Origin of the sequence: Ensifer sp. Root278 (assembly GCF_001429285.1) — a bacterium.
Lineage (GTDB): Bacteria > Pseudomonadota > Alphaproteobacteria > Rhizobiales > Rhizobiaceae > Ensifer.
This window is the reverse complement of the sequence record NZ_LMJJ01000044.1, coordinates 1-53,000: the sequence shown is the minus strand read 5'-3', so window position 1 is coordinate 53,000 and position 53,000 is coordinate 1. Positions and strand designations below refer to the sequence as shown.

At 60.7% G+C, this 53,000-nt stretch carries 69 protein-coding genes, 2 tRNA genes and 1 pseudogene; 27 read left to right on the top strand and 45 right to left on the bottom strand.

Annotated features, from left to right (window positions below; translation table 11 throughout):
- Positions 1–79: 79 nt before the first annotated feature.
- The 4 genes from ASE60_RS31940 to ASE60_RS31925 are packed head-to-tail and all read right to left on the bottom strand — an operon-like array spanning position 80 to position 1,878.
- Positions 80–619, bottom strand: coding sequence for a DUF1697 domain-containing protein (locus ASE60_RS31940; RefSeq protein WP_057255625.1), 540 nt, complete (start codon positions 617–619; stop codon positions 80–82).
- Between the two features lie 11 nt (positions 620–630).
- Positions 631–1,059 (bottom strand): DUF2267 domain-containing protein, encoded by a 429-nt coding sequence (locus ASE60_RS31935; RefSeq protein ID WP_057255624.1) that lies wholly within the window; start codon positions 1,057–1,059, stop codon positions 631–633.
- The gene (gene yidD / locus ASE60_RS31930; protein ID WP_057255623.1) at positions 1,056–1,430 is read right to left on the bottom strand and encodes a membrane protein insertion efficiency factor YidD; all 375 of its coding nucleotides are present in this window, start codon (positions 1,428–1,430) and stop codon (positions 1,056–1,058) included. Before yidD ends, ASE60_RS31935 begins: the two co-directional genes overlap by 4 nt.
- A gap of 1 nt (position 1,431) precedes the next feature.
- Complete coding sequence (locus ASE60_RS31925) at positions 1,432–1,878, bottom strand: iron-sulfur cluster assembly scaffold protein (RefSeq protein WP_057255622.1); 447 nt, start codon at positions 1,876–1,878, stop codon at positions 1,432–1,434.
- Between the two features lie 340 nt (positions 1,879–2,218).
- Between ASE60_RS31925 and folE the strand changes: the two genes are divergently transcribed.
- From folE to ASE60_RS31910, 3 genes are all read left to right on the top strand, one after another.
- Positions 2,219–2,836 carry a GTP cyclohydrolase I FolE gene (folE, locus tag ASE60_RS31920; RefSeq protein WP_057255621.1) on the top strand — a complete coding sequence of 206 codons (618 nt, stop codon included), beginning with the start codon at positions 2,219–2,221 and terminating at the stop codon, positions 2,834–2,836.
- Positions 2,837–2,860: 24 nt separating this feature from the next.
- Positions 2,861–3,313, top strand: a complete 453-nt coding sequence (gene hisI, locus ASE60_RS31915) for a phosphoribosyl-AMP cyclohydrolase (RefSeq protein ID WP_057255620.1) — start codon at positions 2,861–2,863, stop codon at positions 3,311–3,313.
- A gap of 398 nt (positions 3,314–3,711) precedes the next feature.
- Entirely contained in the window at positions 3,712–4,677 is a 966-nt protein-coding gene (locus tag ASE60_RS31910) for a patatin-like phospholipase family protein (RefSeq protein WP_057255619.1), read from the top strand.
- Between the two features lie 260 nt (positions 4,678–4,937).
- Here ASE60_RS31910 and ASE60_RS31905 read toward each other — a convergent pair whose 3' ends face one another.
- Complete coding sequence (locus tag ASE60_RS31905) at positions 4,938–5,366, bottom strand: CBS domain-containing protein (protein ID WP_057255618.1); 429 nt, start codon at positions 5,364–5,366, stop codon at positions 4,938–4,940.
- 263 nt (positions 5,367–5,629) lie between these two features.
- Positions 5,630–6,361, bottom strand: a complete 732-nt coding sequence (locus ASE60_RS31900) for a rhomboid family intramembrane serine protease (protein WP_057255617.1) — start codon at positions 6,359–6,361, stop codon at positions 5,630–5,632.
- Between the two features lie 361 nt (positions 6,362–6,722).
- Between ASE60_RS31900 and ASE60_RS31895 the strand changes: the two genes are divergently transcribed.
- From ASE60_RS31895 to ASE60_RS31870, 6 genes are all read left to right on the top strand, one after another.
- The gene (locus tag ASE60_RS31895; protein WP_063891421.1) at positions 6,723–7,349 is read left to right on the top strand and encodes a PAS domain-containing protein; all 627 of its coding nucleotides are present in this window, start codon (positions 6,723–6,725) and stop codon (positions 7,347–7,349) included.
- A 108-nt stretch (positions 7,350–7,457) separates the two neighbouring features.
- Positions 7,458–8,066 (top strand): PilZ domain-containing protein, encoded by a 609-nt coding sequence (locus ASE60_RS31890; RefSeq protein ID WP_057255615.1) that lies wholly within the window; start codon positions 7,458–7,460, stop codon positions 8,064–8,066.
- A 680-nt stretch (positions 8,067–8,746) separates the two neighbouring features.
- Entirely contained in the window at positions 8,747–9,355 is a 609-nt protein-coding gene (locus tag ASE60_RS31885) for a transglutaminase-like cysteine peptidase (RefSeq protein WP_057255614.1), read from the top strand.
- A gap of 380 nt (positions 9,356–9,735) precedes the next feature.
- Entirely contained in the window at positions 9,736–10,464 is a 729-nt protein-coding gene (locus ASE60_RS31880; RefSeq protein ID WP_057255613.1) for a hypothetical protein, read from the top strand.
- A gap of 182 nt (positions 10,465–10,646) precedes the next feature.
- Positions 10,647–12,194, top strand: a complete 1,548-nt coding sequence (locus ASE60_RS31875) for an SPOR domain-containing protein (protein WP_057255612.1) — start codon at positions 10,647–10,649, stop codon at positions 12,192–12,194.
- 78 nt (positions 12,195–12,272) lie between these two features.
- A complete protein-coding gene (locus ASE60_RS31870) occupies positions 12,273–12,542 on the top strand; it encodes a hypothetical protein (protein ID WP_057255611.1) in 270 nt (89 codons plus the stop codon).
- Positions 12,543–12,668: 126 nt separating this feature from the next.
- On the opposite strand, the gene ASE60_RS31865 is transcribed toward ASE60_RS31870, so the two are convergent.
- Both ASE60_RS31865 and ASE60_RS31860 read right to left on the bottom strand, forming a co-directional pair.
- A complete protein-coding gene (locus tag ASE60_RS31865) occupies positions 12,669–13,106 on the bottom strand; it encodes a DUF1489 family protein (RefSeq protein ID WP_057255610.1) in 438 nt (145 codons plus the stop codon).
- A gap of 74 nt (positions 13,107–13,180) precedes the next feature.
- Positions 13,181–14,581 carry an L-serine ammonia-lyase gene (locus tag ASE60_RS31860; protein ID WP_057255609.1) on the bottom strand — a complete coding sequence of 467 codons (1,401 nt, stop codon included), beginning with the start codon at positions 14,579–14,581 and terminating at the stop codon, positions 13,181–13,183.
- A 748-nt stretch (positions 14,582–15,329) separates the two neighbouring features.
- Between ASE60_RS31860 and ASE60_RS31855 the strand changes: the two genes are divergently transcribed.
- The 3 genes from ASE60_RS31855 to ASE60_RS31845 all read left to right on the top strand — a co-directional run bounded on the left by ASE60_RS31855 (position 15,330) and on the right by ASE60_RS31845 (position 17,640).
- Entirely contained in the window at positions 15,330–16,022 is a 693-nt protein-coding gene (locus ASE60_RS31855; protein ID WP_057255608.1) for a DUF599 domain-containing protein, read from the top strand.
- 130 nt (positions 16,023–16,152) lie between these two features.
- Positions 16,153–17,163: a DUF1624 domain-containing protein gene (locus tag ASE60_RS31850; RefSeq protein ID WP_057255607.1), complete on the top strand. Its 1,011-nt coding sequence runs from the start codon at positions 16,153–16,155 to the stop codon at positions 17,161–17,163.
- Positions 17,164–17,166: 3 nt separating this feature from the next.
- On the top strand, positions 17,167–17,640 hold the full coding sequence (locus tag ASE60_RS31845) for an isoprenylcysteine carboxylmethyltransferase family protein (protein WP_057255606.1): 474 nt from the start codon (positions 17,167–17,169) through the stop codon (positions 17,638–17,640).
- A gap of 86 nt (positions 17,641–17,726) precedes the next feature.
- On the opposite strand, the gene ASE60_RS31840 is transcribed toward ASE60_RS31845, so the two are convergent.
- Together ASE60_RS31840 and mgtE are read right to left on the bottom strand one after the other, a co-directional pair.
- The gene (locus ASE60_RS31840) at positions 17,727–18,113 is read right to left on the bottom strand and encodes a MerR family DNA-binding transcriptional regulator (protein WP_057255605.1); all 387 of its coding nucleotides are present in this window, start codon (positions 18,111–18,113) and stop codon (positions 17,727–17,729) included.
- 175 nt (positions 18,114–18,288) lie between these two features.
- Positions 18,289–19,710: a magnesium transporter gene (gene mgtE / locus ASE60_RS31835; RefSeq protein ID WP_057255604.1), complete on the bottom strand. Its 1,422-nt coding sequence runs from the start codon at positions 19,708–19,710 to the stop codon at positions 18,289–18,291.
- Between the two features lie 391 nt (positions 19,711–20,101).
- Between mgtE and ASE60_RS31830 the strand changes: the two genes are divergently transcribed.
- The gene (locus ASE60_RS31830; protein WP_057255603.1) at positions 20,102–20,611 is read left to right on the top strand and encodes a peptide deformylase; all 510 of its coding nucleotides are present in this window, start codon (positions 20,102–20,104) and stop codon (positions 20,609–20,611) included.
- Between the two features lie 51 nt (positions 20,612–20,662).
- On the top strand, positions 20,663–20,932 hold the full coding sequence (locus ASE60_RS31825; protein ID WP_057255602.1) for a hypothetical protein: 270 nt from the start codon (positions 20,663–20,665) through the stop codon (positions 20,930–20,932).
- A gap of 85 nt (positions 20,933–21,017) precedes the next feature.
- Here ASE60_RS31825 and ASE60_RS31820 read toward each other — a convergent pair whose 3' ends face one another.
- The 3 genes from ASE60_RS31820 to ASE60_RS31805 form a co-directional block, all read right to left on the bottom strand.
- Complete coding sequence (locus ASE60_RS31820; RefSeq protein ID WP_057255601.1) at positions 21,018–22,202, bottom strand: serine hydrolase domain-containing protein; 1,185 nt, start codon at positions 22,200–22,202, stop codon at positions 21,018–21,020.
- A gap of 324 nt (positions 22,203–22,526) precedes the next feature.
- Positions 22,527–22,611 (bottom strand) — tRNA-Leu (locus tag ASE60_RS31815).
- 387 nt (positions 22,612–22,998) lie between these two features.
- A tRNA-Leu gene (locus tag ASE60_RS31805) sits at positions 22,999–23,083 on the bottom strand.
- Positions 23,084–23,276: 193 nt separating this feature from the next.
- Between ASE60_RS31805 and lipB the strand changes: the two genes are divergently transcribed.
- A complete protein-coding gene (lipB, locus tag ASE60_RS31800) occupies positions 23,277–23,996 on the top strand; it encodes a lipoyl(octanoyl) transferase LipB (protein ID WP_057255599.1) in 720 nt (239 codons plus the stop codon).
- A gap of 15 nt (positions 23,997–24,011) precedes the next feature.
- On the opposite strand, the gene ASE60_RS31795 is transcribed toward lipB, so the two are convergent.
- Positions 24,012–24,926, bottom strand: coding sequence for a DMT family transporter (locus ASE60_RS31795; protein WP_244495750.1), 915 nt, complete (start codon positions 24,924–24,926; stop codon positions 24,012–24,014).
- 245 nt (positions 24,927–25,171) lie between these two features.
- Between ASE60_RS31795 and ASE60_RS31790 the strand changes: the two genes are divergently transcribed.
- From ASE60_RS31790 to ASE60_RS31745, 10 genes are all read left to right on the top strand, one after another.
- Positions 25,172–25,570 carry a helix-turn-helix domain-containing protein gene (locus tag ASE60_RS31790; RefSeq protein ID WP_057255598.1) on the top strand — a complete coding sequence of 133 codons (399 nt, stop codon included), beginning with the start codon at positions 25,172–25,174 and terminating at the stop codon, positions 25,568–25,570.
- 69 nt (positions 25,571–25,639) lie between these two features.
- Positions 25,640–25,942, top strand: coding sequence for an alcohol dehydrogenase catalytic domain-containing protein (locus tag ASE60_RS31785; RefSeq protein ID WP_057255597.1), 303 nt, complete (start codon positions 25,640–25,642; stop codon positions 25,940–25,942).
- Complete coding sequence (locus ASE60_RS31780; RefSeq protein ID WP_082616287.1) at positions 25,939–27,192, top strand: alcohol dehydrogenase catalytic domain-containing protein; 1,254 nt, start codon at positions 25,939–25,941, stop codon at positions 27,190–27,192. Before ASE60_RS31785 ends, ASE60_RS31780 begins: the two co-directional genes overlap by 4 nt.
- A 198-nt stretch (positions 27,193–27,390) precedes the next feature.
- A complete protein-coding gene (locus ASE60_RS31775; RefSeq protein ID WP_057255596.1) occupies positions 27,391–27,831 on the top strand; it encodes a YaiI/YqxD family protein in 441 nt (146 codons plus the stop codon).
- A 43-nt stretch (positions 27,832–27,874) separates the two neighbouring features.
- Entirely contained in the window at positions 27,875–28,525 is a 651-nt protein-coding gene (locus ASE60_RS31770; RefSeq protein ID WP_057255595.1) for a DUF1345 domain-containing protein, read from the top strand.
- 24 nt (positions 28,526–28,549) lie between these two features.
- Entirely contained in the window at positions 28,550–29,383 is an 834-nt protein-coding gene (gene fghA, locus ASE60_RS31765; protein WP_057255594.1) for an S-formylglutathione hydrolase, read from the top strand.
- Between the two features lie 24 nt (positions 29,384–29,407).
- Positions 29,408–29,785 carry a fluoride efflux transporter CrcB gene (gene crcB / locus ASE60_RS31760; protein ID WP_057255593.1) on the top strand — a complete coding sequence of 126 codons (378 nt, stop codon included), beginning with the start codon at positions 29,408–29,410 and terminating at the stop codon, positions 29,783–29,785.
- 212 nt (positions 29,786–29,997) lie between these two features.
- Entirely contained in the window at positions 29,998–30,990 is a 993-nt protein-coding gene (locus tag ASE60_RS31755) for an RluA family pseudouridine synthase (RefSeq protein ID WP_057255592.1), read from the top strand.
- A complete protein-coding gene (locus tag ASE60_RS31750; protein WP_057255591.1) occupies positions 30,990–31,655 on the top strand; it encodes an HAD-IA family hydrolase in 666 nt (221 codons plus the stop codon). Before ASE60_RS31755 ends, ASE60_RS31750 begins: the two co-directional genes overlap by 1 nt.
- On the top strand, positions 31,648–32,433 hold the full coding sequence (locus ASE60_RS31745) for an ATP12 family chaperone protein (protein WP_057255590.1): 786 nt from the start codon (positions 31,648–31,650) through the stop codon (positions 32,431–32,433). Before ASE60_RS31750 ends, ASE60_RS31745 begins: the two co-directional genes overlap by 8 nt.
- Positions 32,434–32,579: 146 nt before the next feature.
- Here ASE60_RS31745 and sugE read toward each other — a convergent pair whose 3' ends face one another.
- The 3 genes from sugE to ASE60_RS31730 all read right to left on the bottom strand — a co-directional run bounded on the left by sugE (position 32,580) and on the right by ASE60_RS31730 (position 35,853).
- Positions 32,580–32,894 carry a quaternary ammonium compound efflux SMR transporter SugE gene (gene sugE, locus ASE60_RS31740; protein WP_034795623.1) on the bottom strand — a complete coding sequence of 105 codons (315 nt, stop codon included), beginning with the start codon at positions 32,892–32,894 and terminating at the stop codon, positions 32,580–32,582.
- A gap of 251 nt (positions 32,895–33,145) precedes the next feature.
- Positions 33,146–34,459, bottom strand: a complete 1,314-nt coding sequence (locus tag ASE60_RS31735) for a replication-associated recombination protein A (protein ID WP_057255589.1) — start codon at positions 34,457–34,459, stop codon at positions 33,146–33,148.
- Positions 34,456–35,853: a DegQ family serine endoprotease gene (locus tag ASE60_RS31730; RefSeq protein WP_057255588.1), complete on the bottom strand. Its 1,398-nt coding sequence runs from the start codon at positions 35,851–35,853 to the stop codon at positions 34,456–34,458. The genes ASE60_RS31735 and ASE60_RS31730 overlap by 4 nt, the downstream gene beginning before the upstream one ends.
- Before the next feature lie 199 nt (positions 35,854–36,052).
- Between ASE60_RS31730 and msrP the strand changes: the two genes are divergently transcribed.
- Both msrP and msrQ read left to right on the top strand, forming a co-directional pair.
- Positions 36,053–36,994, top strand: coding sequence for a protein-methionine-sulfoxide reductase catalytic subunit MsrP (msrP, locus tag ASE60_RS31725; RefSeq protein WP_057255587.1), 942 nt, complete (start codon positions 36,053–36,055; stop codon positions 36,992–36,994).
- 2 nt (positions 36,995–36,996) lie between these two features.
- On the top strand, positions 36,997–37,650 hold the full coding sequence (msrQ, locus tag ASE60_RS31720; protein ID WP_057255586.1) for a protein-methionine-sulfoxide reductase heme-binding subunit MsrQ: 654 nt from the start codon (positions 36,997–36,999) through the stop codon (positions 37,648–37,650).
- A 141-nt stretch (positions 37,651–37,791) separates the two neighbouring features.
- On the opposite strand, the gene rplQ is transcribed toward msrQ, so the two are convergent.
- The 28 genes and pseudogenes from rplQ to ASE60_RS34285 all read right to left on the bottom strand — a co-directional run.
- Entirely contained in the window at positions 37,792–38,217 is a 426-nt protein-coding gene (rplQ, locus tag ASE60_RS31715; protein ID WP_057255585.1) for a 50S ribosomal protein L17, read from the bottom strand.
- 44 nt (positions 38,218–38,261) lie between these two features.
- Positions 38,262–39,272, bottom strand: coding sequence for a DNA-directed RNA polymerase subunit alpha (locus ASE60_RS31710; RefSeq protein WP_034795592.1), 1,011 nt, complete (start codon positions 39,270–39,272; stop codon positions 38,262–38,264).
- Positions 39,273–39,375: 103 nt separating this feature from the next.
- Positions 39,376–39,765 (bottom strand): 30S ribosomal protein S11, encoded by a 390-nt coding sequence (rpsK, locus tag ASE60_RS31705; protein ID WP_003536496.1) that lies wholly within the window; start codon positions 39,763–39,765, stop codon positions 39,376–39,378.
- Positions 39,766–39,991: 226 nt separating this feature from the next.
- Positions 39,992–40,360: a 30S ribosomal protein S13 gene (rpsM, locus tag ASE60_RS31700; RefSeq protein ID WP_034795586.1), complete on the bottom strand. Its 369-nt coding sequence runs from the start codon at positions 40,358–40,360 to the stop codon at positions 39,992–39,994.
- 232 nt (positions 40,361–40,592) lie between these two features.
- On the bottom strand, positions 40,593–41,171 hold the full coding sequence (locus tag ASE60_RS31695; protein ID WP_057255584.1) for an adenylate kinase: 579 nt from the start codon (positions 41,169–41,171) through the stop codon (positions 40,593–40,595).
- The gene (secY, locus tag ASE60_RS31690) at positions 41,168–42,508 is read right to left on the bottom strand and encodes a preprotein translocase subunit SecY (RefSeq protein ID WP_057255583.1); all 1,341 of its coding nucleotides are present in this window, start codon (positions 42,506–42,508) and stop codon (positions 41,168–41,170) included. Before secY ends, ASE60_RS31695 begins: the two co-directional genes overlap by 4 nt.
- A gap of 235 nt (positions 42,509–42,743) precedes the next feature.
- Positions 42,744–43,214, bottom strand: a complete 471-nt coding sequence (gene rplO / locus ASE60_RS31685; protein WP_057255582.1) for a 50S ribosomal protein L15 — start codon at positions 43,212–43,214, stop codon at positions 42,744–42,746.
- A gap of 12 nt (positions 43,215–43,226) precedes the next feature.
- Positions 43,227–43,430, bottom strand: a complete 204-nt coding sequence (rpmD, locus tag ASE60_RS31680; protein WP_057255581.1) for a 50S ribosomal protein L30 — start codon at positions 43,428–43,430, stop codon at positions 43,227–43,229.
- 12 nt (positions 43,431–43,442) lie between these two features.
- Complete coding sequence (gene rpsE, locus ASE60_RS31675) at positions 43,443–44,012, bottom strand: 30S ribosomal protein S5 (RefSeq protein ID WP_057255580.1); 570 nt, start codon at positions 44,010–44,012, stop codon at positions 43,443–43,445.
- A gap of 128 nt (positions 44,013–44,140) precedes the next feature.
- Positions 44,141–44,503: a 50S ribosomal protein L18 gene (gene rplR / locus ASE60_RS31670; protein ID WP_025426679.1), complete on the bottom strand. Its 363-nt coding sequence runs from the start codon at positions 44,501–44,503 to the stop codon at positions 44,141–44,143.
- A gap of 12 nt (positions 44,504–44,515) precedes the next feature.
- Positions 44,516–45,049 carry a 50S ribosomal protein L6 gene (rplF, locus tag ASE60_RS31665; RefSeq protein WP_057255579.1) on the bottom strand — a complete coding sequence of 178 codons (534 nt, stop codon included), beginning with the start codon at positions 45,047–45,049 and terminating at the stop codon, positions 44,516–44,518.
- Between the two features lie 40 nt (positions 45,050–45,089).
- Positions 45,090–45,488, bottom strand: coding sequence for a 30S ribosomal protein S8 (rpsH, locus tag ASE60_RS31660; RefSeq protein WP_025426677.1), 399 nt, complete (start codon positions 45,486–45,488; stop codon positions 45,090–45,092).
- A gap of 12 nt (positions 45,489–45,500) precedes the next feature.
- The gene (rpsN, locus tag ASE60_RS31655) at positions 45,501–45,806 is read right to left on the bottom strand and encodes a 30S ribosomal protein S14 (protein WP_057255578.1); all 306 of its coding nucleotides are present in this window, start codon (positions 45,804–45,806) and stop codon (positions 45,501–45,503) included.
- Between the two features lie 34 nt (positions 45,807–45,840).
- A complete protein-coding gene (rplE, locus tag ASE60_RS31650; protein ID WP_057255577.1) occupies positions 45,841–46,398 on the bottom strand; it encodes a 50S ribosomal protein L5 in 558 nt (185 codons plus the stop codon).
- Positions 46,391–46,702 (bottom strand): 50S ribosomal protein L24, encoded by a 312-nt coding sequence (gene rplX, locus ASE60_RS31645; protein WP_025426674.1) that lies wholly within the window; start codon positions 46,700–46,702, stop codon positions 46,391–46,393. The genes rplE and rplX overlap by 8 nt, the downstream gene beginning before the upstream one ends.
- Before the next feature lie 14 nt (positions 46,703–46,716).
- Positions 46,717–47,085, bottom strand: a complete 369-nt coding sequence (rplN, locus tag ASE60_RS31640) for a 50S ribosomal protein L14 (RefSeq protein ID WP_034795548.1) — start codon at positions 47,083–47,085, stop codon at positions 46,717–46,719.
- A 178-nt stretch (positions 47,086–47,263) separates the two neighbouring features.
- Complete coding sequence (gene rpsQ, locus ASE60_RS31635) at positions 47,264–47,500, bottom strand: 30S ribosomal protein S17 (RefSeq protein WP_057255576.1); 237 nt, start codon at positions 47,498–47,500, stop codon at positions 47,264–47,266.
- Positions 47,501–47,512: 12 nt separating this feature from the next.
- Complete coding sequence (rpmC, locus tag ASE60_RS31630) at positions 47,513–47,713, bottom strand: 50S ribosomal protein L29 (protein WP_057255575.1); 201 nt, start codon at positions 47,711–47,713, stop codon at positions 47,513–47,515.
- A gap of 11 nt (positions 47,714–47,724) precedes the next feature.
- Entirely contained in the window at positions 47,725–48,138 is a 414-nt protein-coding gene (gene rplP / locus ASE60_RS31625) for a 50S ribosomal protein L16 (protein ID WP_011975175.1), read from the bottom strand.
- Positions 48,139–48,176: 38 nt separating this feature from the next.
- Positions 48,177–48,911: a 30S ribosomal protein S3 gene (gene rpsC, locus ASE60_RS31620; RefSeq protein ID WP_057255574.1), complete on the bottom strand. Its 735-nt coding sequence runs from the start codon at positions 48,909–48,911 to the stop codon at positions 48,177–48,179.
- On the bottom strand, positions 48,911–49,300 hold the full coding sequence (gene rplV / locus ASE60_RS31615; RefSeq protein WP_057255573.1) for a 50S ribosomal protein L22: 390 nt from the start codon (positions 49,298–49,300) through the stop codon (positions 48,911–48,913). Before rplV ends, rpsC begins: the two co-directional genes overlap by 1 nt.
- 2 nt (positions 49,301–49,302) lie before the next feature.
- Entirely contained in the window at positions 49,303–49,581 is a 279-nt protein-coding gene (gene rpsS / locus ASE60_RS31610) for a 30S ribosomal protein S19 (protein ID WP_018239488.1), read from the bottom strand.
- 15 nt (positions 49,582–49,596) lie between these two features.
- On the bottom strand, positions 49,597–50,433 hold the full coding sequence (gene rplB / locus ASE60_RS31605; protein WP_057255572.1) for a 50S ribosomal protein L2: 837 nt from the start codon (positions 50,431–50,433) through the stop codon (positions 49,597–49,599).
- A 43-nt stretch (positions 50,434–50,476) separates the two neighbouring features.
- Positions 50,477–50,770, bottom strand: a complete 294-nt coding sequence (locus tag ASE60_RS31600; protein WP_057255571.1) for a 50S ribosomal protein L23 — start codon at positions 50,768–50,770, stop codon at positions 50,477–50,479.
- Positions 50,767–51,387: a 50S ribosomal protein L4 gene (rplD, locus tag ASE60_RS31595; RefSeq protein WP_057255570.1), complete on the bottom strand. Its 621-nt coding sequence runs from the start codon at positions 51,385–51,387 to the stop codon at positions 50,767–50,769. Before rplD ends, ASE60_RS31600 begins: the two co-directional genes overlap by 4 nt.
- A 12-nt stretch (positions 51,388–51,399) precedes the next feature.
- On the bottom strand, positions 51,400–52,086 hold the full coding sequence (gene rplC / locus ASE60_RS31590; protein WP_057255569.1) for a 50S ribosomal protein L3: 687 nt from the start codon (positions 52,084–52,086) through the stop codon (positions 51,400–51,402).
- Between the two features lie 138 nt (positions 52,087–52,224).
- The gene (gene rpsJ / locus ASE60_RS31585; protein WP_003507767.1) at positions 52,225–52,533 is read right to left on the bottom strand and encodes a 30S ribosomal protein S10; all 309 of its coding nucleotides are present in this window, start codon (positions 52,531–52,533) and stop codon (positions 52,225–52,227) included.
- Between the two features lie 320 nt (positions 52,534–52,853).
- Positions 52,854–53,000: pseudogene (locus ASE60_RS34285) on the bottom strand (hypothetical protein); the annotation flags it as partial.

Below are 53,000 nucleotides of genomic sequence, written 5' to 3'. Positions count from 1 at the left end.
CCGAGACGACCCAGGAAAACACGCCGTAGCCTGATAAAGGGTTTTCGAAAGTGAGTAAAGGCGAAGGCTGCGACAGAGCCTAGCCGCGCAGCATCTCGGCGAGCCCCTTGACGGTGTTCCAGTTGCGAAACGTCCCGATGCCCAAACGCTTGGTCGTCATTGCACCCAGCAGTTTCGATTTGCTGGCCTTGCCGGGAAAATGCACCCAGAGATCGCCGTCAACGATTGCCAGACGTTCCCCAGCGACGCAGTAACGCTGAAGTCCTTCGAGCGCGGGTTCGGTGAGCGGGTCGCGCATCACGCGGACATGCACGCGCGTGGCATCCTCTTCGCCTTCGTCGTGAAATGGATTGGATGCCGCGAGCTTCAGCCAACCGGCACCGGAACGAACAATGATGTCGACATGCCGACCGAATGTCTCGGAGAAGGCCTTCTCAAGCGGCGATTCTAAGTCGCCGATGGACGTTTGTCCGGTCTCGAACACGAGATTGCCTGTCGCAACCAGGGTTCGCGGCGAGCGATAGCCGAGGCCTTCGGCCATCTCTCTGAGATCGACCATCACGACACGTCGCCCGGCACCAAGAACAATGCTGTAAAGCAAGGCAACGTAGCTGTTCATCCACCCTCCCTTCAGGCTCGCCAGAAATCGGCAGCGCCTGCCGGAAGCCGGGCAAGAACCCGGTCGAGCTTCACCTCATCGAGGTTGCGACGCAAGGCGCCAGCCACGTCGGCAATGGCGCTGTCGGGGGAAATATTGTGATCCGGCCGCAGCGACTGCACCTCGCGGGTCATGGCGATGCGGCCCGAAAACGGGACCCTCGGTTCTTCGAGGTCCCATTCAGCCACGAAGATCGCGCGTAGCACCGGCGGCAAGACATCCGCGAACAGGATGGCATCCTCCAGCTCCAGCCGCCGGCGAAACGTCTGCAGCACGGCCTGCACCATCGTGTAGGCCTGGTTCGTCGTCTGCAGCCCGGCAAGGTCGCGCGCGTCGACGATGAAACGCTCGAAATCCGCGGAGGCCTGACGGTATTCCATCGGCATGGTCATGGGGGTCATCCAGCCTTCGGCCGCGGCCGCCAGTAGCGCCACGGCGCGTACCAGGTCAGGCGAGCTTCAAGCCGCTCCGGCACCGGATCGAAGCCGTGCGTCCCGCCCGGGCCGCAGCGCGCCACGCGAAACAGCGTCATCCACCCTCCGGCCCAGAAGCCATGGCGGGCGATTGCCTCATAGCCGTATTCCGAACAGGTCGGCAGGTGCCGGCACGAATTGCCGATGAAGCTCGAAAGCGTGAGCTGATAGACGCGGATCAGCGTCATCCCGATCAGCCGCCCTGGCGTCTTGCGAAACGGACCATCCCAGTTTCGGCCACGCACTGCAGGCTTCGCACCGTTGTCCGGCGTATGCCGACAATTCGGTTCGCCGCACATGTCAGACGGCCGCGAGCAGTCGCTTGGCCTCGATCTGCTCGATGGCATCGACGACGGCATCAAAGGTCAGCATCGTCGACGCGTGACGCGCCTTGTAATCCTTCACCGGACGCAGGAAGCGCATATCCTCGAAGCGCCCGGATGGGCCCTCGCCGTCCGCCTTCAACATGGCAAGCATGTCCGCGCGCGCCTGTCGGATTTCTTCCGCGCCGGCGCCGACGACATGGCGCGCCATGATCGAGGACGAGGCTTGGCCGAGCGCGCAGGCCTTCACGTCATGGGCAAAATCGGTGACCACGTCGCCGTCCATCTTCAGCCAGATATGCACTTTCGAACCACAGAGCTTCGAGTGCGCGGTCGCGTCCGCGTCGGCGTCGGCAATCGTTCCGATGCGCGGAATATTGCCGGCAAATTCGAGAATTCGGCTGTTGTAGATGTCATCCATCATTTGACGCGATCCGGCTGATTTTTCGCGGTTTTGAGTGATCGACGCATGATTTTCTCCGGTAGGCAGGAAAAAAGCACGACGCGACACGCTCCGCCTCTTTCATCTCTGTGGCACCATACTATATGCTATGTCGTGTTGGGGCGACAGTTCCGCAAGAGGAACAATGTCGCCTGTTGTTTGGGAAACCGTGCCGGAAGGTCCAGTGCACTGCTAAGCCAGGACCGGAAAGCCCCGGAGCCCGCCGACGGAACCCAAGCCTGCAGGGTTAGGCGAATGGCCAGTGGCGAGTTGTCCGAAAGATAAAACGTCAAGCAATCCCGTATTGCTAAAAGAGGCCATTATGGACGCCATAGTGAAGAATTTTCCCGTGCTCGACGATGCGAGCGGCCGCCCGACCCAGAAGGAGGCCGAGGAAGCCGTGCGCGTTCTCCTGCGCTGGGCCGGTGAAGACCCGGAACGCGAAGGGCTGCTGGACACGCCGGCGCGCGTCGCCAAGTCCTACCGCGAGCTTTTCAGCGGCTATGATCTCGCTGCCGAAGACGTACTCGGACGGACCTTCGAGGAAGTCGCCGGCTACGACGACATGGTACTCGTCAAGGACATCCCGTTCTATTCGCATTGCGAGCATCACATGGTGCCGATCATCGGCAAGGCGCATGTCGCCTATCTGCCGAATGGCCGCGTGCTCGGCCTTTCCAAGATCGCCCGGGTGGTCGATATCTATGGCCGCCGGCTGCAGACGCAGGAATCGATGACGGCGCAGATCGCCAAGGCGATCGACGAAACGCTTGCCCCGCGCGGCGTCGCGGTGATGATCGAAGCCGAACATATGTGCATGGCGATGCGTGGCGTGCAGAAGCAAGGCTCGACAACGCTAACCACCACATTTACGGGTACGTTCCAGACGGAACCGGCTGAACAGGCCCGGTTCATGACGATGCTCAGGGGCTTCAAGTAAGGCTCCGACAGACGGAGCCTTTCCATGACGCTCACCTTCGACGCTCCCTCCTCCAACAAGGCTGAACTGGAAACCGGTCCGGCCTTCACCCCGCGCTTCGATGAAAAGGGGCTGATCACGGCTGTCGTCACGGATGCGCGGGACGGTGAGCTTTTGATGGTCGCCCACATGAACGCCGAGGCCCTGGCTTTGACGATCGAGACGGGTGTCGCGCACTATTACAGCCGTTCGCGCAAGAGCCTCTGGAAGAAGGGCGAAAGCTCCGGCAACCTGCAGACGGTCAAGGAGATCCGCACCGATTGCGACCAGGATGCGATCTGGTTGAAAGTGTCCGTCGCCGGTCACGACGCCACCTGCCATACCGGCCGCCGGTCCTGCTTCTACCGCATGGTCGGCGCCGAAAACGGCAAGGCCATGGTCGAAATCACCGACGACCATAGGCACTTCGACCCCGCAGAAATCTATGATAAAAATTAAGCATCGCGCATCTTTTTGGTGCGGGCACATGCTATATTTATCTTTTGGAAACCAAGCGAGCGCCTAATCCTTTGGCAAGGATGCGGCGCTACGAGGGAACGGCAACGTTCCCGGCTGTATTGCAAACTGTATCCAATGTTTATCGATCCTGCCGCAATCGGCGACGGGATCGGTGATATACCTAAGAACGGTGCCAGTCTTTCAGCAATGGACAGGACGAGGCCGGCACCTGCGCCGGCTTGGCGGAGCCTCCCCAGGACGCGTGCAAGAAATTGCGTTCCTTCAGGATCGAATCCGATCCCTGAAAGTTAAGTCAGTCGTGAATTACCACAGCGACCTTCGCGCATCTTCATCGACGTGTCGCGCTGCGGAGTATTCGGCGGTGTTGGAGGTGCCGGATGTTGAATTGGACTTTTACGCGTAGCAACCAGATTGCAGATCTGTCCGGCCCGGACGGCACATCGATTTCAACAACACCACCAGAACCTGCGACACCTCCGCAGAGACCGAAGATCGCAATTGCCCTTGGGGGCGGCGCCGCGCGCGGCTGGGCCCATATCGGCGTGCTGCGAGCGCTCGACGAAGAAGGCATCGAAGTTGGCATGATTGCGGGCACCTCGATCGGCGCGCTCGTCGGCGGTTGCTATCTTGCCGGCAAGCTCGACGAACTCGAGACCTTCGCACGCTCCCTCACCGTCCGGCGGATTGCGGGACTGCTCGATTTCGCTATTGGCGGCGGCGGTCTCTTTGGCGGACTGAGGCTGACCAAGCGCATGCAGGAGCATCTGCAGGGACTTAGCATCGAAAGCCTCGACAGGCCATTCATTGCCGTTGCGACCGAAGTGCATAGTGGGCATGAGGTTTGGCTCGAAAAAGGATCGCTCATCACCGCGATCCGCGCTTCCTACGCCTTGCCCGGCATCTTCGAGCCGATCAAGGCGAACGGACGCACGCTCATCGACGGCGCGCTCGTCAACCCCGTCCCGGTCTCTGTCTGCCGCGCTCACGAGCAGCAGCTCGTCGTCGCCGTGAACCTCAACTACGAGCTCTATGGCCGCTCAGCCGTCGTCAAACACAGCGCCGGCATGGGGACGCCGGATGCCCCGGCGCAGGAAAAGGAAGCGACCCTTCACTCCCGCCTCGGCATGACCGGCGTGATGGTTCAGGCCTTCAACATCATCCAGGATCGTATTTCCCGTGCTCGTCTTGCCGGCGACCCTCCGGACCTGGCTTTGCACCCCAAGCTCAACGATATCGGCCTATCGGAGTTTCACCGTGCAGGTGAGGCGATCGACCGAGGCTACCACGAAGCGAAGGCCAAGCTCGTGGAGATCCGCCGGATGCAGGACGCCCTCGTGCGCTGACGAGCGATCTTCCGTCGATCTGTTGCGGGTTATCCGCGCAGCGATTGTGCGCGGGGTCGTTGTCCCATTACGGGGAATGCGTCGCGAACCGCGAGCAGGCCGCATCGCGCCATAAGACCTTGCCGCCCGATCGCTACAGCGCCGCGCGCCTTATCAGACACGCAAAGGTCGCTGCAGCACTTTGATTTTCTGCATGTCTTTGTCCTTAAATCGAGGTCGATTTAAGGAGACATGCAGTAGGCACGAACAGGGCAAAGCATTTAGCCGGCGATATAGGCCTTGATCTGCTCGGTCTCGTGCTCGATCGCACGGATGTGGTGTTTGATCACGTCGCCGATCGAAACAATGCCGGCGAGCTGGCCATTTTTTTCGACCGGCAGGTGGCGGGCCCTGAGCTTGCTCATCATTTCCATCAGGGCCTGAACGGACATTTCCTCGGTGCAGCAGTAGACATTTTGCCACATGACGGCCGCGACCGACCTTTCGAGACAGGTCGCTCCCTGCTTGGCGATCGCTGCGACGATGTCGCGCTCGGTGAGGATGCCTGCGATCTGATCATCCGCATCGACGATGATGACCGCACCGATATGATTGTCACGCAAGAGAATGGCAGCCTGTTGGACTGTCATCTGCGGGCCGACCGTTACGACGTTGCGACCCTTTTCATCGAGTATTGCTTTTACTGACATGCGCACATCTCCCGTTGCGACAACTCCGGGTCGGCAGGGCAAGGTCCAGCCGTCTCTCGTGCGGTACGGTCGGGCGATGGAACCTGTACCCTGGCCGCTTATGATCGCCTGCCCGCGTGCTCCTCAGACGCGGACGGGCTTTCTATACCCGGCCTTCACGGGCCGCCTAGCCTTTCGACAATCGGCGACCGTAACAAATGGTGCGCCAGCGCTCCGGGGAAATCAAGCGCTCACAAGCGCCGTCCGCCGATCTTTCGACGTCGTCAGTCGCGGGGGTCGAAAAGGCCGAAGAGAAGGAAGCCGAAGAGGAAGCCGCCGATATGCGCTTCCCAGGCGATGCTACCCGCCCCCCCAGGCGTGAACATGCCGAGCCCGATCAGAAAGTTGGTGAGGAACCAGATCCCGGCGAACATCACGACAGAGCGATTTGCCAGCGCCTCACTGACGGGCAGCCGCCGGTTGAGATGGGCAAATTGCCGGCTGATCCGCCCGCTTGGCGAAAAGACGAAGCGCGCCGCCGCGCCCATGAAACCGGAAACGACGCCCGAGGCACCGACGACCACGATCATCTCGCCCCAGTGAAATGCCGTGTGCAGCGCAACTGCGGCCGCAGCCGAAAGGCACCAGAATACCGCAAGCCGTCCCATGCCGATGCGGCGCACGACCGGCGCACCGAAAGCGACCATCCAGAAGATATTGAAGATCAGGTGCTCCCAGCTGCCATGCAGGAACGAATAGGTAATGGGGCTCCAGAGCCAGGCGAGCCCCTGCTCGGCCAGGGGATGATCGTAGCGCGCCGGCAGAAAGGCGAAGTTGAAGATGATCTCCTGATCGATCGCAGGCGCCAGAACATAGGTGCGCAAGGCATGAATGGCGATCAGAAACAGCAGAATGCCGGTAAGTCCGGCCGGCAGATTGAAGGCAGGCTCACGTGACGGACTGGCGGCGCTGTCCCGGTCCGTCTCCGGTGGCGTTGCCGTCTGATCTCGTTCCATGGTTGCTGCTTTCTCCATCGATTGGCCCGTTCGATCGCATTCGATCGAGGCGATGGCATGACATCGCGGGATTCGGACCGGACTGGGGCGACCAGCCATAAGCAAACAAAAAAAGACCGTCCAGTAAAAACTGAACGGTCGCCAAGCTCAGATCCGAGCTCCAGTTCAAGTGCCGAAGCCAACGCTTCGTGAAGTCATGTCTTTCAGTGCCAGTCGCAGTGCTCCAGCGCAATCGAAACCATTCGTTAACCTTAATTTCGAGCTGGCATGCTTTTCGCTCCATTGATCTCAAGACCGCAATGATCGGCCAAACATGTGCCAGACCGGCACAAGCGGGCCGCAGAAATGGAATGAACGCAAGATGCGCAGCAAGACGACCATGGAGCTTTTCCGATACTGGAACACCATTCGCGGCAAGCGCGACCTTCCCTGTCGGGACGAACTCGAGCCGGGGGACATCCGCGCACTGTTGCCCAACCTGTTCATTCTCGAGCGTGATCGCAACGGCATCTCGTTTCGTCTTGGGGGAACCCATGTCTGCGCACTCTTCGGCCTTGAACTGCGCGGGCGACAATTCGGCATGCTGTGGCTGAACTCGCAGGCTGCCAAGACGCAGCGCATCGCCGGCCAGGTGATGACGCACCGGGTGCCTGTGATGCTGTCCGCCAAAGGGCGCACAGCCGATGCACGCGAGGTCGAGGTCGAAATGCTGCTGTTGCCGCTCGCCTCAACCGAGGGTGCAAGCGACCGAATCCTTGGCGCGCTCTCGCCACTTTCCCGCCCGTACTGGTTGCATGCGACATCGGTGGAAGGCCTCGACGTCACCGGCATGAAAATCCTCGACCCCGACCGCACAGCCGTGTTTCGCGAAGAGCCGGCGGTGGAACACGTCTCCCCGCGTGCAGAATCCCGCGCTGGCGAAGGGTTTTTGGGAGAGTCCCGTCGCGTCGGACATCTTCGCATTCTGGAGGGCGGACGACGCGAATGATCGCTGCTGCTGTCCCGGGTTGGCCACGCGGACCAACCGCAGGACGAACATTCTATTAACCCGAACGTTCTAAACTCCGCCTGCCAAAATACGTCATGCAGAGTCATCATGTTCTCATTCCAGCACGCTCAGAATACCGCTCCGAAGCCGCATCACGAAGGTGCGTTCCAGCGCGTTTCCGTGAACCTTGCTGGACGGCTGATGCTGGCCAATCGCGACGAATATGATTGCACCGCCGTCGACATGTCGCCGGGTGACGTGCTGCTTTCCTCCCCGGCACGGCCGCGGGCGGGTGAGCGCATCATCGCCTATATCGACCATGTCGGCCGCCTTGAAGGCACCGTGTCGCGCATCGCCGACGATGCCTTCGTGATTCAGCTCAACGCCACCGAACGCAAGCGCGAGAAGTTGGCTGCGCAGCTCACCTGGATCGCCAACAAACACGAACTCGGTCTGCCCGAGGATCGGCGCCACGACCGCCTTGCGCCGCGCAAGACGTCAACCGAGCTGACGCTGGACACCGGCGAAAAATTCCCTTGCCGCATCATCGACCTCTCGCTCTCCGGCGCGGCCGTCGATATCGAGAACCGCCCGCCGATCGGCACCCCGGTCCTGCTCGGCAACATGAAGGGCAAGATCGTTCGCCATTTCCAGGAAGGCTGCGCCATCGAGTTCTCGGGCGTACAGTCGCGCGAAGCATTGACGGAATTCCTCTAAGGGCGTGTCCGCGCGACCCTCACTGGCCTACCCCGATCAAGATCGTTGCCTTGTCACCCCGATCGCGCACCAGCCCCCTGAGGCTCCGCGCCACTTCTTACGCGTGATTGCGGGCCGCCCCGATATGCGCAACGACAGACCAGCCAATCGCTGGCCCGATCCTGCGGCACGAAACCAACCTTGGCTTTCACAGTAGACCTGCCCCACGGGCCGCGACGACGCTGTCCGCGCGGACTGGGCGACCGGCATCGCCTCGCTGACGACGACTGCTTCATTTCGGTACATCTCGATCCGACCGCGACTTCTGACCGCAAATATTTTTTCGAACAAATTCAAGGCGCGACGCTTATTTGAAGTCGAAAAGCGACGACAAGATCGACGTCATCCGCCCCTGGCGCGACGCATCGCGACCGCGATTTTCCGGCAGCCACTGCTCCTGTCGCTCTGCGGATCGGCATAGGCCTATTGATTACAATCGCTTACATCGTCAAGGAAACATGAATGGAAGATCGCTCCGTCGAGAAATCGATAAAATTTGACTCAAATTCGATTTAAATAAAAATCAAATTCTATTCTTGTTTTATTCTTATACTGCTTTCATTTGTACTTGTTTTTAGTTCGCAAGTTCGCGAGCGATAAAAACGTCTGTGCCATTGTCGAACCACAACGGGGAGACAATCATGCTCAAGACAATCACCAAGATGATCGCGGTTGCGGTCCTTTTCACCGGCGGCCTGATCGAAACGGCGCTGGCGCTTCCGGCCAACATGGTCGTCACCGGTGCAACCAACCCGCCGATCGGTCACTACGAGTTCTGCAAGATCTATCCGTCGGAGTGCACCTCCAACGGTAAGGTCCGCGGCCCGATGATGCTGACGCGCGAAGGCTGGCAGAAGATTCTCGAGGTCAACTACGACGTCAATCAGGCGGTCACCCCGATGACCGACATGGAAATTCATGGCGTCGAGGAGAAGTGGTCCTATCCAGACACGGTTGGCGACTGTGAAGACTATGTCCTCTTGAAGCGTCGCAAACTGATCGAGAACGGTTTCTCTCCGTCGGACCTCCTGATCACCGTCGTTCTGCAACCGAACGGTGATGGCCATGCCGTTCTCACCGTGCGCACTGACCGTGGCGACTTCATTCTCGACAACATGCGCAACAAGGTGCTGCTGTGGTCGGACACCGAATACACCTACCTCAAGCGCCAATCGACCGAACACTCCGGTCGCTGGGTCAAGCTCCAGGACGGCCGCACCGTCGCCGTCGGCAGCGTACGGACGCAGTAAGCACAGAAGACATCGGAGGCGGCGCGCCTTTCGCAGCAGCCTCCACCATTCCAGGGCACCGGTCATAAACATCCCCGTCCAGACCGAGCCTCGGCCGGTTCCGCGTCCCTCGGAACCGGCCGTTTTTATGACCGGCATTCCCGGCGCTAAACCGTGTCGCGATCTTTCTTTAAGTTTTTGATGTTTCGCATGTCGTTTTCGCAAAACCGCTGCGCACTTTTGCGCGACATGCTTTCGCAGCTCGAAGGGGAATTCACAGAAAATTAACCATCCTCGACCAGCGTCGGGCAAGCGACGTCGTCCATCCTACGATGCGCGGGAATGCGTGAGCCGAACAACGGACCGCCGGGGTTCGGCCATCGCGATGGGACAGCCCAACGATGAGCAGCTCTTCAAACGACATTCACGAACCGGAGCTCCGACCGCTGCTGTCGCCCGGCTTCGTCTACCGGGTGATGGCAGCGGTCGCGGTGCTTGCGGCGCTGACGGCTGCCATCTCATTTGCAGGGCGTTGGTTCGGCGAAAACCTCGCCCTTGCCGGCCACACCGCGAGCAACGAGCTTTTCGACATCTTCATCGGCCAGGATCACTTGCGCCTGCCGGCCAACATGATCCGCTTCGAGGCACAACGCGCCACCTCGATCGTCGAGCGCGTCGATCTCTACCTGACCTGGCCGGGGCTCGAAGGTTACAGCGCCCGGAGCCGGGCACTCTTCAACAATGTCGACGCACCCGAAAGCCTCCTTTTCCTGCAGATTTCCCAAAGCACGATGTCGCGCGACATGTCCGGGCGGCTGGAGCCGATCTATTCGCAGGTCTTCGACGGCGCGCCCACGGCTGGCCCGGCCGGGCTGACGGAGCACGCAGTCAAGCCGACATCCAGCTATGCGGGCGAAGTGTTCTTTACCGCTGAGACGAGCACCCAGGCGCCCTACGTGGTGCGCTGCCTCGGCCCACAATCCATCTCGACCAGCGCCGATTGCCAGCGCGACATTCACGCCGGAAAGGACCTCGCCGTGCTCTACAGATTCTCCAACAAACTGCTGCCGCGGTGGCGCGAAATCGACCAAGCGATCACCGCCTTCGTCAAAAACCGTCTCGTGCCCTGATTTCGTCTAACTGGTGTGGTGCAGGCAGCCTGCCGCACCATTGCGCTACACCGGCATCGCCCTTGTACAAATGCGTTCGATTCCGGAAACCAATCATTCATCATAAACCGATTGGTAACGCTATGCCGATACTGTCTCGAGAACGGTCGTTCCCGGAGGCGGCGTCCGGACAACCCCATGACATGAGAATAAAGAGTAGCGTAGTGTCCCAATCCGGTTTTTTTGATCTCGCGAAGCGCCCGTTCGGTGCTCTTTCAAAGATGGTAGGACGGGTCGTCCTTGCGGGCGCCATTGCATCGGCCGCCTTTGCCGCACCGGCCTTCGCCGCCTCGAACTATGCCAATCCGAAATATTCGGGCATCGTCGTCGATGCCAAGACCGGCAAGATTCTTTACGGCGAGGATGCCGACGAACTGCGCTATCCCGCGTCTCTCACCAAGATGATGACGCTCTATCTGACCTTCGAAGCGCTCGAAGCCGGTCGGATCACAAAGTCCACCTCCATCCCCTTCTCGAAGAACGCTTCCGCCGAGCCGCCATCGAAGCTTGGTGTGCGTGCCGGACAGTCGATCACCGTCGAACAGGCGATCCTTTCGCTCGTCACCCGCTCGGCCAACGATGCGTCGACGGCGCTCGGTGAATATCTCGGCGGTTCGGAGCAGCGTTTTGCCCGCATGATGACGAACAAGGCCCGGGCGCTCGGCATGACGCGCACGACCTATCGCAATGCCAACGGCCTGCCCGACCCGGAACAGCGCACGACCGCGCGCGACCAGGCTCGTCTCGGCCTCGCGCTTCGCCAGCATTTTCCGCAGTATTACGACTACTTCTCCACCCGCAGCTTCCGTTTCGGCAAGCAGACGATCGGCAATCACAACCGCCTGCTCGGCAATGTCCGCGGCGTCGACGGGATCAAGACCGGTTACACCCGTGCGTCGGGCTTCAATCTCGTGACCTCGGCTCAACTCGAGGGCCGCAGCATCGTCGCCGTGGTCATGGGCGGCACCTCCGGCGCCAGCCGTGATGCGCAGATGCGCCGGCTCGTCGCAAAGTACATGCCGTCGGCATCGCGCCGTGGTGACGGCAATCTGATCGCCGAGACCAAGCCTACTCCCGTTCCAGCCGAAGAGACCGAAGTCGCTTCCGCAGCGCCCGTTGCTGAGACACCTGTGGTCGCGGCCGCTGCCAGCGGTCACGACCTGCCCAACACCGGCCCGGTTCCTGGCATCCGCTACAACGGCGAAAGCGCGAGCAGCGTGCAGATGGCCTATGCCGGCAACAAGCGCGCGTCGGACAACCCCGTTCTTTCCCCGAAGATCGTTCCCAACACGCTCGACGCCCAGAGCCTGAAGCTCCGTCAGCCTGTTGCCGCCGGCATGGTCGACGCCCAGATCACCAACTCCGTTCCGAAGAAGGCCGACGCCACCACGGCAGAGGCCACCGCAAAGGCAGAGCCGGTCGAGGTCGCAAAGGCTGAACCGATGCCGGCTCAGTCGCAAGGCTGGGTAATCCAGATCGGCGCGACGCCGGACAAGGATCAGGCCATGACCCTCCTTGGCAATGCCAAGGACAAGGGCGGCAAGGCCCTGCGCAACGCAATGCCCTTCACTGTCGCTTTCGGCCAGGTCTATCGCGCCCGTTTCGGCGGCTTCGACGACCAGAATGCAGCGGTCAATGCCTGCAAGGCCCTGAAGAAGAAAGGCATCTCCTGCTGGGCAAGCCAGCAGTAAGGTCAAAAGTTTTGGTGGCCGGATGTGTTTGTTTTCCGGCCGCCTTCCTCGGATTTGTACAGCGTAACGAGGTAAATCATGGCGATGAACGAAAACGTTCCGGGTGTCACCCCGCTGCCGGGACGGCGCGCTAAGCCGTCGCGCATCAACCTGCATCCCCTGCACGAGGCGGCCATGCGCATTGCCGATCTCGGGCTGAACCGGTCGAAGGCGAAGACGCGCGATCTGGTCGGGATGCTCCTGACGCACGGAGCGCGCGCCTGGCGATCGACGCAGCCGCGGGCCGGCATTCATCTTCACGTGACGGGGCCGAACCGGCGCCATCCCCTAAGAATGCGGATCACCTGAACGTTCATGAAATTCCAAAAGGCGGCCTGTGCCGCCTTTTTTCTTGTTGCGACACCGCCGCAACCATGCGCGTGCCAGCATCGCAACCTGCCCTGTGATGGGTCGTCAGGTCATCCATATTGAAGATTAGAGAAGTCCGAGTTCCGCCAATTCGCGGCGCAGCTCGAGCGGCATCTCGGCACCGCCACCGGAAAGCGACGCAAGGTCGCGCGGCGCATCCTTGTCGGTGAGATAGCGCCAGCCCTGGAAGGCACGCCGCGGCTGCAACTCCGTCTCGACCACTTCAGGGCCAAGCAGCAGATTGCAGCGGCCGATACCCTCGCCATCCGTGAAGGTTTCGATACCGATCAAGGACTGTCGCGCCTGCACGGTCCCCTTGATCACCCAGTAGAGCGAACCGCCGCTCAGCAGTTCCTCCACCCGTTTCGGCACCATGCGGGTCGTGTGGAAGGAATGGGGCTCGAGGCCAGCGGCCATGGCGGCCATAGCCTTGCGCGAAACCCATTCGCGCAGGTCCTCGATCGATTCCGCTCCGACGCAGAGCTTTATGAGATGCAGAGACATAGCTGTTTTGAACACCCGTCCGGCCGTTGCGGTCAAGCGGCCGGACGCTGTTCATCCACAATCACCGTGGCGGCTCAACATTCGACGACGTTGACCGCGAGACCGCCGGTCGATGTTTCCTTGTACTTCTCGTTCATGTCGACGCCGGTTTGGCGCATCGTCTCGATGCAGGCATCGAGCGGCACAAAATGCTTACCGTCGCCCTTGAGCGCCAGCGAGGCTGCCGTCACCGCCTTGACCGCACCGAGCGCGTTGCGCTCGATGCACGGAACCTGAACCAGGCCGGCGACCGGATCACAGGTCATGCCGAGGTGGTGCTCGAGTGCGATCTCGGCGGCATTTTCGATCTGCTCGGGCGTACCGCCCATGACGGCAGCAAGGCCGGCAGCGGCCATGGCGGACGCTGAGCCGACCTCACCCTGACAGCCGACCTCGGCACCGGAGATCGAGGCGTTGTGCTTGATGATGCCACCGATTGCGGCAGCCGTCAGCAGATAGTCGCGGATGCCCTCCTGATCCGCGTCGTCATGGAAATGCATGTAGTAGCGGATAGTGGCGGGGACGACGCCTGCTGCACCGTTGGTCGGCGACGTGACGACGCGGCCGCCGGCGGCATTCTCTTCATTGACCGCCATCGCGTAGACGCTCAGCCAGTCGTTGGCGAGCAGCGGGTTGGTCTTGTTGGAGCGCCATTCTTCCTGCAGCTTGTCGTGGATCGAGCGTGCGCGGCGGCGGACCTTCAAGCCACCGGGCATGATGCCCTCCTGGCTCAGCCCACGGTCGATACAGTTGCTCATCGCGCCCCAGATGCGGTCGAGCCCGGCATTCAGCTCATCCGGCGACATGGTCGCTTCTTCGTTCGCCCGTTTCATCTGGGCGATCGTCATCCCGGAGCGGGCCGCCATGTCCAGCATCTCCTGGGCCGACGAGAACGGGAATGGCACCTTGACGCCGGCCGCCTTGTTCTTCGAGGCACGCATCGCCTCGAGTTCCGTATCGGTCACGACGAAGCCGCCGCCGATCGAATAATAGATCCGCTTCAGCAGGAGCCGGCCGTCGCGGTCGAACGCGGAGAAGGACATGCCGTTGGCATGGCCGGGCAGCGGCACCTTCTTGTCGAAGACCAGGTCCGTCTTCGGCTGGAATTCATAGGACGGATGTCCCGGCGGCGAAATGCGGCCGCTGCGCTCGACCTCGTCGATCAAGCCGTCCATGCGATCAGGATCGACCAGGTCGGGGCGTTCGCCGACGAGACCAAGGACAACCGCCCTGCCCGTGCCGTGGCCGATACCGGTATGGGCCAGCGAACCGTGCAGGCTGACCTTGATCGCCGCAACGGCAGCATGGGACGGGCGCGGCCAGTCGTCGGAAAGAATGAGTTCGAGAAAGCGGTTGGCGGCCGACATCGGCCCCATCGTATGCGAGCTCGAAGGCCCGATACCGATCTTGAACACGTCGAAGACGGAAAGAAACATAAGTTTGCCTGCCCCGGAGACTGACTCGCGGCGCACCGGCATGATTGCCCGAGCACCGCATTCACGATTGCCTCGATATCACGCTTCACGGTCTGTGCGAACCGGCGCGCTATCCTCATATTTACTGCGCGATTTTATCCTCAGATCGGCACCGATTTAAGGAAATCCGCAACAAATATAGGAACGAAGCCTAAGCGATCCCATAGCAGACGGTCAGGCGGTCAACCGACATTCGATCCCATCCGTGCGACATTGTCATCCCGCAAAGGCTCCGGGGTGTCGAGATTGGCTGCCTGGAATCAAAAACGGCGCGGCTTTTGGGAAGCCGCGCCGTCAATCAGTGGTCTTTTCTAGATACCAGATATCAAAGGCCGCCGAAAAGATAAGCAAGAACAAGAACGCCAGCGAAACCAGCCACGGCGCGTGCAGTTACGCCCCAGCAAGATTTCTGAATTGTATTGTCCATGATGTCTCCGAAAACACTCTCAACGGCCGCGAGCAGCACATTGGGTGCCCGCGTCTGGGGCCTTGCATATTGAAGAAAGTGTTACTGCGCAATGGGGAAATGTGGCGGAAAGGTGTCAGGCCCTCGCCGCTCAGTACACTAAGCTGGTGAAAACCGCGCAATTGGCCGGCGGGAGCGGAGAAAAATTCCGCCGCAATTTCATCACAGTAGTTGACGCGCCGTCGATTCCCGCGCCGCCGCGGCCACCTTGCATTTTCCAAAAGCCATGCCAAAAACACGTGTATGACCTTCGAAGATTACATAGCGCTTGTCGTGTTTATCCTGCTTTGGGCGGGTTTCAGCTGGGCGACCGACGGCACGCGCGGCTTCAAGCGGGTGAGTCTCACCCGCCTCATGAACGAGCATCGTGGCCGCTGGATCCGCAATTCGCTCAACCGCGATCTGAAGATGATCGATACGCAGATCATCGCGGGGCTGCAGGCCGGCACCGCCTTCTTTGCCTCGACGACGATCTTCGCCCTCGGTGGCTGCTTCGCTCTGCTCGGCGCAACCGAACAGGTGCAAATGATCTTCGCGGACATGCCCTATGTCTTCCATGGCGGTCGGACCGCGTTCGAGCTGAAGGTCGGTGGCCTCACCTGTCTCTTCGGCTATTCCTTCTTCAAGTTCGGCTGGTCCTACCGGCTGTTCAACTATTGCTCAATCCTGATGGGCGGCATTCCAATGACCGCCGACATGCAACGCGACCTGCAGGCGGCGGAGAAGGCAGCCGAACGGGCGATCCGCATGAACGTGCTGGCCGCCAAGCACTTCAACGCCGGGCTTCGGGCGATTTTCCTGTCGATCGGATATCTCGGCTGGTTCATCAGCCCCTATGTCTTCGTCGGGCTCACCGTCTTCGTCATCTTCGTGCTGACCCGCAGGCAGTTCTTCTCGGAGGCACGCGCGGCGCTGCTGCCGGACGCAACGCCCTGACAGCACGCGCGCCCATCGCGCTGAACGGAAACAGACCAGGCCTGACCACTTCCACCATCAGCCAACGACGCGTGTTTGGCACAAGCCAAACATGTCATTCTTCTTCACGCCCACAGGATGGCGAATGCCCATGTCCGACAGCAATGTGACTTCACCGACGACACAGATACCGGCTCAATCTGCCGCACGGGGGCGGCTCGCCTTCATCGACGTCGCACGCGGCGTGGCACTGCTCGCCATGGCTACCTATCATTTCGTCTGGGACCTCGAGTTCTTCGGCTACGTTGCCGCGGGAACCGCCGGCACCGGCGGCTGGAAGATCTTTGCCCGGCTCATCGCCAGCAGCTTCCTGTTTCTCGCCGGGTACAGCCTTGTGCTCGGACAATGGCCGAAGCTTCGCCTCGACGCGTTCATGCGGCGCTTTGCCAAAATCGCCGGTGCGGCAGCGCTGATCACGATCGCGACCTATTTCGCGTTCCCGGACACCTTCATCTTCTTCGGCATCCTGCATGCGATCGCCGCGGCAAGCGTGATCGGCCTTGTCTTCCTGCGGCTTCCCGCCGTCGTTTCCCTTGTTGCGGCGGCAGCAGCCATCGCGGCACCGTTCTATTTGCGCTCGCCGGCCTTCGATGCACCCTGGCTCTGGTGGGTCGGACTGTCGGAATCCTTCCCGCGCTCCAACGACTATGTGCCGCTGCTGCCGTGGCTCGGGCCTTTCCTCTTCGGCCTTGCCGCAGCCAAGCTCTTCCATGCGCGGCTCGTCGCGGTCCTCGCAAACCGTCCGTCCACAGGTGGCAAGGGCAAACTGTGGATGAGCCCGCTCGTCTTCGGCGGCCGTCACAGTCTGGCCATATACCTCATTCACCAGCCCGTGCTCATCGGACTGGTCTATCTCTTCTCGCTGATTTCACCGCCGACATTGCCGGATCCCAAGCAAGCCTACCGCAGCAATTGCGTCGCGGCCTGCAACCAGGGGAACCCGGCCGTGCCGTGCGAGGCCTTCTGCGGCTGTACGCTCGACCTTCTGGTACAACAGAACCTGTTCGATAGCCTGAACAGGGGAGAGATCAACGTCAGCACCGATGAACGCATTGCGCGAATCGCGCGACAGTGCACAATGGACGTGCAATCAGGGGACTAGGACATGAATGCCTATCGTGCCAAGCCGCTGAATTTCCCGTGGCCCGCCCTGCTCTACGGCGTCGCCACGCTCGCGGCCCTTGTTCTGGCGCGATATTCCCCCATCCCCGTCGCACACGGACACAGCTGGTTTCCCTGGATCAGCGGCGGCACACTGATCATCGTCGCCATCTGGCTGGATCTCTGGGCAGTCAAGACCTTGCTCGACCGGCACACGGCCGTCATGCCCTACCGGTCGGCGACCTGCCTCGTCACCTACGGCCCCTTCCGCTTCACACGCAACCCGATCTATCTCGGCTACACCCTGATGATGGTCGGCTTCGGTCTGGCGACGCTCAATCCTTGGTTCTTCATCACGGCGATCGCAGCGGTGATGCTGACGACCGTCTTTGCCATTCGCAACGAAGAGCGGCATCTGCTGTCGCGCTTCGGCTTCGAGTTCGAGCGTTATTGCCGGCACACCAGCCGCTGGATCTGACCAAAAGACCGCACAGCCCAAAACCAAAAAGGGCAGCGCGGACGCCACCCTTCGAAACTTTCGCCTTTAAGAATACGCCCGCCTGCTCAGGTACCGACGCCGATCTCCGCGAGACGCGTCAGGCAAGCCTCCTCGACATTGTCGAGCTCTGCCAGCGTGTCTTCGATATCCTTGCGCTTCTGCCGAAGCTCCTCGCGCTTTTCCTCGACACGGTTCATCAAGAGCCGAAGCTGGCCCATCTCGCCGGGTGGATCCTTGTAGACCTGGATGATTTCGCGGATTTCGGCAATCGTGAAGCCGATGCGCCGGCCACGCAGAATTTCCTGGATCAGCCGCCGATCCGCAGGCCGGAACAGGCGCGTGCGTCCACGGCGTTCAGGATGAATGAGGCCCTCGTCCTCATAGAACCGCAGCGTTCGGGTGGAAATGCCGAATTCCCGCGTCAATTCGGTGATGCTATAATATTTATTCACGCTGCCATTCCATGATTTACTGCATCGTTCCTAAAATCGGTATCGATTTAAGGTCAAAATTATGCAGCAGGTCAAAGTGTTACAGCGATCTCAGCGTGTCATGGAAGACGCGCGCGCTGTAATGCGTATACACTATCGTTGACCTTGACGTAAAAGTCAAACAACGGCGTTCACCTCACGTGACGTGAAACCACCACGTGGCGATGCCGAGAAAACTGAAGAAACCGGTGATGTCGGTGATGGCCGTCACGAAAACGGCGGAAGACACGGCCGGATCGGCACCGAAGCGGTCCAGGCAGAGCGGAACGAGGATGCCGCCAAGTGCTGCGGCCATCATATTGATCAGCATGGCCGTGGCGATGATACCGCCGATGTTCGGGTCCTGAAACCAGAGACCGGCGAGCAGGCCGATCAGCGTGCCGAAGATCATGCCGTTCAACAGCCCGACCCCGGCTTCGCGCCGGATAATGCGCGGCGCGTTGTGAATGTCGAGGCCGCGGGTCGCAAGCGCGCGGACGGTAACGGTCATGGTCTGCGAACCGGCATTGCCGCCCATGCCGGCGACAATCGGCATCAGAATGGCGAGCGCGACGATCTGCTGAATGGTCGCATCGAAAAGCCCGATGACCGAGGCGGACATGCACGCCGTCATCGAATTGATGAACAGCCACGGCACGCGTGAGCGCGATGCCTCGGCAACCGAGTCCGAGAGCTCTTCATCGCCGACACCGCTCAAGCGCAAGAGGTCTTCTTCCGCTTCTTCTTGAATGACGTCGACGACGTCATCGATGGTGAGCACTCCGACCAGCCTTCCGTTGTCATCGACGACCGCGGCGGAGAGAAGGTCATATTGCTCAAACAGTTGCGCTGCCTCTTCCTGGTCCATCTCGGCCGGAATCGCATGACTCGTGTCGTGCATGATCGCATCGACCTTGACCGAGCGCTTGGTCCGTAGAATGCGGTCGAGGTCCATGGCACCGAGCAGCTTGAAGGTCGGGTCGATGACAAAGATCTGCGTGAAGCTCTCGGGCAGGTCCTCGTCTTCGCGCATGTAGTCGATCGTCTGGCCAACGGTCCAGAATGGCGGCACCGCCACGAACTCGGTCTGCATGCGCCGGCCGGCGGTGCTCTCCGGATAATCGAGCGAGCGGCGAAGGCGAACCCGTTCCGTAAAGGGAAGCTTCGCCAGGATCTCGTCCTGATCTTCCTGGTCGAGGTCCTCGAGAATGTAGACGGCGTCGTCCGAGTCCATTTCGCCGATAGCCTCGGCGATCTGCTCGTTCGGCAGATGCTCGACGATATCGAGACGGATGGCCTCGTCGACCTCCGTCAGCGCCGAAAGGTCGAATTCCTTGCCGAGCAGTGAGACCAGCGCCAGGCGCTGGTCAGGCTGGATCGCTTCAAGCAGGTCGCCGAGTTCCGACGAATGCAGGCCGGCGACGTGCTGGCGCAGATAGATCGTATCGCGATCGGCGATCGCGGCCCCGACATGCATGAGGAAATCGGAACGGACCGAACCGTCGTCGGCATAGATGTCCGAGCCGTCAAAGGTCTTGACGTCTTCGATACCGCTGTCGTCGTCGCCGATATTGCTCATGGGCGCCCTCGAAACGATTGCTGCTTTCCGGTGCTCCATCATACGGGCCGGAAAGAATGCGTCACTGACGGTTGGTGCCCCTCTTCCGCTGCCGTGCTCCGGAAGTTGGGTCCTACAGCCCTGCTAGCGCAAAGCCCCGCCGAGGTCCACAGCACAGATACCACCCTGTGCGCGGCGATAACAGTTTTATTCAAGCTGTTGCAAATACATGAGAAACCGGCTGCATCTCGACACGGTCGACATCGATCGCGCGATCGGCTAGCACTTCTCTTCGTTCCCTGGAACCGGAATCGATTTCAGAGGACGAAACAGCAGCCCAAGGTTTACGCCGCCTCTTGCGCTCCTCAACGGGACGTACGGCGCCGCAAACGCTGCAGCCGAGGAACATCTGATGGCGATCCGTCCCATTGTCCGTTTTCCCAGTCCCTTGCTGAGCCAGAAGGCGGACACCGTTACCCGCTTTGATGCGGCGCTCGAGGCCCTTGCGGACGACCTTCTGGACACGATGCGAGCGGCACCGGGCATCGGTATCACCGCTCCGCATCTCGGCGTGCTGCAAAGGGTGACGGTGATCGAGCTCGACCGGGAGAGCGGCGTCAGGATTTACATCAATCCTGAGATCGTCTGGAACTCCGCCGAAGTCATGAAACATGCGGAAGGCAGTGTTTCGATGCCAGGGGTCTCGGAAGACATCGAGCGACCGCAAACCGTGCGCGTTCGCTATCAAAGCCTTTCAGGCGAAAAGGTCGAAGAGGAAGCCGAAGGGCTGATGGCCATTTGCCTGCAACATGAGATCGACCAGCTCGACGGTATTTTCTGGACCCAACGCCTCTCGCGCCTGAAACGCGATCGGGCGATCAAGAAATTCGAAAAGCTGACAAGGGAACAGACGCGCGTCTAGGACTTCCCGCGGACAGCATCCAATGACTCCCAGTTCACCAAGGATCGAACAATGAAGCCAACATATCTTGCAGTCATCGGCCTCCTGGCCCTCGCCGGTTGCAACAGTGCCCAACAGAGTCTTGAGCCCCTGCCCGAGAGCCTGACCTACGGCGAAAACGCCAGCAAAAGAAAGACGCAGGCCGCTCCCGGCACCATGGTTCAGCACCGTTTCATGTATGAAGGGCAGATGGTCTACGAAACCTATGAGGTTCAGCCCGATCACAGCTTCAAGCTTATCCGCCGCCGCATGGACCAGAGCGGACCGCAAGGCAACAGCTGACGACGTGGACGCAGGGCGGGGCAAGCGCGCGGCGCGCGGTGCAAGCGACCCAGGCTTGGCGTGTGCAATCAAATGTTTCGGCCGACTACCTTGGAAAGGCGGAGTAGACCGCCGTTTCGAAGTCAAGGTAGCCCCCGATCGAGGCCGGGTCGACGAAGGGCAATATCTGCGTCGCCCAGAGGCCGCCGAGACCATTTTGGCGGTCTATCCAGTAATAGAGGTTTGCAAGCCCAGCCCAGGCCAGCGCGCCGGCCGGTCGGCCTGTCGGCGCGGCTTCATCATTGATCATGAAGCTAAGCCCCCAGGATTTCGGCATTCCGGGGAAAAATTCGACGTCGTGCGAAAGGCTCGGTATCACCCCGGGAAGCTTTTTGATCTTCTTTTCTCCGAGGCCATTCTTTTCCGCCATTGCGACGGTTTCGGGTTTCAGCACGCGGCCGCCGGGTGCCACCCCGTCGTTCAGCCACATGCGAATAAATTTTGAGTAATCGGTAGCTGTCGAGTAGAGGCCATGCCCACCCATTTGGACCTCGGGTTCCTGGGGGAACCGGAAATCGGGCACCGGCTGCAATCGCCCTGCATCGTCCCGCTGATGCAGCGTGACCACGCGTGAGGCCATCGCTGGGGTCAATGCAAAACCGGTATCGTCCATGCCGAGCGGCTGAAGGATTCGCTCGGTCATCACCTCGCCCAATCGCTTACCGGCTATGCCCTCCACCACCTGTCCGGCCCAGTCCAGGTTGCTTCCATATTCCCAGTCGTCGCCTGGATCGAACAGCAATGGGGTGCGGATGGACGCATAGGAGCTCGTGATCACGCTGGGCTGCCCATGCTGCCGGGCCAACCTGGCGTAGGTCTCATTGAAGAAGTCGTATCCAAAGCCAGCCGTATGCAAAAGCAGCATGCGCGTCGTGATATCCCGCTTGGGCGGGCGGAGCTTCGGGTTCCCGGAGGAATCAAAGCCATCGATCACCTGCAGCTTGCCGATCTCGGGAGCGTATCGCCTGGCTGGAGCATCGAGATCGAGCCTGCCCTCTTCGACCAGTTGCAGGCAGGCAGTGCCGGTGATCGCTTTCGTCATCGAGAAGAGCCCGAAGACGCTGTCGGCGGTCATGTCCGCATCGCCACCCAATGCTCGCTTTCCGGCTGCACCGGTGTAGATATCGCCCCGTCTATCTGTGGCAATCGCGACGACGCCGGGCACGCCATCCGCGGCGCTGACGACGGTATTGAGGATTGCATCGGCAACAGCCCTGAGATCGCCGCCCAAAGGAACCTCCCAAGCAAACAGGCTTCGTCATTGGTGCAGGTCGCCCAGCCACCGCCGCGCCCAGAAAACTGCTCCAGCCCGGCCCTCGTTCTGGAATACCGCGCCAAGGTTAGCACCAAATAACATTCCAAGCCATTTCGCCTGCAACGTGGCGGTGCTCGTTCACTCTTTTTCCGCGGCGGCAAGCGCTATGCACGCCGAAGTGCGGTCGGAAGATGTATTGAGGTTTGCGGGCTTGCAGCGTCGGCCCGAGGCTGAGCCGCGCGGTGGGCTCAAGACCTAAGCGTTGGAGATAAAAACGAAAAAACCGGCCGAAGCCGGTTTTGGTGCGGTCGAGAAGACTCGAACTTCCACGGGTTGCCCCACAGCGACCTCAACGCTGCGCGTCTACCAATTCCGCCACGACCGCATCGTGGTAGATGCCGACCTGCGCCGGCGGGGGTGCATGTAGCAAAAGCCCCCGCAGTGCACAAGAGATGGCTGTGCACAATTCGGGCGATCATGACAGAACTCAGCGGCCCGTCGCATTGCGAGCGAACCGGCCAGGTCGCCTTTCCGCGCATCAAGCGCGCGCACCTTGTCGGCCACCGCGCCGAGACCGATTGTTGGGCGCGGGATCCCGTTCGTCTTCGGCCATTCGCCAGCAAAGAGAGCGCGCTCCTTCCCACCGTGCCAAACGCCTACGCTTGATTGGAAACGTCCAGAAAAGGGATGTGTCAGCGACGCGATTCCGCGCAGCTCGCCGTGTTCGCTAGGCAGGATAAAAACAAAAAACCCGGCCAAAGCCGGGTTTTTTTGGTGCGGTCGAGAAGACTCGAACTTCCACGGGTTGCCCCACAGCGACCTCAACGCTGCGCGTCTACCAATTCCGCCACGACCGCATCGTGGTAGGTGTCGACCTGCGTCGACGGGGCTGCATGTAGCAAAAGCCCCTGGGGGGCACAAGGGGATGACGACAGAAATTTGACGGGAAATGAAACTATTTCAACAGCCCGCTGGGGAAGCGTTGGAAACGCTGGACTCTTGTCACGCGCCATCCCATTTACAAGCTCTGAAAACAGGAATGCAGACCGAATGCAGCGTGAGAATCTGAGCCAGACCATGTTCGCCCCCCCGGAATCACCCCCGGTTCGCTGGCGGATTGCCTCTGATCTGGTGGATTATCCACAGGCAGTCGAACTGATGGAACAGGAAGCTGCCGCGATCGCCGCCGGCACCGCGGACGAACTCGTCTGGCTGGTCGAACATCCGCCGCTATACACAGCCGGTACCAGCGCCGATGTTGCTGATCTGGTGATGCCGGATCGCTTTCCGGTGTTCTCGACGGGTCGCGGCGGTGAATACACCTATCACGGGCCGGGCCAGCGCGTCGTTTACGTTATGCTCGACCTCAAGCGCCGAAAGCAGGACGTGCGCGCCTTCGTCGCTGCGCTGGAAAGCGTCGTGATCTCCACGCTCGATTCGATGAATGTGAGAGGTGAGCGCCGCGAAGATCGGGTCGGCGTCTGGGTTCGCCGCCCGGAAAAGCCCGCCCTGCCCGATGGTTCGGTGGCGGAAGACAAGATTGCCGCGATCGGCATTCGCCTGCGCAAATGGGTAAGCTTCCACGGCTTCGCACTGAACGTCGATCCGGATCTCGACCATTTCGGCGGCATCGTGCCCTGCGGTATTCGCGGCTACGGCGTAACAAGCCTCGTCGACCTCGGCCTGCCGGTGATGATGCCGGATGTCGATATCCGGCTGCGCGAGGCCTTCGAGACGGTGTTCGGCCCGACAAAGACCGACGGCGCCTGAACCTCGACGTCCCGCCTACCGCTCGCGCCAGATAATAAAGAGGCCCGAGCCGACGATGATGGCGATGCCAAGCCATTTGGAGAGCGACGGGAAGTCTCCGAAGATGAGATAGCCGAGCGCCGTCGCCGTGACGATCTCGAAATAGTGGAATGGCGCCAACAAGGAGACAGGTGCCGCCCGGAAGGCTTTGACGACCAGCAGATGGCCGTAACCGGAGAGCGCGCCGAGGATAACCACCAGCGTCCAGCCAAGCGCCGATTTGGGCAAGGACGGCACGAAGTCGGGGCTGCCCATGCCGTTGCCGACCAGGATCACCAGCGCCATCATCAATGTGCCGCCGATGCCAGCGATGGTCTGCATCGTCAGCGGCGAGTCACCCGTACCGACCGCGCGATTGAGAAGCAGATAGCAGGCAAACACGAAGGCGCAGGCCACCGGCAGCAAGGCCGTCACGCCGAAAGCCGCGAAACTCGGCTGGATGACGATCATCGCCCCACCGAAGCCGACGATGATGGCAAGCCAGCGTCGCCAGCCGACTCTTTCCTTCAGGAACACCGCCGAAAGGCAGGTCAGGATGAAGGGCTCGACGAAATAGATGGCAAAGGTATCGGCCAGCGGCATGTACTTCACGGAAATGAAGAAGAACAGGGCCGCGGTCGCCAGCAGCACGCCGCGCAGCAGATTGGCCCAGGGTCGCTTCGGCTTCAGCGCCCGCAGGCCGCCGGCGCCAAGCAGCATCGGCAGCGTCGCCACCAGCTGGAAGAAGAACCGGTAGAAGGTCACCTGGCCGGGCGACATGCCTTCGTAGACGGCCATATACTTCGCGATCACGTCCATGCCGGGCAGGATGACCATCGCAAAGAGCATGATGGCGACGCCTTGCATCACGGTATCGGCAGGCTCGGCAGCCGCGGTTCGGGCATCGGTCATCGGGCAAGCTCCGGTTGGCCGCCGCACATTAGAGCCTAGGCTACGGTTTTCAACGGCCGAGGATGCGCCGGAGGCCGAACTATCCGCGCCTTAGCCGCAATTGACGGTGTTTTTGGCGCTTCGGGGTGGTCCCTCGCTGGCCGAATGCCTATAAGCTCAGGACCATCTTCCGCCCCGGAAGTCAAAAGCGGCTTCCTGCCGTCTCTCCGGGACCTTTGAACGTAACCGTGGCAAAGGAGATATCCATGCGCTTGTCCACCGAAACGATGATTGCCCGCCTGCGCGACACCAGCGACGGTGATACGCTGGGAGGACGCATCTGGAGGGCGCGCGACGCCGCCAACATCAGCACCAAGGACCTGGCAGACCAACTCGGAGTCCGCGCTGAAACGGTCGCCGCCTGGGAGCGCGACCGCGCCGAACCCCGGACGAACCGGCTCTTCATGCTTGCCGGCGTGCTGGGCGTTACCCCGGCCTGGCTGATCGCCGGCCTCGGCAAGGCGCCGGATTCGGACGCGGTCGATGACGAGCGCGACGGCCTTCGCGAGCAGCTTGCCCTGGTCAAGAAGCTGCACGAACAGACCGGCAAGGCCATCGCCGCACTTGAGATGGAACTCAATCGCGTTCAACAGAACATTCGTTAGCTTATTGTCGATTCCAACGGGCCGCCGCCCTGGCGGCCCGAAACCATTTTTGTCCTAGGGAGAAAATAGATGGATGTACGTGCCGCCGTTGCCGTTCAGGCAGGCAAGCCGCTCGAGGTCATGACGGTTCAACTCGAAGGCCCAAAGGCCGGCGAAGTGCTGATCGAGGTCAAGGCCACCGGCATCTGCCACACGGACGACTTCACGCTGTCGGGTGCCGATCCGGAAGGCCTGTTCCCGGCCATCCTCGGCCATGAGGGCGCCGGCATCGTCGTCGACGTCGGCCCGGGCGTCACCTCGGTGAAGAAGGGCGATCACGTCATTCCGCTCTATAAGAGCCAGTTCAGGCAGGCAAGCCGCTCGAGGTCATGACGGTTCAACTCGAAGGCCCAAAGGCCGGCGAAGTGCTGATCGAGGTCAAGGCCACCGGCATCTGCCACACGGACGACTTCACGCTGTCCGGCGCCGATCCGGAAGGCCTGTTCCCGGCCATCCTCGGCCATGAGGGCGCCGGCATCGTCGTCGACGTCGGCCCGGGCGTCACCTCGGTGAAGAAGGGCGATCACGTCATTCCGCTCTACACGCCCGARTGCCGCTCCTGCCCGTCGTGCCTGTCGCGCAAGACCAACCTGTGCACCGCGATCCGCTCGACCCAGGGCCAGGGTCTGATGCCGGACGGCACCTCGCGCTTCTCGATCGGCAAGGACAAGATCCACCACTACATGGGCTTCCCGGCCATCCTCGGCCATGAGGGCGCCGGCATCGTCGTCGACGTCGGCCCGGGCGTCACCTCGGTGAAGAAGGGCGATCACGTCATTCCGCTCTACACGCCCGAATGCCGCTCCTGCCCGTCGTGTCTGTCGCGCAAGACCAACCTGTGCACCGCGATCCGCTCGACCCAGGGCCAGGGCCTGATGCCCGACGGCACCTCGCGCTTCTCGATCGGCAAGGACAAGATCCACCACTACATGGGCTGCTCGACCTTCGCCAATTATACGGTGCTGCCCGAGATCGCCGTTGCCAAGGTCAACCCGGACGCRCCCTTCGACAAGATCTGCTACATCGGCTGCGGCGTCACCACCGGCATCGGTGCGGTCATCAACACAGCCAAGGTSGAGATGGGCGCGACCGCGATCGTCTTCGGTCTCGGCGGCATCGGCCTCAACGTCATCCAGGGSCTGCGTCTTGCCGGCGCCGACATGATCATCGGCGTCGACCTCAACAACGACAAGAAGGCCTGGGGCGAGCGCTTCGGCATGACCCACTTCGTCAACCCGAAAGAGGTCGGCGACGACATCGTGCCCTATCTCGTCAACATGACCAAACGTGGGGCCGACCAGATCGGCGGCGCCGACTACACCTTCGACTGCACCGGCAACACCAAGGTGATGCGCCAGGCGCTCGAGGCCTCGCATCGCGGCTGCACCGGCCGCAGCTGGATGGGCACCGCCTTCGGCGGCGCGCGTGGCCGCACCGACGTGCCGAAGATTGTCGACTGGTACATGGAGGGCAAGATCGAGATCGATCCGATGATCACCCACACCATGGCCCTCGAAGACATCAACAAGGGCTTCGAGCTGATGCATTCCGGCGAAAGCATCCGTTCGGTCGTTCTTTACTAAGCTAAGCTGGCAATGGCGCAATTCCGGGAAAATCGCTTCGCACTTTTCCTGGAATTGCTTCACAACCTGAACGACGCAATTCCGGACCGAAAACCGCTTCGCACTTTTCCTGGAATTGCTTCACAATCCGATTCAGAACGGCGTCGGAGTCGATTGATTTCCGGCGCCTTTTCAGTCCCGTTGAGAAACTGATACAAGATGATCTATGTCGATGCCGATGCCTGCCCGGTGAAGTCGGAAATTCTGAAGGTGGCCGAACGCCATGGAATAGAGGTGACTTTCGTCGCCAATTCCGGCCTGCGCCCCTCGCGCGATCCGATGGTGCACAACGTCATCGTCTCGGCGGGTTTCGATGCGGCCGACAACTGGATTGCGGAACGGGCGCATGAGGGCGATATCGTCGTCACCGCCGACGTACCGCTGGCCGTGCGTTGCGTTGCCGCCGGGGCGTTGGTTACCGGCCCTTCCGGACGCATCTTCGACAAGGGCAATATCGGCATGGCTTCGGCGATGCGCGATCTTGGGCAGCATTTGCGTGAAACCGGCGAGAGCAAGGGCTACAACGCCGCCTTCACGCCGCGCGATCGATCCGCCTTCCTCGAAACGCTTGACCGACTCGCACGGCAGGCGAAAAAGTGACGGTGCGGCAGCCGCTTCCGCTGCAGATCGCAGGGGTATCTGGATGACAGCGACGACGACGAGGCTCAGGCACTGGCCCTTCTACACTGCCATTCTATGCGCGCTAGCAAGCGTGCCCGTCCTCTGGTTCGTTGCGCGACGCTTCGCACTTGAAGGCGCTGCGATCACCTTCTTCTGCGTCTATCTCGTCATGTGCTGGCGGCGATTGCGGATGATGACCGGGCGGCACCTGAAGACCCATGCCAGAAACACCGACGAGCCCGAGTTCGTTATCCTCCTCGTGACATTCGGTGCGGCTGCGAGCTCGCTCATCTCGCTGTTCTTTGCGCTCAACGGCGAGAAGGCGGGATCAGCGCTGGCTCTCGGCCTCGCCTTTGCCTCGGTCGTGCTCGGCTGGGCGACGATCCATATGATGGCCGCGATGCATTATGCGCACATATACTGGGTGCCTTCCGCGGATGCGCAAACGCCGGAGCCGGCACGCGGCCTCGACTTTCCCGAGACACCCGAGCCCGGCGGTTTTGATTTCCTCTACTTTTCCTTCGTCATCGGCATGACCGCGCAGACCTCGGATGTCGCCATCACCACAACAGCCATGCGGCGCATCAATCTGATGCACGCCATCGTTTCTTTCTTCTTCAACACCGTGCTCGTCGCCGCCGCCGTCAACGCGGCCGTGCAGCTTGCCGGTTGAGCAGCATTATCCAAGGAGCAGTCCATGAAAGTCCTTTCGCAGAACACCGCTTTCGGCGGCATGCAGGGCGTCTTTTCGCACGAGTCCGAGGCTTGCAAGGGCGAGATGACCTTTGCCGTCTTCGTGCCGCCGCAGGCGATCAAGGAACCGAAACCAGTGCTCTGGTACTTGTCCGGCCTCACCTGCACGCACGCGAACGTCATGGAGAAAGGCGAATACCGGCGCATGGCCGCCGAGCTCGGGCTTATCATCGTTTGCCCCGACACGAGCCCGCGCGGCGCCGACGTGCCGGACGAACTGACAAACTGGCAGATGGGCAAAGGCGCGGGTTTCTATGTCGACGCCACCGAGAAGCCCTGGGCCGAGCACTACCAGATGTACAGCTACATCACCGAAGAACTGCCCGCTTTCGTCAGCCAGCACTTCCGCATGGACATGAGCCGCCAGGGCATTTTCGGCCATTCCATGGGCGGCCACGGCGCCATGACCATTGCGCTCAAACACCCGGATCGCTTCAAGAGCTGCTCGGCTTTCGCGCCGATCGTCGAGCCCTCGACCGCCGACTGGTCGGTCGGCGCCTTCGAAAAGTATCTCGGCACAGACCGCGCCGCCTGGCGCCAATATGATGCCTGCGCCCTCGTCAAGGACGGTGCGCGCTTCCCGGAATTTCTGATCGACCAGGGCAAGGCGGACAGCTTTCTCGAAAACGGCCTGCGCCCGTGGCTGTTCGAGGATGCGGTCAAGGGAACCGGCATCGATCTGACGCTCCGCATGCATGAGCGCTACGACCACTCCTACTACTTCATCTCCACCTTCATGGACGATCACCTGAAGTGGCATGCCGAACGGCTGGCCTAGGCCGATTTTGTCCCGGAGCGATTGATGACCCACCTCCTTCTCGTTGGAGCCGGCGGCGCGATCGGCTCGATCTTGCGCTACCTTGTCGGCCTCTGGACCGTCCATCGCTTCGGGGCGGGCTTCCCGTGGGGCACACTCGGCGTCAATATCACCGGCTCGTTCCTGATCGGCGTGCTGGCAGAGGTGATCATGCGCAAGTTCGGCGCATCGCCTGAAATGCGCGTGTTCCTCATTACCGGGGTTCTCGGCGGCTACACCACCTTTTCCGCCTTTTCGCTGGATGCGATCACGCTCTTCGAGCGTGGTGATGTCATGCTTTCCGTCATCTATGTCGTTGCCAGCGTCGCGCTTTCGCTCCTTGCGGTCTTCAGCGGGCTGGCTCTGATGCGCGCAATAGTCTAAAGGCTGCTTCTACGAGCGCTGCGTAGCCTGAGGGAAACGCGGTGCGTTGCTGCATTGCTCTTCAACCGTCATCGCTTCAGGGGCATTGTCATGCAGCCGTTAAAGGATTGCGGCAGCCCTTGCGCACCTGAAGCGTTTTCTTGCGTCCATCCCAACGTAAGAGCTTCAGATTGACGCGCGACGCTGCAGGAACAGAAAGCAGGTTCGCTCAAATGGCAGGCATAGAACACAGGCAAGTGGACGGTGACGAGGCAGGCATGCGCCTTGACCGCTGGTTCAAGGTGCATTTTCCGGGGCTGGGTTTCGGTCCGCTGCAGAAGCTTTTGCGTTCGGGCCAGATCCGTGTCGACGGCGGCCGCGTCAAGTCCGACACGCGCCTACAGCCGGGCCAGACGGTGCGCATCCCTCCCCTTGGCGTCGATGCGAAGGAGACGAAGACAGGCCCGATCGCCGGCCGCGACCTTCGCCACTCGCCCGACGGAGAATTGCTGTCGCGCATGGTTTTGCATGAGGACGCGAAGGTGATCGTGCTGAACAAGCCGGCCGGGCTTGCCGTGCAAGGCGGCTCCGGCGTCAACCGTCACATCGACAAGATGCTCGAGGCCTGGACCAATCAGCGTGGCGAAAAGCCCCGTCTGGTGCACCGCCTCGACCGTGACACCTCAGGTGTTCTGGTCATTGCCCGTACGCGTGGCGCCGCCCAGAAGCTGACGGCCGCCTTCCGAGAGCGCGACACCAAGAAGACCTATTGGGCGCTGGTGAAAGGCGTGCCGCGCAAGCGCGAAGACCGGATCTCGACCTGGCTGGTCAAAGAACAGACGCCGGACGGCGACCGCATGCGCATCGCCAAGCATGGCGAGGACGGTGCCGACCACGCGATTTCCTACTACCGAATTCGTGAGCAAGCGGCACAGAACCTCGCCTGGCTCGAGATGGAGCCCTATACCGGCCGTACCCATCAGTTGCGCGTGCATGCCTTGCATATCGGTCACCCGATCCTCGGCGACCCGAAGTATTTCGACGCCGATATCAACTGGAGCCTGCCCGGCGGCATGCAGAACCGTCTGCATCTGCACGCGCGCCATATCGATATCCCGCATCCGGACGGCGGTCGCCTGCGCGTGACCGCGCCGCTGCCGCCGCACATGGTCCAAAGCTGGAACCTACTGGGCTTTGAAGAGAACGAGCCGGGCGAGGACGACTGATGAAACTGGCGCTTTTCGATTGCGACGGGACGCTGGTCGATAGCGGCGGGCTGATCCATGAGGTGATGGCCCGCACCTTCGAGGCGTTCGATCGCGAGCGCCCGCCGCTTTCAGCAACCAAGGGCATCATCGGCCTGACACTCGACATCGCCATTGCCCGCCTGCTTGGCCGCGAGCACGTCGACGACCTGGCGCTGGCGATGACTGCGCACTACAAGTCGATCTTCGCGGGCGTGCGCAGCGAAGCCGGCTTCCAGGAGCTTTTGTTTCCGGGCATCGCCGACATGATGCAGACGCTCTCGTCGCGGGACGCGCTGCTGATCGGCGCCGTCACCGGCAAGTCTCGGCGCGGCCTCACCCACATCTCCGAAACCCACGGTTTCGACAGGATTTTCTTCGTTTCGCGCACCGCCGACGACTGCCCCTCCAAGCCGCACCCGGCAATGGTGACGGAATGCTGCTCGGAAGCCGGCATCGACGCGAAGGATACGGTCGTCATCGGCGACGCGATCTACGACATGCAAATGGCCAAGGCCGCGGGAGCCGCCGCCATCGGCGTTGCCTGGGGCTATGCGTCCGTTCCCGATCTCATCGAGGCGGGTGCGGATTTCGTTGCCCAGACGCCGGCAGACATCATTGAATGGATGGAACACAATCATGCCTGATATTCGCGACGAACTCAGCGGTGCGATGAGCCACGAAGATCCGGTCCGCCGCGCACAAATTCAGATGCTGAAGCCGCTGCCGAAGCGCTTCTACAAGGAGGTCAGCGTCGCTGCGGCGGAAGGCGACACCCACGCCGTGCTACTCGACGGCCGCACGGTGCGCACGCCAGCAAAGCAACCGCTTGCCGTGCCGACGCGCAAGCTTGCCGATATGCTGGCCGCCGAGTGGGAGGCACAGGCCGAGGTTATCGATCCCGCCCGAATGCCGGTCACCCGCATCGTCAACACGGCTCTCGATGGTGTTGCGAAAGACCAGCGCTCGGTGTTCGACGACATCCTGCGCTTCGCCGGAACCGACATGATCTGCTATCGCGCCGACAGCCCGGAAGGCTTGGTCGCACGCCAGAACGAGATCTGGAACCCGGTGCTCGATTGGGCGCGGCAAACGCTCGGCGCCCGCTTCATCCTCGCCGAAGGCGTGATCCATCAGGAGCAGCCGGAGGAAGCCCTTTCGGCCTATGCCGAGGGCCTGCGCGCTTTCGCCACTCCGCTCGGGCTCACCTGCGTTCATACGGTAACGAGCCTGACGGGTTCGGCGCTGCTGGCGCTCGCCTTCGCCTCCGGCAGACTCACGGCCGAAGAAGCCTGGACGGCCGCGCATGTCGACGAAGACTGGCAGATTGAGCACTGGGGAACCGACGAGGAAGCTTTTCGTCGCCGTGAAAACCGCTGGCAGGAAATGCTGGCGGCTGCTGCGGTTCTCGACGCCTTGCGGTAATCGGAGACAGCGAAACATCTCTGAATACGATCGCGGGCTGCGCGTCCTTCATAACGCGCAGCCCGCTTCGTTTTTTCGACGGTGGCAGCAGCTTCAAAGCAAGGTCGCTGGTGTGCTTTACGCTACGTCAGCGCGATCACGTCCCGTTAGGCAGCTAACTTCAGCCCGGCGATTCCGCTGACGATCAAGGCGATGCAGCCGAGGCGAACGAAGGTCGCCGGTTCAGCAAACAGGAAGATCCCGAGGATCACCGTGCCGACCGTACCGATACCCGTCCAAACCGCATAAGCCGTACCGAGCGGCAGAGTGCGGACCGCGAGCCCCAGCAACGCGATGCTGAGGATCATCGACCCGACGGTCAGGATCGTGGGCGTAACGCGCGTGAAGCCGTCCGTGTATTTGAGACCGATTGCCCAGCCGATTTCGAGGATGCCGGCAAGCAGAAGAAGGAACCAGGCCATGTCAAACTCCTAATACTGGAGCGAGGCCGTCCCCGCGGATGTTCGGTTTCGAATTCGCGAACCGTGCAGCCGTCTGCAATGCCGGTTCTATCTCACACTCCGGTTCCGACGGCAAGGCAGCCACGGGCAGATCAGCCTTGCACCGGTGGCAAGGCTAAGCCACCTGCCGCATTCCTTGAAGCCTTGAAAACGACGGGGTTTTCGTCCGGGCCAAGCACAAGGAAAGGCCGTCTTACAGTTTTCTGGGCATTCTAGGGAGCATTGCGCTCCCGGCGGAGTTTCGCCCACCATTCCAGCCGCTTGCGGATTTCTCGCTCGAAACCACGCTCCGGCGGATCATAGTAAGTCTGGCGCCCCATCTTTTCCGGAAAATAGTCCTGGCCGGAAAAGGCATCCGGCTCGTCGTGATCGTAGCGATAACCGTCGCCGTAGCCTTCGCCCTTCATCAGCTTGGTCGGGGCGTTGAGAATGTGCTTCGGCGGCAGCAGCGAGCCGTTCTCCTTGGCAGCGCGCATCGCCGCCTTGTAGGCGGTGTAGACCCCGTTCGACTTCGGCGCGGTCGCCAGATAGACACAGGCTTCGGCAAGCGCCAGTTCCCCCTCCGGCGAGCCCAGATAATCATAGGCGTCCTTGGCGGCATTGCAGATCACCAGGGCCTGAGGGTCGGCAAGGCCGATATCTTCAACCGCCATGCGTACAAGCCGTCGCCCGAGATAAAGAGGATCCTCGCCCGCATCGAACATGCGGCAGAGATAATAGAGCGCGGCATCCGGATCGGAACCGCGTACCGACTTGTGCAGCGCCGAGATCAGATTGTAGTGGCCGTCCTGGCCCTTGTCGTAGACCGGCGCCCGGCGCTGGACGATGTTCTGAAGCGCTGCAGCATCGAAGATCTCGTCGCGCCGCGCGGCGCGCCAGACTTCTTCCGCCAGCGTCAGCGCCGCACGGCCATCGCCATCGGCCATGCGGATCAGGCTCGCGCGTGCATCCGCATCAAGCGGCAACGCCTTGCCTTCTGCCTGCTCGGCACGGGACAGAAGCTCCTGGATGCTGTCCTCACCGTGTGGCTTGAACGTCAGCACGCGAGCGCGGGACAACAGAGCGGCGTTGAGCTCGAAGGACGGATTTTCGGTCGTGGCGCCGACGAGGATGACGGTGCCATCCTCCATCACGGGCAGGAAACTATCCTGCTGGGCACGATTGAAACGGTGGATCTCGTCGACGAACAGCAGGGTCTGCCGGCCGGACATGCGCCGCGCACGGGCCGATTCGAACACCTTCTTGAGATCGGCAACACCGGAGAAGATGGCGGAGATCTGCTCGAAGGCGAGTCCCGCCTCCCCCGAAAGCAGACGCGCGACGGTCGTCTTGCCGGTGCCTGGCGGTCCCCAGAAGATCATCGATCCGAGAGAACCCGACGCGATCATACGCGACAGCACCCCATCATCCCCGGTCAGGTGCTCCTGGCCCGTGACGTCGGCGAGCGTACGCGGGCGAAGCCGGTCGGCAAGCGGTCTTGCGGACGCCATCTCAGGAGGCTCGTGTGCTGTAAACAGATCGCTCATCGGAAGAACTGACGGATAAGTTGGCCGTCCCGCTCGATTTCGACGCGCCAGAAGGAGGCGTCGTCGCCCATCACATGCTCCAGCGTCTTGGACGTGTCGATCGCCGTGCCGTTGACAGAGCGCACGATGTCCTTCGGCTCAAGGCCGATGCGTGCTGCCGGCGAACCGCGGTTGACCTGCATGACGACGACGCCCTGGAGCGAAGTCGACACGCGCAGTTCCTCGGCTAGACGTGGCGACAGATTGGCGACGACCGCGCCGGCGAAGGGATTGCGACCTTCGATCAGCCGTTCGTCACGCGGCGAGGTCTCCGGCGCCCGATCGAGCTTGAGCATCACCTCACGCGGCTTACCGTTTTCCGACACGGTAACGCGCGCCTCGTGGCCGATGCCGACCGTCGTCAAGCGGTAGCCGAGCGCATCAGGATGTTCGACTTCAATGCCGTTGACGGCGGTGATCACTTGCCCCGGCTTGATGCCTGCCAGTTCGGCCGGGCCACCCGCCACGACAGCCGTCACCAGCGCACCGCGGGCGCGGTTGAGGCCAAGGGCTTCGGCCACTTCCGAGGTCACCGGTTCGAAGCTTGCGCCGATGAAGGGACGGACGAAGGCGCCATTGCCGCCGTCAGCGGACGCGACGAAGACCTTTACCAGATTGGCGGGGATAGCAAAGCCGACGCCGTTCGAGCCGCCACCCTTGGAGAAGATCGCGGTGTTGATGCCGATCAATTGACCGTTCATGTCGATGAGGCCGCCGCCGGAATTGCCCGGATTGATCGCCGCATCCGTCTGGATAAAGAAGCCGAAATCCCCTGAAGAAACCTGGTTGCGCGCGAGAGCCGAGACGATGCCGCTCGTGACCGTCTGGCCGACGCCGAACGGGTTGCCGATCGCCAGCACGAGATCGCCGACTTCGACCGCATCCGAGTCGCCGAGCGGGACGATCTCGAACGGGCCTTCCGACTGGATCTTCAGCACCGCCAGGTCGAGTCGGTCATCCTTGAGCACGATCTTGCAGGGAAACTCGCGCCCGTCCGCCAGCGCCACCTTGATGTCGTCGGCGCCCTCGATGACGTGATTGTTGGTCACGACGATGCCGTTCTTGCCGACGATCACGCCGGAGCCGAGCGACGATTGCTTTTCCGAGCGGTTCGGCATGCGCTGGCCAAAGAACTCCTCAAAGAAGGGATCGCCGGAAAAGATCGAGCGGCGCTCGACCACGCGTTCGGCGTAGACGTTGACGACCGCATTTGCCGTCTGCTTGACGAGCGGCGCGAAGGAAAGCTGCATTTCGGTGCGCGACTGCGGAACCGTCTTGGCCTCCTCAGCCCATGCCGGACAGGCAAGAGACACAGCAATGACGAGCGCAACAAGCGCTCTTTGACCAACGATCATGTGAAGCATTCTCCTATTCGTCACGGCTACGTTCAGATAGGATTTCGCGCGAAAAAAGGCAAATGTTGGCGCAGGATACGCAAAGTTGCCGGCTTCACGCGCTACGCACGAAAACGTGGTTCCGCACCCCTTTCACGGTGATCGAAAGTCTGCTGAGTTCGTACAAGACAAGGCTCATAAACCACTCTCGGATAAGACCATGCCATCCTACCGTCCACCACGAATCGTTTCCTCCGAAATCACGCCGGAGAACATCTTCATCAATCGCCGCGCATTCCTGGGCGCCGCGGTCGGCGGCGTCCTTCTTGCCGGAAGCGGCACAGGTATGGCGGCGGCGCTTAGCGCACCAAAAGGCAAATACGTCGTCGACGAGGACCTGACCCCCGAAGCTGACGTCACGGGCTACAACAACTTCTATGAATTCGGGACCGGCAAGGGCGATCCGGCCGCCAATTCGAACAGCTTCAAGCCGACCCCCTGGACGGTGAAGGTCGATGGCCTCGTCGGCAAGCCGAAGGAGTTTGGGCTGGAGGAACTGCTGAAGTTCCCCATCGAGGAACGCGTCTATCGCATGCGCTGCGTCGAGGCGTGGTCGATGGTGATCCCCTGGACCGGCTTCCAGCTTTCGACCCTGCTCGACAAGGTGGAGCCGCTTGGCAGCGCCAAATATGTCTCGTTCGAAACGGTCGTTCGCCCGGCGGAGATGTCGGGCCAATCCGGCTTCTTTCAGCCGTTGCCCTGGCCCTATCGCGAAGGACTGAGGCTCGATGAAGCCCGTCACCCGCTCACTCTGCTGTCCGTCGGCGTCTACGGCAAAACGCTTCCCAACCAGAATGGCGCACCGATTCGGCTCGTCACCCCCTGGAAGTACGGCTTCAAGGGGATCAAGTCGATCGTGCGGATCTCGCTCACCGAGGCGCAGCCGCCCTCCACCTGGAACCTCTCGGCCCCCAACGAGTACGGCTTCTATGCCAACGTCAACCCGGCCGTCGATCACCCGCGCTGGAGCCAGGCGACGGAGAACCGCATCGGGGGCGGAGGCTTCTTCGGCTCCAACCGTCGCGACACTCTGCCCTTCAACGGCTATGCCGACGAGGTTGCCAGCCTCTATGCCAGCATGGATCTGAGAGCGAACTACTGACGATGGCCGGCCTGCCCACACTCCCGAAACGCTTTCATTCGGCCTCGGTCTGGGCGCTCTATGGCTTTGGCCTGATGCCGGCGGCGTTTGCCTTCTATCTCGGCGCTACCGGGCAACTGCCCGGCAATCCGGTCAAGGAATTCGAGCATCTGCTCGGGATCTGGGCGCTGCGCTTTCTCGTGGCCACGTTGGCAATCACCCCGGTCCGCGATCTCTTCGGCATCAACTGGCTACGCTACCGCCGGGCGTTAGGACTGCTGGCATTCTACTACGTGCTGATGCACTTCCTGGCCTACATGTTGCTCGATCAGGTGCTGAACGTCCCGGCGATCCTCGCCGACATCGCGCGCCGTCCGTTCATCACCATCGGCATGGCCGCTCTGGTCATGCTGATCCCGCTGGCGCTGACATCCAACACCTGGTCGATCCGCAGGCTCGGCACCCGCTGGAACACGTTGCACAGGCTCGCCTACGTGATTGCTGCCGCCGGCGCCCTGCATTTTGCCATGTCGGTGAAGGTCGTTGGCCCCGAGCAGATGCTCTATCTAGGCTTGGTCGCCGCGTTGCTTCTCTGGCGGTTGGCGCGCAAACCCTATCTCCGTCGCAAACGTCAGACGGCGAGCGCGCCGGCCAGGGCGATCCCAGGAAAAGTGTAATTTTCCCATTCGCTCGGAGCAGCCGGATACTCGGTCGCTCAAGCGCTCGACCAAGCATTGAAATGGTGCAAAGCACCGCCCATAGAAAAATGGCCGGGTGATGAACACCCGGCCATTTCGATTTCACTGCCTTCGATCGGCTTAGGCTGCTTCAGCAGCTTCAGCTTCAGCGGCAACGCGGGCGAGATCCTTCGCACCCTTTGCCGAGACGTCGCGGTCAACGAATTCGATGACGGCGAGCGCGGCGTTGTCGCCGTGACGGAAGCCGGCCTTCATGATGCGCAGGTAGCCGCCGTTGCGGGTGGCGTAGCGCGACGCGATCGTGTCGAACAGCTTCGAAACGACAGCGGCGTCGCGGATCTGCGAGATCGCCTGGCGGCGAGCGTGCAGGTCACCGCGCTTGCCGAGCGTGACGAGCTTCTCGACGATCGGGCGGATTTCCTTGGCCTTCGGCAGGGTCGTAACGATCTGCTCGTGTTCGATCAGCGAAGCTGCCATGTTGGCAAACATCGCCTTGCGGTGGCTGGCGGTTCTATTCAGCTTGCGGCCGGCTTTACCGTGGCGCATGGCTATTCTCCTTCACTTGCAGGCATCCGCCCGCAGTCTAATGGTTAGTATTGGTCTTCGTAACGCTTGGCGAGATCTTCGATGTTCTCAGGCGGCCAAGACGGCACTTCCATGCCGAGGTGCAGGCCCATGGAAGCGAGAACTTCCTTGATTTCGTTCAGCGACTTGCGACCAAAATTCGGCGTGCGGAGCATTTCTGCTTCGGTCTTCTGAATGAGGTCGCCGATGTAGACGATGTTGTCGTTCTTCAGGCAGTTGGCCGAACGGACCGAAAGTTCCAGTTCGTCGACCTTCTTGAGAAGCGCCGGGTTGAAGGCGAGTTCGGTGACTGCCTCTTCCTCTGCTTCCTTCTGCGGCTCGTCGAAGTTGACGAAAACCGACAGCTGGTCCTGAAGGATGCGGGCCGCAAAAGCGATCGCATCTTCACCGGTGACGGAACCGTCCGTCTCGATGGACATCGTCAGCTTGTCGTAGTCAAGAACCTGGCCTTCACGGGTGTTTTCCACCTTGTAGGACACCTTCTTGACCGGCGAGTACAGGCTGTCGACCGGGATCAGGCCGATCGGAGCATCTTCCGAACGGTTGCGATCAGCCGGCACGTAGCCCTTGCCGTTGTTGACGGTGAACTCCATGCGGATCTCGGCGCCCTCGTCGAGGGTGCAGATCACATGGTTCGGGTTGAGGATTTCGATATCGCCAACCGTCTGGATGTCACCGGCGGTTACAACGCCCGGACCCTGCTTGCGCACAACCATGCGCTTTGCGTCGTCGCCATCCATCTTGATGGCGATTTCCTTGATGTTGAGCACGATGTCCGTCACATCTTCCCGGACGCCCGGGATAGAGGAGAACTCGTGCAGGACGCCGTCGATCTGCACTGCGGTGACAGCAGCACCACGCAGCGACGACAGAAGCACGCGGCGAAGCGCGTTGCCGAGGGTCAGACCGAAGCCGCGCTCAAGCGGTTCCGCAACCAGCGTTGCCTTGGTGCGGCCGGAGGAGACGAACTCCACCTTGTTCGGCTTGATCAGTTCCTGCCAATTCTTCTGGATCATGTTTTCTGCCTTCCGTTCGTTGCCACCATCCAATCGTGACAACCGAGCCCCGAAGACCGGGAGAGAGCGGATGCCCCCTCACCGGCATGTTGAACGCAAATGATCAGACGCGGCGCTTCTTGCGCGGGCGGCAACCGTTGTGCGGGATCGGGGTCACATCGCGGATCGAGGTGATCATGAAGCCCGCAGCCTGCAGCGCGCGAAGAGCGGATTCACGGCCGGAACCCGGGCCGCAAACTTCGACTTCCAGCGACTTCATGCCGTGTTCCTGAGCCTTCTTGGCGCAGTCTTCAGCGGCGATCTGAGCGGCAAACGGGGTCGACTTACGCGAACCCTTGAAACCCTTGGCACCGGCAGACGACCAGGCAATCGCGTTGCCCTGTGCGTCGGTGATGGTGATCATGGTGTTGTTGAACGACGAATTGACGTGAGCAACGCCAGACGTGATGTTCTTGCGTTCGCGACGGCGAACGCGGGTGGCTTCCTTGGCCATAGGATCCCTTTCTTAGATCTCTGCACCGCCGTAATTCCAGCGGCTCCACCGGGAAAAGGATTTGTCGTCCCCTGCCCTGCATCTTCATTCTCCCGCCGAGAGGATATCCACTCCGCGGACTTCACACCCGGTCATTGGACCGGACGGCGGTCAGGCAAGCGCCTTTCCAAACTGCAAAAGGAGGCCGGCGCTTGACGCCAGCCTCCCAATCTCCCTTTTCGGGAAATTACTTCTTCTTACCGGCAATCGCCTTCGCCGGACCCTTGCGGGTGCGAGCGTTGGTGTGGGTGCGCTGACCGCGAACCGGCAGGCCACGACGGTGACGCAGGCCGCGGTAGCAGCCGAGGTCCATCAGGCGCTTGATGTTCATCGAGGTCTCGCGACGCAGGTCACCTTCGACCTGGTAGTCACGGTCGATCGTTTCGCGGATCTGCAGGACTTCAGCGTCCGTCAGCTGATGCACGCGACGATCAGCCGGGATACCGACCTTCTCGATGATTTCCTGTGCGAATTTCGGGCCGATCCCGTGAATGTAGGTCAGCGCGATAACTACGCGCTTCGCCGTCGGGATGTTGACGCCAGCGATACGTGCCACGTCTATTCTCCTTGCGTTCCAGTTGCCATCCGGCAATAGGTGCTTCGTTACGCGACCTCGAAGAGCCGCACGTTGATTGAGGTTCGAGACACGTCAAAAACGACCGTACTCGGACTTCATTTTCTTTGAAGACCGCGCCGATCGCTCTCATGTCGCGAGTTGGCGCTGTCTTTGGCGGAATCGGCCGGAAAAGTCAACTCCCCGGCGGTTCCTTTTCGGCAAAGACCAGTGTCTAAGCCAGAATCTTCTCGATCTCGGCAGTAACGGTGTTCACATCCGCCATGCCATCCACCGTTCTCAGCTGCCCCGTACCGGCATAATGCTCCGACAACGGTGCGGTCTTTTCACGATACTCGGTCAGCCGGCGCTTGAACGCCTCCGGATTGTCGTCCGAACGGACCGTGCCTCCCGCAGCGATGGTTTCCGCTACGCGATTCTCCATCCGCTTTACAAGGGCTGCCTCGTCGACCTTCAGCTCGATGACTGCGTCGAGCTTCAGACCTTTGCCCTCGAGCATCTTACCGAGCGCAATCGCCTGCGGAACGGTACGCGGGTAACCATCAAGGATGAAACCCTTTGCACAATCCGGCTGGTCGATGCGATCCGACACGATTTCGTTGACGATCTCATCGGATACCAGCTGACCGGCATCCATGACGGCCTTGGCACGCTTGCCGACCTCAGTCGCCTGGGCAACGGCCGCCCGCAGCATATCGCCTGTGGAAAGCTGCGGAATGCCGTATCTCTCCGTCAGAAGCTTGGCTTGCGTCCCCTTGCCAGCGCCCGGCGGTCCCAAAAAAATCAGTCTCATCGTCCCCTCTTTCCTCCGCGCAGCTTCGACTTCTTGATCAGCCCCTCATATTGCTGTGCGATGAGGTGGCCCTGGATCTGTGCTACCGTATCAAGGGTCACGCTGACAACAATCAAAAGCGACGTACCACCAAGGTAGAACGGCACGCCGGTCTGCGAAATCAGAACTTCCGGCAGAATGCAGACGAAGATCAGGTAGACCGCACCGATGACGGTGATGCGCGTCAGGACGTAATCGATGTATTCCGCGGTGCGCTCACCCGGACGAATGCCCGGAATGAAGCCGCCGTGCTTCTTGAGATTGTCGGCCGTGTCCTTCGGATTGAAGACGATTGCCGTGTAGAAGAAGGCGAAGAACGCAATCATCGCACCGTAGAGGATCATGTAGAGCGGCTTGCCGTGAGCAAGTGCGCCAACGATGGTGGTGGCCCAGCCCGGCAGCGCCGCCGTGTTGGCAAAGCCCGCGAGCGTTGCCGGCAAGAGCAGCAGCGAGGACGCGAAGATTGCCGGGATGACGCCCGAAGTGTTGAGCTTCAACGGTAGGTGCGAGGTGTCGCCCTGGAACATGCGGTTGCCGACCTGGCGCTTCGGATACTGGATCAGAAGTCGGCGCTGCGCCCGTTCGACAAAGACGATAAGGGCGATGACGGCAACGACCATGATGATGATCGCAAGGATCAGCGGCGTCGAAAGCGCGCCGGTGCGGCCGAGTTCGAGCGTACCGGCGAGAGCCGTCGGCAGGTGCGCGACAATACCAGCGAAGATGATCAGCGAAATGCCGTTGCCGATACCGCGCGAGGTGATCTGCTCACCGAGCCACATCAGGAACATGGTGCCGCCGAGCAGAGAAATGACCGTCGAAATGCGGAAGAACCAGCCCGGATCGTTCACAAGGCCATTGCCGCTCTCGAGGCCGACGGCGATGGCGTAAGCCTGCGCCGTGCCGAGAAGCACCGTGCCGTAGCGGGTGTACTGGTTGATGATCTTGCGTCCCTGCTCGCCTTCCTTCTTCAGCTGTTCCAGAGCCGGAACGACCGAGGTCATCAGTTGAACGATGATCGAGGCAGAGATATAGGGCATGATGCCGAGCGCGAAGATCGCCATGCGCTCAACTGCACCGCCCGAAAACATGTTGAAAAGGCCGAGAATGCCGCCGCTCTGGCCGCGGAATGCCTGGGCAAACGCTTCCGGGTTAAGACCGGGCAGCGGAATATAGGTGCCAAGACGGTAAACCAGAAGCGCACCAAGCGTGAACCAAAGCCGTTTCTTCAGATCTTCCGCCTTGGCGAAAGTCGAGAAATTCAGGTTCGAGGCGAGCTGTTCCGCTGCAGAAGCCATGCAATTCTCCGCGTACCAAATCTCGGAATCAGCGGGAACACCCGGTCCGTTCCGGAAGGAGTAACTTTTCGTATTGAAAACCGGACGCGAGGCGATTGTGTCTGCAATCGGATGCCTCACCGTGGTTTCCGCTATGTCCGCTTGCGGCAAGCGATTCGCCGGCTGCGGACGTGAGGCTCACATATGGGAGCAAAACCGCCCGGAGTGAAGCACCCCGGGCGGTTCATCAATAATATTATTCAGCAGCAGCTGCGAGCAGCTTGACCGAACCGCCGGCCTTTTCGATCTTTTCGATCGCCGACTTGGAAGCGCCAGCGACTTCGATCGAAACCTTCGCCTTCAGTTCGCCGTCAGCGAGAACGCGGACGCCGTCCTTTTCGCGACGGATGACGCCGGCAGCCTTGAGGGCAGCCGCATCGACGGTCTTCGAAGCATCGAGCTTCTTGGCGTCGATTGCCGTCTGGATACGGCCGAGCGACACGACAACAAACTCCGAAGCGAAGATGTTGTTGAAGCCGCGCTTCGGCAGACGACGGTAGATCGGCATCTGGCCGCCTTCGAAGCCGTTGATAGCAACGCCCGAACGAGCCTTCTGACCCTTGACACCGCGGCCGGCCGTCTTGCCGGAGCCCGAACCGATACCACGGCCGAGACGCTTACGGCTGTGGGTAGAGCCTTCGTTGTCCTTGATTTCATTCAGTTTCATGAGCTTATCCCCTCACTTCTCGTCGACGACGCGAACGAGGTGCTGGACGGTCCGGATCATGCCGCGAACAGACGGAGTGTCTTCGAGCGTGCGAACCCGGTGCATCTTGTTGAGGCCCAGGCCGATGAGCGTCTGACGCTGCACGGCCGGACGGCGAATGGGGCTACCGATCTGCTCGACGGTAACCGTCTTCTTGGCAACTTCTTTCTTAGCCATCTGTCAGCTCCCTTATTCTTCGGAAGCAGCGCCGGAGGAAACACGACGAGCCTGGAGCGTGGCGTACTTGATGCCGCGCTGAGCTGCGATGTCCTTCGGGTGCATCTGGTTCTTGAGGGCGTCGAAGGTTGCGCGAACCATGTTGTAGGGGTTCGACGAACCGGTCGACTTGGCGACGACGTCATGAACGCCGAGCGTTTCGAAGACGGCGCGCATCGGGCCACCGGCGATGATACCGGTACCGGCCTTGGCCGAACGCAGCAGCACCTTGCCGGCGCCGTGACGGCCATGAACGTCGTGATGCAGGGTACGACCACCACGCAGCGGGACGAAAATCAGGTCGCGCTTGGCAGCTTCCGTCGCCTTGCGGATGGCTTCCGGCACTTCGCGTGCCTTGCCATGGCCGAAGCCGACGCGGCCCTTCTGGTCGCCAACGACGACGAGAGCGGCGAAACCGAAACGACGACCGCCCTTCACCACCTTGGCGACGCGGTTGATTGCTACGAGCTTGTCGACAAATTCGCTGTCGCGCTCTTCGCGGTTCTGGCGATCTTCGCGAGAACCCTTTCTTTCTTGTGCCATTGTCCTTTTCCTTTTTCTTTTCCGGGTGCAATCGGCAGATTGACAAAAGTCGCCTCCGTCTTTCCGACTGGAAGCGACCGGAAACCACTGATCGTCCAGGGCGGACTCGAGGCCCGCCCTGTGATCGATCAGAAGTTCAGACCACCTTCACGTGCAGCTTCGGCCAAAGCCTTGATGCGGCCGTGATAGATGAAGGCGCCACGATCAAAGACAACGTCCTTGACGCCAGCCTTTACGGCGCGCTCAGCGATGAGCTTGCCGACGGCAGCAGCAGCTGCCGCGTCAGCGCCCGTCTTCAAAGACGAACGCAGATCGGTATCGAGCGTGGAGGCAGACGCAAGCGTCTTGCCGGCAACGTCATCGATAACCTGTACGTAGATGTTCTTCGACGAGCGATGAACCGACAGGCGCGGACGGCCATTGGCGACCGCCTTGATTTGACGGCGCACGCGGTTGGCGCGACGCACAAGAGTATCTTTCCTGCTAGCCATTTCGCGTGATCCTTACTTCTTCTTGCCTTCTTTGCGGACAATCCGCTCTTCGGCATACTTGACGCCCTTGCCCTTGTAGGGCTCGGGGCCACGGTATTCGCGGATTTCCGCGGCAACCTGGCCGACCTGCTGCTTGTTGATGCCGGACACGATGATTTCGGTCGGCTTCGGAACAGCAATCGTGATGCCTTCCGGCGTCTGGTAGACGACGTCGTGGCTGAAACCGAGCGCCAGTTGCAGGTTCTTGCCCTGCAGCGACGCACGATAACCAACGCCGTTGATTTCGAGCTTGCGCTCGTAACCGTCCTTGACGCCCTTCAAGATGTTCTCGATCATCGTGCGGGACATGCCCCACTTCGAACGAGCATCCTTGCTCTGGCTGAGCGGCTGTACGACAACCGCATTATCTTCGAGCTTTACCGAAACTTCGTCGTTTGCAACAAAGAACAGTTCGCCCTTCGGGCCCTTCGCCGTTACCTTCTGGCCATCAACGCTTGCCGTGACGCCTGCCGGAACCTGAACGGGCTTCTTACCGATACGAGACATTTTTATACCTGTCTGTTCGCTATGGAGAACTTGCTACGCCTTAGAAGACGGAGCAAAGAATCTCGCCACCAACATTCTGTTCGCGTGCCTGGTGATCGGCCATCACACCCTTCGGGGTCGAAAGGATGGTGATGCCGAGGCCGTTCGCGACCTGCGGAATGGACTTAACCGAGACATAAACTCGGCGGCCCGGCTTGGAAACGCGTCCGATCTCACGGATTACGGAAGCGCCTTCGTAGTACTTCAGTTCGATGTTCAGCTCGGCCTTGCCGTTGCCAAACACGACTTCAGAGTATCCACGGATGTAGCCTTCAGCCTGAAGGACATCCAGAACGCGTGCGCGGAGCTTCGAAGCCGGCGTGGAAACGCTCGACTTGCGGCGAGCCGCGCCGTTACGGATACGGGTGAGCATATCGCCCAGCGGATCAGTCATTGCCATGTGCCCGTCTCCTTACCAGCTCGACTTGACGATGCCCGGCACCTTGCCGAGATTGCCCAGTTCGCGAAGCGCAATACGCGACATACGAAGTTTACGATAGTAGGCGCGCGGACGGCCGGTGACTTCGCAGCGGTTGCGAATGCGGGTCTTGGATCCATCGCGCGGCAGACCTGCCAGCTTGATGGTTGCCTTGAACCGCTCTTCGATCGGCAGAGACTGGTTCATGATGATTGCCTTCAGCGCGGCACGCTTTGAAGCTTGCCCGGCAACCAGTTTGCGGCGGCGCTTGTTCTTTTCAACTGCGCTCGTTTTCGCCATAACAGTTATCCTTCTTTACGCTTGTCGTTACGGATTACTGACGGAACGGGAAGTTGAACTCTGTGAGCAGAGCGCGTGCTTCGTCGTCGTTAGTAGCCGTCGTGCAAACGATGATGTCCATGCCCCACATCTGATCAACCTTGTCGTAGTTGATCTCAGGGAACACAATGTGCTCCTTGACGCCCATGGCGAAGTTGCCACGGCCATCGAAGGACTTCGGATTGAGGCCACGGAAGTCGCGAACGCGCGGAAGAGCGATGTTCACGAGACGATCCAGGAACTCATACATCCGAACGCCGCGCAGGGTAACCTTGGCACCAATCGGCATGCCTTCGCGAAGCTTGAAGCCTGCGATGGAGTTGCGAGCGCGGGTGATTACCGGCTTCTGACCAGCAATCGCAGCGAGGTCGGCAGCAGCAACGGTCGGCTTCTTCGAGTCGCCCGTCGATTCGCCAACACCCATGTTGATGACGATCTTGTCGAGGCGCGGGATCTGCATTTCGTTGGCGTAGGAGAACTTCTCCTGCATCGCCTTGCGGATGCGCTCTACGTATTCCTTCTTGAGCCGCGGCTCGTAAGCGGACTTAGCCATCGATCACTACTCCCGAACGCTTGGCCACGCGGACCTTCTTGTCACCGTCGATCTTGAAACCGACGCGAGTCGGCTTGCCGTCCTTCGGATCGGCAATCGCGATGTTCGAAAGATGGATCGAGGCTTCCTTGTTGATGATGCCGGCTTCCTGGCTCTGGGTCTGGCGCTGGTGACGCTTCACCATGTTGACGCCACGCACAACAGCCCGGTCTTCCTTCGGCATAACCTGGACGACTTCGCCGGTACGGCCCTTGTCCTTACCGGTGAGAACGACAACCTTGTCGCCTTTGCGAATCTTTTGCATCTCTCTACGCTCCTTTAGAGTACTTCTGGAGCCAGCGAGATGATCTTCATGTGGTTCTTGGCGCGAAGTTCGCGCGGAACCGGTCCGAAGATACGGGTGCCGATCGGCTCTTTCTTGTTATCGATAAGAACGGCTGCGTTGGTGTCAAAGCGGATGACAGAGCCATCCGGACGGCGGATGTCCTTCGCAGTGCGAACGACAACAGCCTTCATGACATCACCCTTCTTTACGCGGCCGCGCGGAATGGCTTCCTTGATCGAAACGACAATGATGTCGCCGACCGACGCATACTTGCGCTTGGAGCCGCCCAGCACCTTGATGCACATGACACGACGTGCGCCGGAATTATCCGCCACGTCGAGGTTTGTTTGCATCTGAATCATGTCAGGTCGCCTTCTTGTTGTTACCCGGCCGGTTGGGTCGAAACCCCCTCGCCTGGCTTATAGTGCTCATCTCAAAGCAAAAGAACGCCCGGACTCGAGCGTTCCCCTGCTTCAATTGCGTGCTTCATACAGGTATTTGCCCAAGACGCAAGGGTCTTCAGGTCAAAACCTGCAGAAATCAAGCGTGGACGGCTACAACCGTCCAGCGCTTATCCTTCGAGATCGGCGCACATTCCTCAATGGAAACGACGTCACCAACCTTGAACTGGTTGTTTTCGTCGTGCGCCTTGTACTTCTTCGAGCGACGGACAGTCTTCTGGAGGATCGGGTGCGCAAAACGGCGCTCGACCCGGACGACGACGGTCTTGTCGTTCTTGTCGCTGACAACAGTGCCCTGCAGAATGCGTTTCGGCATATTTTCTGGTCCTTAGGCCTTGGCTTCTGCCGCCTTCTGGCGGGCAATGGTTTTGACGCGTGCGATGTCCTTGCGGACTTCGTTGATACGCGAAGACTTCTCGAGCTGGCCGGTTGCCTTCTGGAAGCGCAGGTTGAACTGCTCCTTCTTCAGCTTGGCAAGCTCTTCGTTGAGTTGATCGGCGCTCAGAGCGCGAACTTCTACGGCTTTCATGAGTTCACTCCTTACTCTGCGATACGCTGCACGAAGCGCGTCTTGACAGAGAGCTTGGCAGCGCCAAGACGAAGTGCCTCACGGGCAAGTTCTTCGCTGACACCATCGATCTCAAACATCATACGGCCGGGCTTGACCTTGCATGCCCAGTATTCGACCGAACCCTTACCCTTACCCATGCGGACTTCCGTCGGCTTGGCGGTTACGGGAACGTCGGGGAACACACGGATCCACACGCGGCCGGCGCGCTTCATGTGACGCGTGATCGCGCGGCGGGCCGCTTCGATCTCGCGCGCATTGACGCGGTTCGGCTCTTGAGCCTTCAGGCCGAATTCGCCGAAGGCAAGATCAGAACCGCCCTTGGCTACGCCCTTGATGCGGCCCTTGAACTGCTTGCGATACTTCGTACGCTTTGGCTGCAACATTTTTTTACTTCTCCGATATTGGCTGCCAAACGCGAGTGTTACGCGTTTTCACGACGGCGGTCACGATCGCCACGGTCGCGATCACGGCTGCCAGGGCCCTGGTTGTCACTTTCGATCGCACGGCGCTCGGAAGCCATCGGATCGTGCTCAAGGATTTCGCCCTTGAAGATCCAGACCTTGATGCCGCAGATACCGAAAGCGGTTTCCGCTTCGGCCGTGCCGTAGTCGATGTCCGCACGCAGCGTGTGCAGCGGAACGCGACCTTCGCGGTACCATTCGGTACGAGCGATTTCGGCGCCACCGAGACGACCGGCGCAGGTGATCTTGATGCCTTCGGCGCCAAGACGCATGGCCGACTGAACAGCGCGCTTCATCGCACGGCGGAAAGCCACGCGGCGCTCGAGCTGCTGGGCGATCGACTGGGCAACGAGCGTTGCGTCAACTTCCGGCTTGCGCACTTCAACGATGTTGAGGTGCGTTTCGGAGTTGGTCATCTCGGAAAGCTTCTTGCGGAGCTTTTCGATGTCAGCGCCCTTCTTGCCGATGATGAGACCCGGGCGAGCCGAGTGGATCGTGACGCGGCACTTCTTGTGCGGACGCTCGATGACCACCTTGGCGATGCCGGCAGCCTTCAGCTCTTCCATCAGGTAAGCGCGGATCTTCAGGTCTTCATGAAGCAGCTGGCCGTATTCGGCGTTGTCTGCAAACCAACGGCTATCCCAGGTCCGGTTGATACCGAGACGGAAACCGATCGGATTAATCTTCTGACCCATTATGCGGCCTCCCCTTTGGCTTCCACTTCGCGAACGACGATCGTCAAGTGCGAGAACGGCTTTTCGACGCGCGATGCACGGCCGCGACCACGGGCGTGGAAGCGCTTCATGACGATCGACTTGCCAACGTAAGCTTCTGCAACGACGAGCGAATCGACGTCGAGATCGTGGTTGTTCTCTGCGTTTGCGATGGCAGATTCAAGGGTCTTCTTGACCGTTTCTGCAATGCGCTTGCGGGAGAACTCCAGTTCGGCCAGAGCGCGGTCGACCTTCTTGCCGCGGATCATCGCGGCAACCAGGTTGAGCTTCTGGGGGCTGACGCGGATCGTGCGCGCAATTGCCTGCGCCTCATTATCCTTCAGCCGGCGTTCGGCTTTTGCCTTGCCCATTGTTACTTCCTCTTTGCCTTCTTGTCCGCGCCATGACCGTAGTAGGTCCGGGTCGGAGAGAATTCGCCAAACTTGTGACCGACCATGTCTTCATTGACGCTGACCGGAACGTGCTTGCTGCCGTTGTAGACGCCGAAGGTGAGGCCGACAAACTGCGGAAGGATCGTGGAGCGGCGGCTCCAAATCTTGATCACTTCGTTACGACCGCCTTCGCGGACCTTCTCAGCCTTCTTGAGAAGATAACCGTCAACGAACGGACCTTTCCATACTGAACGAGTCATTCGAGACTTCCTCTCTTACTTCTTCTTCTGGTGCCGCGAGCGCATGATGAACTTGTCGGTCGACTTGTTCGAGCGCGTACGCTTGCCCTTCGTGGGCTTGCCCCACGGGGTAACCGGGTGACGACCACCCGAGGTACGGCCTTCACCACCGCCGTGCGGGTGGTCAACCGGGTTCATGACGACGCCGCGAACGTGCGGACGCTTGCCGCGCCAACGCGAACGACCAGCCTTACCGTCATTGATGTTGCCGTGATCGGGGTTCGATACGGCGCCGATCGATGCGAGGCAGGAACCGTGCACGAGACGCTGTTCGCCCGAGTTCAGACGAAGGATCGCCATGCCCTGGTCGCGACCGACGAGCTGCGCGTAGGTACCGGCCGAGCGGGCCATCTGGCCGCCCTTGCCCGGCTTCATTTCCACGTTGTGGATGATGGAGCCGACCGGGATGTACTGCAGCGGCATCGTGTTGCCGGGCTTGACGTCAACGGCCTTCTCCGAAGCGATGACCTTGTCGCCGGCAGCGAGGCGCTGCGGAGCGAGGATGTAGGCCTTTTCGCCATCGGCATAGTTGACGAGCGCGATGAACGCGGTGCGGTTCGGGTCGTATTCCAGACGCTCGACCGTGCCTTCAACGTCGAACTTGCGACGCTTGAAGTCGACCAGGCGGTAGGTACGCTTGTGACCGCCGCCCTGGAAGCGAACGGTGATGCGACCGAGGTTGTTGCGACCGCCCTTGGAGGACAGGCCCTCGGTCAGCGCCTTGACCGGCTTGCCCTTGTAGAGGCCAGCCCGGTCAACGATGACCAGCTGGCGCTGGCTCGGGGTCGTCGGATTGAAACTTTTCAATGCCATTTTCTTGTTCCCTTTTGGGTTTTTACCCTAATGGGCCTATCCGTTAGAGACCGGTGGAGACGTCGATGGACTGACCGTCGGCGAGCGTAATGATCGCCTTCTTCACGTCCTTCTGCTTTCCGGCAAAGCCGCGGAAACGCTTCGTCTTGCCTTTGCGGACGAGCGTGTTCACGGCCGTAACCTTGACGCCGAACAGAGCTTCGACAGCAGCCTTGATTTCAGGCTTCGAAGCGTCCTTGGCGACGTTGAAGACGACCTGGTTCTGCTCGGAAACCAGCGTCGACTTTTCAGTGATCGAGGGAGACACGATCACGTCGTAGTGGCGAAGATCCGTCATTTGAACCGCTCCTCCAGAGCTTCCACGGCAGCCTTGGAAAGCACGAGCTTGCCACGGCGCAGAATGTCGTAAACGTTGATGCCCTGAACCGGCAGAACGTCCACGTTCGGGATGTTCTGGGCTGCGAGCTTGAAGTTGTTCTCGATCTCGGCGCCGCCGATGATGAGAGCGTTGGTGAGGCCGAGCGATGCAAATACGCCGGCGAGAGCCTTGGTCTTGGCTTCCTTGGCAACGAGATCGTCGATGACGATGATCTCTTCAGCCTTCAGCTTGGCCGACAGCGCATGACGCAGGCCGAGGGCGCGAACCTTCTTCGGCAGATCATGCTCGTGGCTGCGGACGACCGGGCCATGGGCCTTGCCACCGCCGCGGAACTGCGGAGCGCGAGCGGAGTGGTGGCGGGCGCGGCCCGTACCCTTCTGCTTGTACATCTTGGCGCCGGTGCGCGAAACTTCTGCGCGGCCCTTGGCCTTGTGCGTGCCCTGCTGCTTCTTGGCGAGCTGCCAGCGAACGACGCGGGCAATGATGTCTTCACGGGGTTCGAGGCCGAAAATGGCGTCAGAAAGGGAAACCTTTCCCGCGTCCTTGCCCTCGAGGGTTTTGACGTTGAGATCCATTACTCGGCTCCCTTACTTCGATGCTTCGGCGCGCACAGCGGCCGGGCGCGGAGCGCCTTCCGGGGTGCCCGACTTGATGGCGTCACGAACGACGATCCAGGCACCCTTGGAGCCGGGGACTGCGCCCTTGACCAGGATCAGACCGCGGTCTTCATCGGTCGATACGACTTCGAGGTTCTGGGTGGTGACGCGGGTCTGACCCATGTGACCAGCCATGCGCTTGCCCTTCCAAACGCGGCCCGGATCCTGGTTGGAACCGGTCGAACCATGCGAACGGTGCGATACGGAAACGCCGTGCGTTGCACGCAGACCACCGAAGTTGTGGCGCTTGATCGCACCAGCAAAACCCTTACCGATCGTGGTACCGGTGACGTCAACGAGCTGGCCGGCAACGAAATGGTTGGCCGTCAGTTCTGCACCGATGTCGATCAGGTTGTCCGCGGAAACGCGGAACTCGACGAGCTTCGCCTTCGGCTCGACGTTGGCAGCAGCAAAATGGCCGCGCATTGCCTTCGGCGTGTTCTTGACCTTCGAACGGCCGGCGCCCAGCTGGACAGCCACGTAGCCGTTCTTCTCTTCCGTACGCTGGGCTACCACCTGGCAGTTCTCCAGCTTCAATACTGTAACCGGGATATGCTCACCGGCGTCGTTATAGACGCGGGTCATTCCCACTTTCTGTGCAATCACACCTGAACGCATCGGTTCATTCCTCTTGAGAGTTAGTGATGGGGCGAGCCCCCTCACATCTCTGGTTTAAGGTTTCCTTGAGATCATCCGATCTTGAGGTCGCCCGTTTTCGGAAGCCGTTGGACCGGGGTCCACGTACCTTCCTTGTTATTAAAGCTTGATTTCCACGTCGACGCCGGCAGCCAGGTCGAGCTTCATCAGCGCGTCAACGGTCTGCGGGGTCGGGTCTACGATATCGAGAAGGCGCTTATGGGTGCGCATTTCGAACTGTTCACGGCTCTTCTTGTCGACGTGCGGCGAGCGGTTGACCGTAAACTTTTCAATGCGCGTCGGCAGCGGTACGGGACCGCGCACGCTTGCACCGGTACGCTTTGCCGTCGACACGATTTCGCGCGTCGAGGCGTCGAGGATCCGGTGATCAAACGCCTTGAGGCGGATGCGGATGTTCTGGCCGTTCATACGACTTATCCTTGTTCATGTTGTCTGCGGTTTCCGTGGAAAAACACGCATTGAACTTCGTTTAATGTTCGGCCAGTCCGCTAATTTTCAAAGATCGGAGGGACAGAGTTTCCCCTGCCCCTTCCTATTTGAGCGGCCGTGGCCGGCCTGTCTTTTTGTGAGCGCACAACGTCGAAGCACCGTGCAAATCACGCGTGGGCGCCATTTGCACTATTTCGTCGTCTTCGGCAAGCCGTGCGACCAACTAATTCTTTCGGGGCGGGTATGTTCGAGGCGCATAGCACATGCGCCTCGAATTTCTCCGCCCTCAGTCTCGTCGATTACTCGACGATCGAGGCAACGATGCCTGCGCCGACGGTACGGCCGCCTTCGCGGATCGCGAAGCGCAGCTTTTCTTCCATCGCGATCGGAACGATCAGCTCGACGGCAACGGTGACCGGAACGATCAGCTCGACGGCAACGGTGAC

Bases quoted from the DNA above. Each gene is read 5' to 3' on its own strand.
- ASE60_RS31940 (WP_057255625.1), bottom strand. From the start codon at position 619: ATGAACAGCTACGTTGCCTTGCTTTACAGCATTGTTCTTGGTGCCGGG.
- ASE60_RS31935 (WP_057255624.1), bottom strand. From the start codon at position 1,059: ATGACCCCCATGACCATGCCGATGGAATACCGTCAGGCCTCCGCGGAT.
- yidD (WP_057255623.1), bottom strand. From the start codon at position 1,430: ATGTGCGGCGAACCGAATTGTCGGCATACGCCGGACAACGGTGCGAAG.
- ASE60_RS31925 (WP_057255622.1), bottom strand. From the start codon at position 1,878: ATGATGGATGACATCTACAACAGCCGAATTCTCGAATTTGCCGGCAAT.
- folE (WP_057255621.1), top strand. From the start codon at position 2,219: ATGGACGCCATAGTGAAGAATTTTCCCGTGCTCGACGATGCGAGCGGC.
- hisI (WP_057255620.1), top strand. From the start codon at position 2,861: ATGACGCTCACCTTCGACGCTCCCTCCTCCAACAAGGCTGAACTGGAA.
- ASE60_RS31910 (WP_057255619.1), top strand. From the start codon at position 3,712: ATGTTGAATTGGACTTTTACGCGTAGCAACCAGATTGCAGATCTGTCC.
- ASE60_RS31905 (WP_057255618.1), bottom strand. From the start codon at position 5,366: ATGTCAGTAAAAGCAATACTCGATGAAAAGGGTCGCAACGTCGTAACG.
- ASE60_RS31900 (WP_057255617.1), bottom strand. From the start codon at position 6,361: ATGGAACGAGATCAGACGGCAACGCCACCGGAGACGGACCGGGACAGC.
- ASE60_RS31895 (WP_063891421.1), top strand. From the start codon at position 6,723: ATGCGCAGCAAGACGACCATGGAGCTTTTCCGATACTGGAACACCATT.
- ASE60_RS31890 (WP_057255615.1), top strand. From the start codon at position 7,458: ATGTTCTCATTCCAGCACGCTCAGAATACCGCTCCGAAGCCGCATCAC.
- ASE60_RS31885 (WP_057255614.1), top strand. From the start codon at position 8,747: ATGCTCAAGACAATCACCAAGATGATCGCGGTTGCGGTCCTTTTCACC.
- ASE60_RS31880 (WP_057255613.1), top strand. From the start codon at position 9,736: ATGAGCAGCTCTTCAAACGACATTCACGAACCGGAGCTCCGACCGCTG.
- ASE60_RS31875 (WP_057255612.1), top strand. From the start codon at position 10,647: ATGAGAATAAAGAGTAGCGTAGTGTCCCAATCCGGTTTTTTTGATCTC.
- ASE60_RS31870 (WP_057255611.1), top strand. From the start codon at position 12,273: ATGGCGATGAACGAAAACGTTCCGGGTGTCACCCCGCTGCCGGGACGG.
- ASE60_RS31865 (WP_057255610.1), bottom strand. From the start codon at position 13,106: ATGTCTCTGCATCTCATAAAGCTCTGCGTCGGAGCGGAATCGATCGAG.
- ASE60_RS31860 (WP_057255609.1), bottom strand. From the start codon at position 14,581: ATGTTTCTTTCCGTCTTCGACGTGTTCAAGATCGGTATCGGGCCTTCG.
- ASE60_RS31855 (WP_057255608.1), top strand. From the start codon at position 15,330: ATGACCTTCGAAGATTACATAGCGCTTGTCGTGTTTATCCTGCTTTGG.
- ASE60_RS31850 (WP_057255607.1), top strand. From the start codon at position 16,153: ATGTCCGACAGCAATGTGACTTCACCGACGACACAGATACCGGCTCAA.
- ASE60_RS31845 (WP_057255606.1), top strand. From the start codon at position 17,167: ATGAATGCCTATCGTGCCAAGCCGCTGAATTTCCCGTGGCCCGCCCTG.
- mgtE (WP_057255604.1), bottom strand. From the start codon at position 19,710: ATGAGCAATATCGGCGACGACGACAGCGGTATCGAAGACGTCAAGACC.
- ASE60_RS31830 (WP_057255603.1), top strand. From the start codon at position 20,102: ATGGCGATCCGTCCCATTGTCCGTTTTCCCAGTCCCTTGCTGAGCCAG.
- ASE60_RS31825 (WP_057255602.1), top strand. From the start codon at position 20,663: ATGAAGCCAACATATCTTGCAGTCATCGGCCTCCTGGCCCTCGCCGGT.
- lipB (WP_057255599.1), top strand. From the start codon at position 23,277: ATGCAGCGTGAGAATCTGAGCCAGACCATGTTCGCCCCCCCGGAATCA.
- ASE60_RS31795 (WP_244495750.1), bottom strand. From the start codon at position 24,926: ATGACCGATGCCCGAACCGCGGCTGCCGAGCCTGCCGATACCGTGATG.
- ASE60_RS31790 (WP_057255598.1), top strand. From the start codon at position 25,172: ATGCGCTTGTCCACCGAAACGATGATTGCCCGCCTGCGCGACACCAGC.
- ASE60_RS31785 (WP_057255597.1), top strand. From the start codon at position 25,640: ATGGATGTACGTGCCGCCGTTGCCGTTCAGGCAGGCAAGCCGCTCGAG.
- ASE60_RS31775 (WP_057255596.1), top strand. From the start codon at position 27,391: ATGATCTATGTCGATGCCGATGCCTGCCCGGTGAAGTCGGAAATTCTG.
- ASE60_RS31770 (WP_057255595.1), top strand. From the start codon at position 27,875: ATGACAGCGACGACGACGAGGCTCAGGCACTGGCCCTTCTACACTGCC.
- fghA (WP_057255594.1), top strand. From the start codon at position 28,550: ATGAAAGTCCTTTCGCAGAACACCGCTTTCGGCGGCATGCAGGGCGTC.
- crcB (WP_057255593.1), top strand. From the start codon at position 29,408: ATGACCCACCTCCTTCTCGTTGGAGCCGGCGGCGCGATCGGCTCGATC.
- ASE60_RS31755 (WP_057255592.1), top strand. From the start codon at position 29,998: ATGGCAGGCATAGAACACAGGCAAGTGGACGGTGACGAGGCAGGCATG.
- ASE60_RS31750 (WP_057255591.1), top strand. From the start codon at position 30,990: ATGAAACTGGCGCTTTTCGATTGCGACGGGACGCTGGTCGATAGCGGC.
- ASE60_RS31745 (WP_057255590.1), top strand. From the start codon at position 31,648: ATGCCTGATATTCGCGACGAACTCAGCGGTGCGATGAGCCACGAAGAT.
- sugE (WP_034795623.1), bottom strand. From the start codon at position 32,894: ATGGCCTGGTTCCTTCTTCTGCTTGCCGGCATCCTCGAAATCGGCTGG.
- ASE60_RS31735 (WP_057255589.1), bottom strand. From the start codon at position 34,459: ATGAGCGATCTGTTTACAGCACACGAGCCTCCTGAGATGGCGTCCGCA.
- ASE60_RS31730 (WP_057255588.1), bottom strand. From the start codon at position 35,853: ATGATCGTTGGTCAAAGAGCGCTTGTTGCGCTCGTCATTGCTGTGTCT.
- msrP (WP_057255587.1), top strand. From the start codon at position 36,053: ATGCCATCCTACCGTCCACCACGAATCGTTTCCTCCGAAATCACGCCG.
- msrQ (WP_057255586.1), top strand. From the start codon at position 36,997: ATGGCCGGCCTGCCCACACTCCCGAAACGCTTTCATTCGGCCTCGGTC.
- rplQ (WP_057255585.1), bottom strand. From the start codon at position 38,217: ATGCGCCACGGTAAAGCCGGCCGCAAGCTGAATAGAACCGCCAGCCAC.
- ASE60_RS31710 (WP_034795592.1), bottom strand. From the start codon at position 39,272: ATGATCCAGAAGAATTGGCAGGAACTGATCAAGCCGAACAAGGTGGAG.
- rpsK (WP_003536496.1), bottom strand. From the start codon at position 39,765: ATGGCCAAGGAAGCCACCCGCGTTCGCCGTCGCGAACGCAAGAACATC.
- ASE60_RS31695 (WP_057255584.1), bottom strand. From the start codon at position 41,171: ATGAGACTGATTTTTTTGGGACCGCCGGGCGCTGGCAAGGGGACGCAA.
- secY (WP_057255583.1), bottom strand. From the start codon at position 42,508: ATGGCTTCTGCAGCGGAACAGCTCGCCTCGAACCTGAATTTCTCGACT.
- rplO (WP_057255582.1), bottom strand. From the start codon at position 43,214: ATGAAACTGAATGAAATCAAGGACAACGAAGGCTCTACCCACAGCCGT.
- rpmD (WP_057255581.1), bottom strand. From the start codon at position 43,430: ATGGCTAAGAAAGAAGTTGCCAAGAAGACGGTTACCGTCGAGCAGATC.
- rpsE (WP_057255580.1), bottom strand. From the start codon at position 44,012: ATGGCACAAGAAAGAAAGGGTTCTCGCGAAGATCGCCAGAACCGCGAA.
- rplR (WP_025426679.1), bottom strand. From the start codon at position 44,503: ATGGCTAGCAGGAAAGATACTCTTGTGCGTCGCGCCAACCGCGTGCGC.
- rplF (WP_057255579.1), bottom strand. From the start codon at position 45,049: ATGTCTCGTATCGGTAAGAAGCCCGTTCAGGTTCCGGCAGGCGTCACG.
- rpsH (WP_025426677.1), bottom strand. From the start codon at position 45,488: ATGGCAATGACTGATCCGCTGGGCGATATGCTCACCCGTATCCGTAAC.
- rpsN (WP_057255578.1), bottom strand. From the start codon at position 45,806: ATGGCGAAAACGAGCGCAGTTGAAAAGAACAAGCGCCGCCGCAAACTG.
- rplE (WP_057255577.1), bottom strand. From the start codon at position 46,398: ATGGCTAAGTCCGCTTACGAGCCGCGGCTCAAGAAGGAATACGTAGAG.
- rplX (WP_025426674.1), bottom strand. From the start codon at position 46,702: ATGCAAAAGATTCGCAAAGGCGACAAGGTTGTCGTTCTCACCGGTAAG.
- rplN (WP_034795548.1), bottom strand. From the start codon at position 47,085: ATGATTCAGATGCAAACAAACCTCGACGTGGCGGATAATTCCGGCGCA.
- rpsQ (WP_057255576.1), bottom strand. From the start codon at position 47,500: ATGCCGAAACGCATTCTGCAGGGCACTGTTGTCAGCGACAAGAACGAC.
- rpmC (WP_057255575.1), bottom strand. From the start codon at position 47,713: ATGAAAGCCGTAGAAGTTCGCGCTCTGAGCGCCGATCAACTCAACGAA.
- rplP (WP_011975175.1), bottom strand. From the start codon at position 48,138: ATGTTGCAGCCAAAGCGTACGAAGTATCGCAAGCAGTTCAAGGGCCGC.
- rpsC (WP_057255574.1), bottom strand. From the start codon at position 48,911: ATGGGTCAGAAGATTAATCCGATCGGTTTCCGTCTCGGTATCAACCGG.
- rplV (WP_057255573.1), bottom strand. From the start codon at position 49,300: ATGGGCAAGGCAAAAGCCGAACGCCGGCTGAAGGATAATGAGGCGCAG.
- rpsS (WP_018239488.1), bottom strand. From the start codon at position 49,581: ATGACTCGTTCAGTATGGAAAGGTCCGTTCGTTGACGGTTATCTTCTC.
- rplB (WP_057255572.1), bottom strand. From the start codon at position 50,433: ATGGCATTGAAAAGTTTCAATCCGACGACCCCGAGCCAGCGCCAGCTG.
- ASE60_RS31600 (WP_057255571.1), bottom strand. From the start codon at position 50,770: ATGACGGATCTTCGCCACTACGACGTGATCGTGTCTCCCTCGATCACT.
- rplD (WP_057255570.1), bottom strand. From the start codon at position 51,387: ATGGATCTCAACGTCAAAACCCTCGAGGGCAAGGACGCGGGAAAGGTT.
- rplC (WP_057255569.1), bottom strand. From the start codon at position 52,086: ATGCGTTCAGGTGTGATTGCACAGAAAGTGGGAATGACCCGCGTCTAT.
- rpsJ (WP_003507767.1), bottom strand. From the start codon at position 52,533: ATGAACGGCCAGAACATCCGCATCCGCCTCAAGGCGTTTGATCACCGG.